Genomic DNA, 47,053 nt, shown 5'->3' with positions numbered 1-47,053 from the left:
AGTACAGGGCTGTATCGATTTTCCTAAAAGGGCTCGATATACTCAAACGCAGGGCGCTGAACTTGGCACAGTTTAAACGATATTTAAGCAAAATCACCAAGGGGCAATATCAATTGATTTTTCAAAATGTCTAGTGGTGTGTGTTAATAGCTTGTAAGTTAAGCGTTTCGTTCCTGTGCGCCCGATTTTTGTTAAAGATTTGCAATTGCTCATAAAACACTGTATCTTAAAATTGTCAACGCGTTAACATCTCAATAGCGCTCTTACTTACTACTTACAACGCTGTATTATGACGTTTTTACGCACAGCCACCGAGGCAGATTGCCCTCCTTTACAACTTGGCCATACCCGTTCGAGTTATGTGGGGGAAAACGATGGCAAGGAATCGCTGCTAAGTGTCACTATGGCTACCCGCCGGGCGTGGGCCCTACAGTGGCAGGAAGCGTCTGTGTTGAATGCGATTGACCTCGCTGCCTACGGGCAAGGCGCTTCAGATACACTCCTTGCTGCTGATTTGGAACTACAGGTCTATCAATTACTGCTCTCTAATATTGCCCAAGGAGATTGGGTATTGGATAGCTTACAGTTGGATACGCTGAAGGGCATCGCCAACCAATGCCCTGATATTGGTGGCCCCGGAGTGCTACACGCCCGTGCGGTGCTGTCTGCCTACCAATCTACAAGCTACAATGACAGCCTGCTTTGCAGTGTAAAACAGCTGATCGCTCAGCCGGGCAATACTGCGCCCCGCTCTGAGCAGGTTGCTGATTTAAAGGTATTCCCTAATCCGGCACAAGCGCAAGTGACATTGCGGTGGGCAACCGACGCGAGTCAACTCCACGTCTATAGCGCGACAGGAAAGTTGATAGTGCAGCATCCCCTAGAGATGGCAGCGCGTAACTTTGAGCTGAGTTTAGAAGGTTATACCAAGGGGCTATACTTTCTAACTTTACGGTTGCAGGATGGACGCTACTCTACTATCAAATTGATCAAGCAGTAACAATTAATTTTTTTGATAAAGTCAAGGCATCGCATAAATGCAGTGTCTTGACTTTTTAGAATAGTATACAACGTACCTAATTACAAAGCAATTTGATTGTACCATGAGAACAAGTAAAGTTTGCTTTTTGATACTAGCCTGTAATCTTCTCTTAAATCTACCTGTACTTTCTCAAATGCACGATTACACTTGGGTTTTAGGCTACGCTGGTGGAGATCTGTCCCCGGACGAAGACACTTTTGGGCTTTCTATTTTGCACTTTGCGGAGGAAAGTCTGCAAATTAGTGACAATCAGGAAGGAGAAGCCCTCTTTAGGGGGACGAATGTGAGTTTTAGCAATAGTGATGCTAGTTTTTTTTGCTCGTTCGACGGAACAGATTTATACAACGCTGATCATGAGGTTATGGAAGGGGGAGGAGATTGGTTTGATGGTGACTTTGAAGCTGGCTGGTTTTATCCTCAATCTGGCTTGATGCTGCCATTTCCAGAAGATCCCTCGCGAGCAGCATTAATCAACACACAAACCAATAGATATGAGATTGGCGGGCAAATGATTGGGGTAGGTGAGAATATATACTTTTCTGAAATTGATCAGTCAGCGGCCGGAGGCCTAGGGGCTGTAGTGGTACGCAAAGAACTGCTTTTGAGCGATACCCTAGACATTGGTAAGCTTAGTGCCTGCCGCCACGCCAATGGAAGAGATTGGTGGATAATTATGCCGGAATTTGATAGCAACCGTTTTTACCGTTATTTGCTTACGCCTTCTGGCATTAGACTGGAAGGCATACAAAAAATTGGGGATGTGGTACCATCTGGAGTTGGGCAAGCTTTTTTTTCTCCGGATGGAACTAAACACATTCGGTTCAACGGTATTAGTCTGGAAGATGGGGAATATACTACAATATATGATTTTAACCGCTGTACTGGCTTGCTCAGTGATTTCCGGCAATTTAATTATCCTGCATACGGGGTAGGGCCGGGTGCTGTTATTTCTAAAAATTCCCGTTTCCTATATACAACATCTTCTATTAACCTCTATCAATACGACCTTTGGGCGGAAGACATCGAAGCCACCCGCACCTTGGTAGCGGTGTACGATGGCCACTTGGATTTCCTACCGACAACCTTTTACCTGGGCCAGCTAGCCCCCGACGGCAAAATCTATATTTGCTCTACCAACGGCGTCACCAGCCTGCACGTCATCCACAACCCGGACGCCGAATGCCCCGACTGCCGCATCGAGCAGCACGGCATCGAGCTGCCTACCTTCAATTCCTTCTCCATCCCCAACCAGCCCAATTACCGCCTCGGCCCCATAGACGGCAGCCCCTGCGATACGCTCGGCATCGACAATATCCCGCTGGCCCGCTGGCGCTACGAGCAGGATACGCTGGAGCCCTTTCAGGTGCAGTTCTACGACCTGAGCGACTACGAGCCCACTGAGTGGCTATGGGACTTCGGCGACGGCAGCACGAGCACCGATACGCTGCCGCAGCATACCTTCCCCGGCTACGGCACCTATGAGGTCTGCCTCACGGTGAGCAATGCCAACGGCAGCGGCACGCAGTGCAAGGAGCTGGAATTCACCATGCCTAACAGCACTGCGGAGGAGGAGCAGGAAGCAGTCGCCGCCACCGCTTTCCCCAACCCTTTCCGGGAGCGCTTCAGCCTCTCCCTGCGCCCCGGCTGGCTGCCGGTGGATGCCTGGGTGGAGGTGTACGATGCGGTGGGGCGGCAGGTGCGCCGTCAGCCGCTGCGGGCGGGGGTGAATGGCGTGGAGCTGGCCAGGCAGGCGAGTGGGGTGTATGTTTGGCGGGTGGTGCAGAGGGGGCAGGTGCTGGAAGTTGGGAAAATTGTTAAATTGTGATGTGCTATATTAGGATTACAGGTGGTTCGTTTTCAGTATTCCAGGACATAGTACACAGCAATCAATGCTTTGGATGAGGAGGTATGCGCTTGACAAAGTGGTTTGCGACATCGGAGCAGGGCACTTTCCAGCGTTTATGCCGACATCAAGTCGGTTTGCTGTGGCAAACCACTTTATCGTCGGTATAATCCAACCTTTTTTAGTGCATGTCAACCAGGTAGTATGGCAAAGCTGCTCAACCAATTTCCCAGCCTCGGGGTTATTATCCTACAAAAATCTTACTACAGTGCCATCCACACCCACCTTTCAGCGGCTGCTAAGCCTGATCGACCCGCCGGCGGAGCACCGCTTCCTCACAGCCAACGGTATCCGCACCTCCTACCTGAAAGCCGGAGAGGGGCCGGTGCTTGTCTTGCTACACGGAGCCGGGGGCGGCGCTACAAGCTGGTACAAAGTCATTGGCCCGCTGTCCCGACATTTCCGGGTCATCGCTTTTGACAAGCCGGGCTACGGAGAGTCGGACAAGCCCTGGGCGGACTACAGCAAGGCGTTTTATACCGATTGGCTGAAAGCGGCTTTGGATATACTGAGTGTCAGCCGTTGCTACCTGGCAGGCAGCTCACAGGGCGGCTCGGTGAGCATCGCCTTTGCCCTGCGCTTTCCCGATTACATCAGAAAAATGATCCTCGTGGATACAGCAGGGATGAGCGATGAGTGGGACCGCCGCATTATTCCCCGTATGATCCTGTACCGGCTGTTCCCAACCCCGTTTTGGGGGCGTATGCTGGGTAGTAATGTGATGAAAGACCCACTCGTCGCTGATCCGGCCTGGCACCAATATTCTATGGAGGTTATCCGGAAACCTGGTGGGCGCTATCCCTTTTTCCTGGGCCGGGGCAAAGCTGTGCAAACGTATTCAGATGAGGAGCTGAACGCCGTACCAGTCCCCACCTTGATTATCTGGGGCGAGGACGAAGCGTTCTTTCCCGTTGCGCACGGCGAGCGGGCTGCAGCGTTGATTCCTGATAGTCAGTTGGTGGTCTTGCCGGGGGCGGGGCATTTGCCCTGGATGGAAAAGCCATCGGAGTTTGTTGAGGCGGTAAAGTTGTTTATAGTTTGATTAGGTTGAGTATTAGGCGGGTGTTTATTTCATCAGTCGCTCCGCTCGTGTACCACAACCGCCTAATTCAAATGTAGTAAGTCTTTTATGGTTTGATTAGGTTGAGTATTAGACGGGTGTTTTCCACAACCGCCTAATTAAAAGTGAAATTTACTTCCGAAACCGAATCTCCACCCGCCGGTTCCGCGCCCGGCCCTCAGCCGAGGCATTGTCCTGAAGAGGCTGCTCCAGGCCGTAGCCGGTAGCTTCCACCTGAGCAGGGGTACAGCCTTGTTGTAACAGGTAAGCTCTAGCAGCATCAGCCCGCCGTTGCGAAAGGGCCTTATTGTATTCCGCTCCGCCCTGATTATCGGTATGGCCGGCAATTTCTACCTTAAGATCGTAATCCTGTACGAGTTTGGCAAGCCGGTTGAGCTCGGGGTGAGAAGCGGGGTCAATCGTGTGGCTGTCGGTCTCAAAAAAGAGGTTCCTGAGCGGTAGGGAAAGTCCGCCATCCCGGGCTTCGGGAATGCTGGGCACGGTGATGTTCTCTTTTCTTTCCAGCGTGCCTGTCGACTCCCGCAGATCAAGGTGGTTGCTGATAGGGTAGAGCCCTTCGCCGGTAACGGTGTAGCTGTAGCGCTGCCCCACCGGTAGGGTGATGAAGTACTGCCCGGTCTGTGGGTCAGGGTGTACTCTGGCGACTTCCTCTCCGGTTTCGAGGTCATTGACGATGAGCAGGGCATCAGCCGGTGTGCCGGACTGCCGCGTGAGGGTGCCAGTAACGGTGGCGACTGGTATGGGGCGGTGGGCTTCCGGTACACCAATTTCATACAGCTCTTCTTTCCAGCCAGTCTCAAAGCCAGAGAAGTAGGCGGTGCGCCCATCGGTACTGATGCGGTAGCCCCAGTCATAGCCGGGCCCGTTGATGTCTTTGCCCAGGTTGACCGGGGGGCTCCAATCTGTCCAGCCATCGCTAATCCGGCGGGTGACGAAAACATCGAGTTCCCCAAAACCACCATGCCCGTCGGAGCTAAAGTACAGGGTGCGCTGATCGGGATGGAGGAAAGGGCTGCGGTCTTCAAAGGGGGTATTGAGGGTGGTACCCAGATTAATGGGCGGCCCCCACTGCCCGTCGGTCTGCCGGTACGCGACAAATAAATCGATGTTGTCCTCATTGCGCGCTCCGATGCAATCGATGGAGCGGGCGGCGAAGATCACCGCTTCCTCGTTGGCAGTGATCGCCGACATGCCCTGCCAGTCGGGGCGGCGGTCTTCCGGGAAGAAGGGGACAGAGGGCGACCATCCGTCCACGGTGCGTTCAGTATATTCCACCACGCCACCATCGTACATCAGGAGGGTGCTGCCATCGGGGGAGATGTTGAGAGGCGCTTCGTGGCTGCTTTTGGTATTGAGGGCGGTGATGGGCTCCGGGTAATTCCAACCCATCGGATTGCGGTCGGCAAAGTAGATGTCTTCGTCTCCATCGCGGTTGCGGCAGAAGTACATGCGCTGTCCGTCTGCACTCAGCACTGGTGCATACTCTCCGTCAATGGAGTTGAGGGTGTCGCCCAGGCTTTGTGGGGTTATACCTTCGGAAGGCGCGCTAAGGAGCTGCTGCAGTTGTTGAATGCGCTCATCGCTTTTACCAAAATAACCTGCAAACTGATTCACTTTGGCCAGTGCCTGCTTCCAGTTTTTGGCTTCTACCTCCCGGGCAATATAGTGCTGCAGTGCAAAGTAGGCTTTTTGGGTGGGGGCACCGAGCTCTATATACCGCTCAAAGGCGGCTTTGCGGTCATCGGTAAAGCCCAGGTCGAGGTCGGGCGCAAGTTGAGCTACGGTAACGGCCCGTTGCAGATTGAAGCTATCGGTATAGAAGGGGTAACGGTTCTGAAAGCCAATCAAGTCGCCCCAGTCGCCGGTATAGTAGTGGTAGAGGTAAATAATGCGGACGGTCTTGGGCAGGTCTCTGTGCCGGGCCCCGCGCAGGATGTTCTCCGCTTTGGTGATCAGCGGTAATGCTGATAAGGCCCGGCTAATAGGCAGGTCGAGGAGGGGCGCGGCATCCGGGAAATCCCGGAGGAGCAAAAACAGGTCATTGAGGTTGGTGCTGTCGCGCTGGTCAAAAAAGGACTCAAATACAGCCCGTTCCAACCGGGGTTGCATTTCCGGCAGGTACTCTTTAAGCTGAGCGTCGAAGGTTTCCGCAAAAACCTTCAGGCTGTCGTACTGCCGGGCGGCTTGCAGTTCTGCAAAGCGGAGTTCCAGAAAGGTTTTGGTGGCGGCTGTGCGCAAACGGTGCGACAGCCGGCCGTAGTTTTCCAAATAGTAAGCCATATCGGCGCTACTGCCCTGTTCCTGATGGTACTTCAGGCCCGCTGTACGGATATCCTGTTTGAGTTGGTTGACCCGCTGCTCATCGTAGCCCAGGCGTTCGGCTTTGCGCAATTCCCGGCTGCTGAGCTGACGGTACTGCCGCTGCCCCTCGCGCAATAACTGATAGGCTGAATCGGGCTGAAAGCAGTTGCATTCCGGGCTGAGGTATTGCTCGGCGAGTTGGATGTAAGCCCAGGCCTGCTCTTCCGGGGCAGCATCCGTAGCCGCCAATTGCTGGCGGAGCGCAAGGGCTTCAGGAGTGGTCTGTGCGAAAGTCAGAATCGGCAGAAAAAAAAAGATCAGGGCGGTTAGTCGCATGCAGGCTAAATCTTGCTGATTGAAAAGGGTACCACTTTATAACGCTTTTTGGAGGAATATACTTTCCCCATGGCCTAAATATTACACCTGACGAGTGATTTTCGGGGAGTGGTAGAGATTTCTTACCTTGGCAAAGATGAGCAGACAAAAGAAATTCGGGGCATTTGATGGCGTTTTTACACCTTCCATTCTGACCATTCTGGGAGTGATCATGTACATGCGGATGGGTTGGGTGGTTGGTAATGCCGGGCTTTGGGGCTCCCTTATCGTTGTAGGTATTGCCCACGTGATCTCTTTCAGTACCGGGTTAAGTATTTCCTCTATTTCCACAGACAAGAAAGTGGGTGCAGGCGGCGTCTACTACGTGCTGTCGCGCAGCCTGGGACTGCCCATTGGCGGAGCGATCGGCCTAACGTTATTTGTGGGTACGGCTTTAAGTATCGCGCTCTATTTAGTGGGTTTTGCGGAGAGTTTCAACGCATTCCTGGGGCTAAGTATGGACATCAATGGGATGCGGAGCACGGGTAGTCTTTTTCTGTTTTTACTTTTGGTGCTGGCCTTCATCAGTACTTCGGTGGCCATCAAAACCCAATTTTTTATACTGGCGGCTATTGTGGCCTCTTTGGTGGCTATTTTTATGGGGGGGAGCCCTCCTGAGGCTGTGATTCCGGAAAGACTGGTCAGTGAACCGGTGCCTATGGAAACGGTCTTCGCGATTTTTTTCCCTGCGGTGACCGGCTTTACAGCGGGAATTGCAATGTCGGGTGATCTGGCAGACCCCAAGCGGGACATACCCGTAGGTACTATTGCGGCTATCGTTGTGGGCTTTGTTGTTTATATGGCCCTGGCGGTATTCTTATACAATAACGTAGAACTGGAAGTCCTGCGCTCTGATTACAGTATTCTCCAGAAAATTTCAGTTTGGGGCCCGGCGGTGATCGCTGGCATCTGGGGCGCTACACTTTCCTCGGCTATCGGCGGCATACTGGGCGCACCACGTATTCTGCAGGCGATGTCTTTAGACCGGATTACCCCCCGTGTGTTTGCCAAAGGCGTCGGGGCAGCAAATGAGCCCCGCAATGGGCTGATCCTGACGGTCATCATTGCCGAAGGAGGGATTCTGATCGGCGAGCTGGACCTCATTGCCCGGGTGGTTTCCATGTTTTACCTGGCGGCTTACGGCTTTATCAATATTGCTTTTTTTCTGGAAAGCTGGGCCAGTTCGGACTTCAAGCCTTCCTTCCGGGTCAGCAAGTGGATTGGGATGGTGGGCTTCATGGCGACCTTTGCCGTCATGTTCAAGCTGGATATGCTGGCGATGGTGGCAGCCCTCGTGCTGATTGGCGGGGTATTCCTATGGCTGCAGCGCAAACAAGTCAGTCTGGGCACCGGAGATGTCTGGCAGAGCGTCTGGTCCACCGTTGTCAAGTCCGGGCTTAAACGGATGGAGGTCAAGGAGGACCACAAGCGGAACTGGAAGCCCAACATCATGCTTTTTAGCGGGGACTCAGAGCAGCGGCCTCATTTGATTGAATTTGGGAAAACCCTGGCCGGGCAGGTTGGGATGGTTACCAATTTTGACCTAGTGGAAAACCGGCAGTCAAAGGTGCTTTTCCCCCGGCACAAGCAAAAAGTCAATGACGAACTACTGAAAAAGTATGGTGTCTTTGGCCGCCGTATTGAGGTTAGCAATGTCTATAAAGGTATAGAAACCATTGCGACGACCTTCGGCTTTTCCGGCCTTGAGCCGAATACGGTACTGATGGGCTGGGCCAAGAATACACAAGACCCTATTTGGTTTGCCCAAATGACTGAACGCCTGATTGACCTGGACTACAACGTGCTCTACCTTGATTATGACAAGCGCTGGGGGTTCCGGAAGCGGGAGCAAATCGACATGTGGTGGAGGGGGATCAGCAATAATGCCGAGCTGATGCTCCACCTGGCGCGCTTCATCAGTGCTTCCAACGAATGGCGCAACGCCCGCATCCGGGTACTCCTCGTCAACGACCTTAATGTTGACCGCCGGATGATTGAAAAGCGGATTCAGGTTTTGCTGGATGAATTCCGGGTGGAAGCAGAGATCAAGGTGATGAATAATGCCCTGGACCGTACGCCCTTTTACGACCTGATGAAGACCATTTCTGCGGAAGCGGACCTTATTTTTATTGGCATACCAAAAATAGACCCTGGTACGGAGGCTTCTTTCGTCAGGCAGACCAACGAGCTGGTTGGGCTCATTGGCACAACGCTGTTGGTCAAAGCATCGTCTACATTCGAAACCACACAACTGGGGCTCAAAGAACTGGAGCAAAAGCAAATCTTTGAGCCCGGCAAGAGCCAGGCTCTGGCAAGTCTTAAACTGCCTTCAGAAGATGAACTGTCGGCGGCTGTTCAAGCGCTGGATACTGGTTTGGAAACCGCTGCAGACGAACTTGCAGCGCAGGCTCTGTTGGTCATTCAGCAGTATTTTCAGCATTGGATAGCGGATCAGAAAGCCGAATTTGTAAAACTGCTGGATCAGGCAGCGGGTGCAGAGGTGCTTTCCACACAGACGCTGGTCGCGCATCTGGACGAGCTCAGAGCACGTTCCGGAGTGTTCCGGCAGCAGGAGCTGGAGGGCTTGTCCCAACTTTTGTCGGAAGCACTTTCCCATTATCTGGCAGCAGTTGAGCAAGTGTTAGATCAAATGCCCCCGCAAATCAGCCTGAAAACAGAGCAGGGGCAGAGCCGGCGCGTTCGGTTAAGGCGGCCGTTGTTGAAATGGGCCAAGTGGCGCAACAAAATAGTCCTGCAGGAAACCCTGCTGGATTTTGGGCAACTCGGCGCCCGGTTTATGTTAGCGAACCGGCAACTGGTCCGCAAAATTCATCAGCAACTGAAATCGGGAGAAAACCAGCCTTTAGCAGAGATAAGCACATTGGTCGCCGGGCAGGTGGAAGAAGGCTTTGAACAACTCCGGCAGCAGTTAGAGAATATGGTGGGCAGGCCCCTGACCAAGCTCCGCAATGAAGACCGGGCACTTTGCAACACCCTGGCCGATCAAACAAAGCCTGCGCAGCTGGGCAAATGGCTCAGGCAGGAAAAGCAAAAGTGGGGCAAGAAAGCCGCCAAATCCGCTGCGCAGGATATTGAGGCTTTCAGCCGGTCCTGGTATACCAATCAGCAACTCTTCCACCGCAACTATGAGGTCAATCAGCAATTGGCCTACGCTGCCCTGCTGCTGCATGAGCTAAAATCTGAGGTGAGCAGCCAACTGGAACAAGTTTATGCAGGCGGGCTAATGGTGCAAATCGAGAGCCTCAAGGAAGCTTGCCGTACCCTCAATACCCAACTGGAGCACGGGGCTACCGAAGCCTTGACGATGGCGCCCTTTCAGCGGGATGAAGAAGACCTGGATAACACAGAACTGGTGCTCTGGCAGTTCGTTGAGCAATCCGGGCGCATCACAGCACCGCTGCCAGTAGAGGTCGAATTGATGGATCAGGCTACGCGCCGCGAATTCCGGGATTTACAAACCAAAGGTCAGCCTCCCCTGAAGCTTTCTTTGCTTGAAATTGCTGACTATCTGGTCGACACCCGGTTTTCTAATGCTCTGCAGGAAGCGCTGATCCGGCTGCGGCAGCAACTTAACCCCCTTAGCGGGCAAATTTTCAATATTGGCAGTTTACTGCACTATGGTGTAGACGCTGCGGAGGATGCAAAAGGCTTGGAAGCCTTATCTGATATACTCGACAAGTCCGCTTTGCAGTTGCAAGCACTCGAAGAACAGGTAAAGGATGTTTTCAATGCATTTCAGGCGGAGATTGATGAACAATACGAAGGGACCGAATCAGCACTGACAGTAGACCACATCATCGCGCAGGCCGAGGTGCTGTCGCAATATGTCCGAAAGGAGAGCCGGAGACGGGGTATAGTAGCGTGGCGCCGGAGGTTAGAAGAGACCTTAACGGCTCAGTGGGATAACATGCGTGCGTACGCTGCTCAAAAACAAGAAGACGTTGCGCAGGCAGCCGTAGAGCGCCGGGAGCAGGCCCTCCGTAGCGACCGCGACCGGCTGCGGGTATTCGCCAAAGCTGTAGGGCCTGAACCGGCGGTCAGCGCACAGTATCCTTATTATTACCGCCAGCTTTTTTCCGGCAAGCACCTCAATTTGAGGACCCGCTCTGATAGCCGCGATGTTGAATTGGCGAAAGTACAGGAAGCACTTGGCGATCTGCAGCTGGGGCCGGGCGGCGGCATCCTTATCACTGGAGAGGCCCTGAGCGGGAAGAGTTATTTTCTGGAATACGCCACCCGGCAGATTTTTGGAGGCAGCTACCTGAAGGTCATCCCACCCCTGGGCGGTGCCACTTCGCCACGGGCCCTGCAGAAGGCCTTTGAGCAGGCCACGGGCAAACGGGGCACACTCCGCACCTTGCTGGAAGAAAGCTCAGCGGGCACGGTATTCCTGCTTGAAGATATTGAGTTGTGGTGGCAACGGGGCGCAGAAACCGGGCAGGCATTCGGGCAACTGCTGGAAGCCGTGCAACAGTTTGGGCAAAGGCATGTGTTTTTGCTGAGTTGCAACCTGAATACTCTTCGGGTGCTAAGAACGCAAAGCCCTATCGACGAAGCGATGATTACTACTGTGGTGCTTCGCCCACTTTCCCTTACCCATCTGCGGGCAGCCGTTTGGTCCCGCCATAAAACCGGTGGTGTACCTTTAGTGGCAGAAGGGCAGGCGGAGGATACGGTCCGGCAAAAAACCTGGGACCAGCTGTTCCGGCGTTTGTACCGGCAAAGTGAGGGGAATATTGGTATGGCGTTGCGGCTTTGGCTGGCACATCTTCGTGTCGGAGAAGGCGCAACGCATTGGCTGGAAACGTCAGTTCACCGCCATGACTTTCCGGTTTTGGAAGATGCAGAATGGTATTTTGTATTACTGCAGCTGTACCTGCACCGGTCTTTGACCCACCGCCGTTTTATCCGGTTGTTCCCTGCCGAAGGAGCAGACTGGGCGCAAGTGCGTATAGCCGAGCTGAAGCGGAGTCAGTTGCTTGTCCCCCATGACCGGGAAGTACTGGAGTTAAAGCCAGAGGTACGTTTTTACCTGGGGCAATTGTTCACCGAAAAAGGCATGCTGTAATGGAACTATCGTCGCTACCTTTGGGATTGGTCCTGATGCTCGGTTTGTTGGGCGTGGTGATTTATGCGCTTACGGCTTCCTTAAAATACTACGGGCTGCCACTGGTCAAGAGCCGCCGCCGCCGGCGGCAGCTGGAAGAACTATTGTTAAGGGTAAGCCTGGTGCTCTGGCTGGTGTGGGCGGTTTTTGCCTTCTACCGGTTACTACTCGCCTCACCGGTTTTCGCACTTGCACTGACTACTCTGCTCGCAGTGCTGAGCTGGTCCTGGTGGGCGGATTTCTACCCGGGCCTCCTCTTTAAGCTGGAAGGCGATATTTGCCCGGGCGATCACCTCAATTATGAGGGTAAAACCTACCAGATTCAAGCCATGCGCGCCCGAAGCCTCAAGTTGATTGGCGAAGACGGAGGCGTGTTGGTTTTGCCTTACCGGTTGCTGCGAGCTCCTGCTATTTACCAATCTGTCGAAAAGACTGCCCTCGCGCCATTTACCTTTGAGGTCGAATGCGAAGGCCCGAATGCGCTACAGCGCCTGGAGCAGCTGCTGGCTGCTTCGCCCTGGACTGCTCCGGCTTACCCGGCCAAAGTCGTACAAGTAGCTGCCCATACCTACCGGATCACCGCTTACGCTCCGGACGAACAGATACAGCAGCGTCAGGAGCAGTATATCCGGCAACAAATGGCGTAGTCAACTATTTTTTCGTTGATCAACGAAAAAATAGTTGATTGAATGAAAAATTCGTTGTATACTTGTGGTATGAGACGGTTAAACGAAAAAGAAGAAGCGATAATGCAAGCCCTTTGGCGGCTGGAGCGGGCGTTTGTTAAGGAAATTATAGCAGAGCTTGAGCCCCCGCCACCACCCGTTACAACGGTCAGTTCCGTTGTCCGCAAACTGGAAGGCGAAGGATTTATTGGGCATGAGTCTTTTGGTAAAACCTACCGTTACTTTCCGGCAGTAAGTAAAGAAGAATACCGGAGCCGGGCTTTTCAGCACCTGATGCAGTCCTATTTTGAAAGCTCAGCGGAGGCGCTGCTCTCCCATTTTGTAAGAGAAGAAGAAGTTTCCTACGGTGAGCTGGAAGCCTTGCTGGACAAGATCAAAAAACAGGAGGATCATGATACCCAGTAGTGTCACGCAGTACTTACTTGAATCAAGTGTTTGTTTGGCGCTGTTTTACGCGCTCTACCATTTATGGCTCCGCCGGGAGACTTTTTTTCAATTCAACCGTGCTTACCTGCTGTTGATACCGGTGGTGTCGCTTGCTATCCCCATTTTTCGCATTGAGCACGCTGCCGCTCCGTCTACCGGTGTTGGCGGGGTGCTCTTGCCGGTGGTTCGGGAGGCACAGTTAACAAAAATGCAGATTTACGGTCAGCTGGCTACACCCACGCCAGCTTTTTCTTTAAGCCTGGCGGACATTCTGCTCGGGCTTTACGTGGCAGGGGCGTTATTCATGCTGTTCCGGCTCAGCCTGCGCTTGTTTGCGCTGTGGAGGCTGATCCGGCGAAGCCAGCGGGAACGGAAAGGGCGCTACACCTTGCTTACGCCCGACTACGATATCCCGGCGAGCAGTTTTTTTAGCTATGTGTTTTGGAAGGGCGATGACCTGCCTGAAGCCAAGCGTATTGTATTGGAGCACGAGCTGGTACACGTCCGGCAGCGGCACAGCTTTGATGTGTTGTTGATGGAGTGTTACCTGATATTGAAGTGGTTCAACCCGCTGGTCTACGCTTACCGTACGGCCCTGCAGCAGGTGCATGAATACATTGCAGATGCGTATGTATCCCGGGAAATCGGTAGCCGGCATACCTACGCGCAGTTTCTGGCCCTACAGCGCGTGGGGCAGAGCTGTCATCCCCTGTCCAATACCTTTGCGGCTCATTTGAGAAGCCGCCTGCAAATGCTTGCGCAGCGGTCTTCGGCTCCCTGGCGGGCAGCCAAGTACCTGACGGTGCTGCCGTTGACGGGCTTATTGGTCGTGCTGTTTTCCTTCAATTTGGCGGAACAATTGCCGGGAGGCGGTTTTGAGCGGGCTGGTCAGGCTGTGGACGCTTTCGCCAGGCAGGATGTTTTTACCACCTGGGGCGGTCAACCCGATAAAATGGCAGACGGGCTGGCCTGGGGGCCTTACCGGTTACCGGTATTCAGCCCGGCGCAGTTTAGTGGTACGGACAATGCTCTTTCGGCTACCTTCCTGACTCCCGCTGCCCTGCGTGCCCTGAGCGCTGAGCGCTTCGAGTTGGTGCTGGGTGAGCAGGTGTTGTGGCGCAATAAGACGCAGGCCTTGCTTTACAGGGGCAGTCAGTTGATTCATTCCTTTTCGGTAAAGGGCAGGCTAAAAGACTGCTGGCCAGCCGGGGTTGGTATGGAGGAGGATTTAGTGCTCATTTTGGCGGTGGAAGATGCCTGGGGGCGCCTGAGTTGTGGTATTATTGGTTTGGGTAAGGTGTATTCTGATGATCTCCGGGTGGCTATGATGGAGGCAGGAGTGTACGCTATGATGAAGGTTGCTGGCCCAAGGGCGAAAGACGGGAAGACCGAACTTTGTGTGGCTTTAGCTGATGAGAATATTCAGAAAATCAATACCCACCATCCCTGGGAAAGCAGCCCCTACCGGTTGCAGCTGGGGCAAGAGTTGCTGGGTGTGCAATGGTACAATCATCCGTTCGCCAGTACTGTCGGAACGATCATTCAGGAGGTTGAGCCAGGTCGATTGGCGAGGATAAAAAACACATCTTTTCAAATCACCAAAGGAGGGCAGTGCCTGGAGGTTGAACAGTTGTGTGTAAACCTCATCAAAAAAAGCGGGCCTGACCAGATTTTGGAAGCGGCTTCGCCCGGTGAAGTTCAGGAAATCTGGAGGCAGGCAACGGCAGCCTTAAGCGAAGGAGATCAGTTGCACCTTCTTGCCCGTACCACAGATGAAAAAGCGTTCTACACTAGCCTGGGTGTTGGCATTTCACCGGAGCCCGGGCGGGTCTTTCAGGACGGGCTTTTCAGTGAACGCTATGGGGAGTTCTCCCGCCGTAAAGTCGATCAGCTGCCCCGGCCAAAAGCATGGCTGCGTCGTTCCGGCACTGAAATCCAATGGGGGGATTACAATTGGGTCCTCCGGCAGCGGGACGGGCGGGCGAGTGAAGCGGTTCGTTACCTCCCGGCAGAGGCATTGACAGCCCTGATAACAGCAGAGTGGTCGGCTACTTTTAATGGGGAACCGGTGGGTACCGATAGTCTGATGTTGTGGAGTTATGACCGGTCAGATGAAGGTATGAAGTTTACGCCTTTGTTCTCTGAAGCCGGGCAGCGCTGGCTAAGGGTAGCTGCTCAGCGCACAGATGCCTTCGAGCTACAGGTGGTCTTTGGTTTAGACAACGGCGCCGACCGTGGGCGGCTTATTTTAAAAATCAACCAGGAACGACCCATTGCGGCCGAAGCTGATACGCTCCGGCTGAAGCCATCCCTGGACCCTTTCCAGTTTGTCTACCGGTCGGGAGCGCCTACCCTCATCCGCATGGACACTAGTGTGGCCCAACATCGTTGGATGTACGAACAGTACGCCAATGATCCAAATGTCAATGTGTTGCCTATAACTGGTTTCCGTACCGTAGAGCGCTTGCGCCGGGAAGAGGAGGCTATAGTCCCGGAGCCGGAAATTAACAGAGTGGAACTGTTGCATGCCACATATATCGATACGGATACTATACCGGAGTATTATGAGTTGTACGATAAGGCAATGACTTTTCATTGGCGTGGCCTGAGCGGCACCCGGGGTACTGGTGTGCAGTCTCTGCATGCCTTTCAGCATACCACTGAGGACGGGATGCTTTTGGAAATTGGAGGTTTGGAGTATCCGGTGCTGCAATTCGAGTTGGTGATCATACCGGAAGACGGGAAGGGGGTAACGCTGAAATCTAAATCTGCTGAGGATACCACGGTGCAACAACACCTTGCTGACCTTGAGCCAAACAGCAGTTTGTTCCTGACAGATATGGTCATAAAGGATACCGATGGGCAGCAAAAACGCCTGCCCGTCACATTTAGTTTTAACTTAAAGTAATGAAAATGAAAAGAGGCTTAGCAGCTTTGGCCTTCATCCTATTGATGATGGCCTGTCAAACTGCACCTGAAACCGAAGCACCTGCGCTGAGCAAAACGGAACAGTGGCAACTGGGCTGGCGTATGATCGTCAGTACTTTTGAGGAAGACTTTAGTAAAGCTGCTCAACAGTTTGATTCGCTTCAGGCCTATTCGGACACCGTGGAGTTACGGTTTTTAATCGCCGGATTGGAGGTACTGGAGAATCTTGGACAAGTGGAAAAACGGGATTCTATTCTGGCGTTACAGTCAGAACATACCTGGGAAGCGTTTTGCCAAAAGGGGTTATACCTGGAACAAAAGCCTAACCCTATTCCATGTACGAGAGACGATCAGCAACCTCAGGATACCGTGCTTCAGCGGCAACTGATCGCGATGGAAGTGCGGGACCAATTGGCGCGCGGCAATGTGCAGGACTATTTGATAGAAGCGTTTAGTATTGATACTTCCGGCATGAGCTATGTGGATGGGGTAGAGGTGGATGCAGAAAACCGGGCAAAGCTAAAAGCGATCATAGAAACGCATGGCTTTCCCACAGCCGGGCTGGTAGGAGAGGAAGGCATGCACGCTGTTTTTATCCTCATTCAGCATGCGGACCGGGACCCGGACTGGCAAAAGGCCCAACTGCCTTACATTGAAGCAGCGGTGAAAAATGGCGGACTGGATGGTCAGGATTATGCTTACCTGTACGACCGGATTCAGGTCAATGCCGGAAAACCGCAGCGCTACGGAACGCAGTTTTCCAAAGTTGATCCGGCCACCAAAACCATCGAACTGGCAGAAGTGGAAGACCCGGACAACCTCAACCAACGCCGGATGGAAGTAGGTATGATGCCGATCGAGTCCTATCGTGCGCTGGTACTAAGCCGGTTTCAATAATTTATTATCGATAAAAACCATTTACCATGAGAAATCACCTGACTTTATTATTCCTTTTCCTTTTTACGCTTTGCACTCAGGCTCAGGAAAACCCGATGCCGGTTACCTTAAAAGCAGACTCCCTCCGGGAAGCCGGAGATTTAGCGGAAGCTATCGCCTTATACCGGCAGGGCTATGAGCAGGATGCGGACGATTTCACGAATACGTACAACATGGCTTGTGCATACGCCCTGCTGAATGATCGGGATTCGGCATTCTGGTTTTTGGAGCAAGCGCTGCCCTCCGATTCCACCGTGCTCATGATGCGCGACCCCGACCTTGTTTTTCTGTACAAAGATGACCGCTATCAGGCGCTGGCGGAAAAGCAGATGGAGAAAGTGGAAGCCGTGCACGGAAAGTACCAAAAACCTGAGCTGGGCCGTACGCTTTGGCGCATGATGCAAACCGATCAGGCCTTTTATGGGCATACCCGGGTAGCAGAAGGGAAGCTGGGGCGCCGCAATATAATGACACCGGCGATCTGGGAACTCAAACACCGCATCAACGAAGAGAATCAGGAAGCCCTGGTTGAAATCATTGAAGCAAACGGTTGGCCCCTGCGCTCACAGGTGGGCGGTACTGCTGCTTCTGCTGCTTTCCTGGTCATTCAGCACGCCGACTATGAATTGCAAAAACGCTACCTGCCCATGATCGAATCGGCCTGCAAAGATGAGGAGGCCAGCTGGTCGAGCTACGCGCTGATGTACGACCGCATACAAACCCGGGAGGATAAGCCTCAGAAGTATGGCTCTCAGGTACGTTTCAACCCTGAAACAGAAACCTACGAGCCCTTTCCCATCCTGGAGCCAGAATATGTAAATCAGCGGCGTGCTGAAGTCGGACTCGGCCCGATTGAGGGTTACCTCAGCCGCTGGGATATCGACTGGGAGGTGGAGCAAAAGACGAAGTAGTCCTTTTAGGATTGGCGGAAAGCTTCAAAAGCCTCCATAAACCGGATGAGCTCCGGCAGAGAAAAGCGGAGTTTGTTGCTGTCCCAGTCCGCAAAGGTCGCATTCAGGTCCTTGTCCCATCGGACCTTATCATGGCTGATGGCGTTGCGCAGGAATTCCAGTACGAAGCTCAGGGTCATCGGTTTCCTGGAAAGGGTAGGGTGGAGGTTGAGGATTTCAAAGTCTGCCCAGTCAGTTGCCATTATTTTTTTGAGGACGGATTTTTTGGTCTTGTTGCGCTTGAGGCGTTCCCAGGGGCGGGCGATTTGCCCGTAGAGCTGCTGTTGGAGGAAGGCGGGGGTGAGGAGTTGTGCCTGTTGGGGAGGCACATTAGAGTGTTTGCCCCAGAATTCCTCCAGCGTTTGACCGGGCTGCTCATGAAGGGCTTTTTGGAAAAAGCTTAGCAATGTAAAAATAGAAGGAGTAGCGTTTTTTTCTGCCATGCTGTGAAGATAATTAATTCACGCTCTTACAGCTGCATAACAAGAATTGACCACGCATCTTCAAACGGGAGAATTTCCACCTCGTGGTTGTAAACAGCCTGTTCTGTACTATGGTTATTGAGCTTTTTGAGGTGCACGCTGGCTTTTCTGATAGATGCAGCTTTATGGAAGCCCGCTTTGGGTAGTTCCAGCACTGCTTTTATAAAGCAGTTGGCTCGGTACAGGTCATTTTCCTTGTGGAGGTGACGGTAACAATACATAGAGATCGCTTCAATCCGGTCTATGGCTTTTAGGTGTTTGTTATCGGCTATAAAGATTAGGATTTGAACAATCAAAATAGCGATGTTGTACCCTTTTTTATCTTGTTGAAGGGTGGTCGTGCTATTCAGGAATTTATGAAAGCGGAACCGATTGACCGCCTGCAGGTCTTCGATGCTTTTGTCTTCGATTTGCCCGATTGAAATCAGGAAATAGAGATAGGCTTCATAAATATTCCAAACCTGTTGATCCCGTTCGGGAAGGGTACGGAACTTCCGGTGTTTACGAGCGGAGGCAAACAGATCAAATGCTTTTGAGTATTCTTTGCAATGGAGCGCCAGATGAAGCTGGATGCGAATAGTATTAAACCAGTTTCTGGTCCCTGTCTCATGCAGCTGAAGGCTCTCCCTGCTCACCTGCCAGCCTGTATCGTACTGTTTAAGCTGTATGCATCCAATAAGGATAAAAGACCTGAGTGTCGTAAGCCCTCGGTGATACTCAAAAGGCTTAGATTTGAAAAACTCGATACCGCATTGGCAAACCTTTATGACCGATGCATAGTCACGTTGCAGCAGATGGGCAGAAGCCTGTACCAGGCGGGTGTAAAAATGGAAAAAGCAGGATTCATAATTGGAGAGCATTGGTGCGAGTTGCTTTCCGTAGGTAAGGGCTTGCTTACCCAGGTCCCGACGGCTTACAGAGGTGTTTATAAATTTCAATCGAATATCTTCATAGTACCCCAGCGCTACGTTTTCTGCCTGCTCTAAAGCATAAAACTCCTGGAATTCCTGCTGCAGCTCTGCGTACTTTTTCTCATCTCCATCCACATTGGCACATTCGTGCTTAATAATTTTCAACAAAGATCTGCAGATCGCAGTAGCTTCATATTTCCTGGCCCTGATTAGTAGCTTCTCCGCCATTCCGGAAGCAATTCTTAGTAAGCCAAAGTGCTGTAAAAGCTGAATGGCACAATGCTCTCTTTCCAACTGAATAGTGGCACGGGTATGGGGTGGGAACCGGGGATGCGCTTCATTGACAAAAAGAAGGGTATTGAGCAGCTTTTTTTTGAAAAGGCTCTTGAACTTTCTGAATCTGGGGGCAGAGGGCGTGCTATTGAATAAGTAGGCGGCGGCTTCTGTATCTGTCCTTAATTCCCGCTGGCTTACTTTTTCAAAAAAGGCAGCGTAGCGGCTCTCATTGTCTTCATTGGTTAGTACATCGACCTGCTGCATGCGGTGTTCCTGAAGAAAGTCTACAACGGGTTTTATATCTTTCATAGGTAATATCAGGTTGTACGCTATTTGTATTCTTCTGTATGCAGGTGAGTTATTTACAATAATATTTGGCTTTAGTTCAAAAATACTTGAGATAGAAAACGAGGTTAGTGGCCTGTGACTGGATTAATTTTTCAAAAGTTAGAAAGAGCAGTATAAAAAAACTTGTAAACGGATGGTTTTTATAAATACCTGATTGTTAAATGCTTATAAGAATATTGCCTACAGAATAGCTTGTTTTTTTCTTTCACAGAGGCGGTTTCGTTGTTAGTGCGAATCGTAGGCAGGCCTCATACCTTTGTAATGTACTTAGAGAGAAAAGAAAGCAAATATGCACTACAGAAAATCTTTGCCGGCAACATCCGGTTCGCTACCGGTTCCTTGAAATCAATTTCAGAATCAGATTGAAGCAGACCACTCTGGTGTGCTAATCGTCGCAAAGCAACCTGTTATGCCTGTTATTACACTCGTGATTGCCCTGATCATGGGCTTCACACCAATTGACAACTACAATGCAGAGGATGGAACTACCGAAAATGAGCAAACGCACATCATCGATGAGGACATTCTCGGACTATAAGAATTTTTATTAACCATTTCTCATCATTTTCTAAATCCATTTATCATGAAAATCCAGAACCTCACGAGCAACGCAAAGCGCAACAACCGCATCGTAGCCGCTGGCTGCAACTGTAACTGCTGCTGCTGTATCCAAATCGGTGGCAAGCGCAAGGTTGATAACGGAGAGTAATCTTCGGTATGCAGCGATGCTAAAGGAGCAGGGCAGTTGCCTAAACTGGCAATTGCTCACTCCTTCCCTCTGGATTTATGACAAAAACTGACTGATTATGGAAAAGTTCCACGTTATTCCCGGGCCTGATGAACAGTATCAGGTCCGTACCCGAAACGAGCTATACACGGTTACCTTTGATGAGCCGGAAAAGCGCGCCATATTCGAAGCCATAAAGGAACGGTACGAAAAGCCCAGACAGGGGTTCTCACTCTTTCCCAATCGCTGGCTGAGCAAACTGGAAAAAGAGTATGGAAAAGAACGGGTGATCACTGTGCTGGAAGAGCTGCGGGATTTCAATTTGCTGCCTGCCGCACTGTACAAGTACCTGGAGCCCGGCGCGCAGGGAGTGTCTGAGGAGCAGGAAGCTCCATACGTCTTGTCTCAGGTGAGGCTGGGACTTATCGGTGCAGGCGCTGTACTTGAGCTTTTTGAACAGCAAGCCAAGCCTATTGAATTCAAGTCGGTGGCAAAGCTGTCTACTGAAAAGCCTTTCAGCAAGCAACAGTTGGAGGACTTTTTGAGTGAAGTGGACTTCTTTATCGCAGAAGCTTCAGCCTGGAACCCCACTCAGTTCAAGGTCATCAACAAAGTAGCCATCGCACAGAACAAGCCCTGGTTGTACATTGAAGGGCTCAACCTGGATCAGATCAAAATTGGGCCTATTTTTTACGGAAAAGAAACGGGCTGCTACAACTGTCTGATTAAGCGGATCAAAAGCAATAAAGAAGAAGCAGTGCTGGCCTGCGATAGCCTCTATGAGGATCACCTGGAAAAGACAGGTGAAGCGGCAAAACCAGACTACGCTCTTTATCCCCAGTCCCTTATTCACAGCACAACCGGCTCACTCGCGCTAATGGAAGTTATCAAGTTTTTCAAATACTGGTCAGTACCTGCCCTGTGGCGAAATTATATTGTACTAGACGTTAATAGTCTTCAGGTTACTTCGCACCGGCTTCTGAAGGTGCCGACCTGCGAGGTTTGCAAGCCGAAACTGGAATACAATTCTTCACCTTGGTTAGAATCCATAAGCTTACGCCATGAATAGTACGATCACAACTTTGAACCGCGGGTATCAGATGATTTCCGGAGAGTTAGGTTTGCTTTCCCACATCACCAAATTGCCCACCATGAATGCCGACCCCAACCTCGTCGCGTTTGGTATCTGGCCATGTGATACGAGTGTTTTCAGCCAGGAAAAGTTTGGAGGGCGTAGCAGCGGCTGTGGCGCCACCTGGGAGCATGCCGTACTCACTACAATTGGAGAAACAATAGAGCGGTATTGCCCATCCATCTACAATCTTGAGGAAGCAACCTACGCTTCTTACCGCGAGTTAGGCAAACCAGCAGTACACCCCAGTGAATACGCATTGTTTCACGAAGAGCAATATAAGTATTACGAGGAAGAAGGCTATCAAATGTACCGGTTTACAGAAGACCGGAAGCTTCATTGGTTTCCCTGTAAAGACCTAACGACAGGCAGGGAGTCTCACGTGCCGGGAGCATTCATCTACCTGCCCTGGACGGGCGAAGATGAGTGGATCAATATCAATACCTCTACAGGGCTTGCTGCCCACTCTGACTTTTACCGTGCCATCCTGCTGGGGTTGTACGAATGCATTGAGCGGGATAGCTTCACGATGACCTGGGCACACAATATGTTCAGGGAGAAAATCAGGATCACGGGAGAAATTCAGGACTACCTGGATAACCTGTTCCCGACCTCTTACGAATGGCACTTTTTTGACATCAACTACGACCTGGGAGTGCCTGCCGTGTTTGGGATTTGTTTCGGACAAGCCGATTTTGGTCCCTTTGTAGCAGTTGGTACCTCGGCAAGGGGCACCTACGGCGAGGCTTTCAAGAAGGTAACTCAGGAGATCGGGCAAGCTGTATCTTACTTCCGCTACCTCCTGGCCGAAAAGAAGGACTGGCACCCAACGGATGACTTCAACGAGATACAAAACTTTGAGGACCACTCTATTTTCTACCTCAAGCGCCCCGAATTGCAGCACGCCTTCGACCCCTGGCGGAATGCAAAGCCGACAAAGAAGATCAACCTGCATGAATCCGCGCCCGAAGGCGGAACCAAAGTTGAGCTGCAGAGGCTTTTGAAGATATTTCGGCGGAAAGGGTACAACGTATTGGTCCGTGACCTTACCCTGCCAGATGTACGGGATTGCGGGTACTATGCTACAAGCACTTTCGTCCCTCAGCTCTTGCAAATGAACGGCGCCTACCCGTTCTACTTCCTGGGTGGGAAACGGCTCTATGAAGTACCGAAGGCACTCGGGTTGTCCAACCGGGACTACCACAGCCTGAATAAGTTTCCTCATCCCTTTCCGTAAACCTGAAAACCTGAATCAACCATGCTTACATTAGAAGCTATAAAAGCAAAGTACAGGAAACGCGATGCATCACTGTATGCGAGCGAAGAGTACCTTAACTCCCTGGCGCTGCTTTATCACGATAATTCCAAGTTCGCTTCCTGGGACCTGATGCGGCAGGGGCAACTGGCAGAACAGATGAACAACCCTTATATTAATGAGCGGGCAAGCAAGCCTTACAAGGTACATCCGGGAACTCAGTTTTTCAGTTTCGAGCCCTACGCGGCAGTAGAGGCAAACCTCTATCCGGATGCCCATCTGTTCGAATTGCAGCGCAATCGCCGCAGTGTACGGAAGTTTCAACCCTACAGCATCTCCATGAATGAGCTTTACCACCTGCTGCACCATGCCTACGGTATTACTGCCCGTCAGGCCGGAGAAGGAGAAGCTGCTGGAAATACAGAATGGAGCTGGCGCACTGTTCCATCAGCCGGGGGGCTATACCCGCTCGAGCTCTATGTGGTGGTGCTTGATGGGCAAATACCCAAGGGCTTGTACCACTATTGCCCGGAGCGTAATGGGTTGGAGCTGCTCAGCCAAAAGGTTGACGCAGCAGCGGTAGAGCAAGCCACATCCGCAAGCAGTTTTGTAGATGCCTTTAAGGCTAGTGCAGTGGTTTTGACAACGGCTGTATTTGAACGCACCTTTATCAAGTACCGGGAGCGTGCCTACCGTTTCATCCTCCAGGAATGTGGCAGCGTAAGCCAGAACCTGAGCCTCAATGCGGAAGCGCTGGGGCTCGGTAGCTGCCTGCTGGGCGGGTTTATGGACGAGCCTGTTAATGACCTGCTTGGCGTTGATGGTGTTTTTGAATCCATTTTAAGTGTACAATACATCGGAAAAAATGAAAACGACAACAATACTTAATTGTGAGCGCCTTTCCTATCAGGTCCGCGGCAAAACGCTACTCAGTGATGTTGGGTTCGCCATCGAGCCCGGACAGCGAGTGGCTATCCTGGGGCACAATGGTGCGGGCAAGTCTACTTTAATAGACCTCCTTACCCATGCCCTTGAACCGGATAGAGGTTCCGTATCGATATTCGGGCAGCCCTTCCAAAAAATCGACCGGCAGCGGATCGGCGTAGTCTTTGACCGGCTGCAAGCGTTCGTTTTGCTGAAGGTCAAAGAAGTCATCCGGTATTTCAGAACGATTTACGGACTGCCGGGCGCGCTACCGGAACCAGAGCTTTTGGAAGCGGTTCAGTTGCAGGATCACCTGGATAAGCAAATACGCTACCTGTCAAAGGGCGAACGCAAAAAGGTCTGGGTACTACTCGCCTTAATGCATAACCCTGAATTCCTCATACTGGACGAAGCGACCAGCGAGCTGGATCCGTTCAGCCGCAGGAGAGTCTGGGAGAAAGGCATTCTGTCCAATCCCGACCGGACCGTGCTTTTTACCACCCATTCCTGGGAAGAAGCGCAGGAGCATGCAGACAGCATCATCTTTCTCAGTAAGGGCGTCATGCCTATGCCTATGATTTCGACCAACCGGTTGCTTTCTGAGGAATATCTGCCCTTTGACCGAAAGGTAGTCGTTCGCCATGAGCCTGCACTGACTGCATTCCTTGAGGAACAGCAAGCAGCGTTCTATGAAGAGGATGAGCAGCTGCATATCCTGCCTTCCAACCTCGATGAACTGCTCGGGCGGATAGCCAGGCTGACCTCCAGCTACTCCATCATGAATACCAGTCTAATGGACGTCTATGCTTTATCTACTAAAAAACTTACGGTATGAAAACCTTTACTGCAACCATATACTACCGGTTAGTCACAGATTTCCGGGTGTCTCAGGCCGTCTTTTTCACCCTTGTTTTTCCAGTGTTCCTTTTCCTGATTTTTTCTATGATTTGGGGGGGAGCAGAAGACCCTGCCTACATATCTTTCCTGATTACGGGCATTCTGGGGGCTACGTTGGCCAGCGAGGGCATGTTTGCTATCGGAGAGGTGGTCAAGGAGTATTATGAATACAATATGATTCGGTACTTTAGGGTATTACCGGCCAGTACAGTCAGCCACTTTGCAAGCCTCGCGGTGAGCCGGTCCTTATTTATCGTCATTATGGCGTTGCTCATGTTTACTTTGGCTTTTATCTTGTACGGCTACACGTTTACGCTGTCAGAATTAGCATACATCAGTCTTGGGAGCGTAGTGGGTATGCTTTGTTTTGCTGCCCTGGGCTTAGTGCTCAGCTTTTCAAATATCCGGGTCCGGGTTTCAAACGGGCTGCTGAATTTTATCTTCTTTCTACTGATTTTTCTAAGCAACGCCTATTATCCGCTCAGAGAGGTAAACCCTGCTCTGAACCGGATAGCCGATCTACTGCCACTCAACCATGTGTTGAATGTCATTCGGGGCGAGTTCCTCACGGTGAGCCTGATTTACTGTAGTGTAAGCATTGTAGTGTATTTTGCTTTATTCCGTTACCTTTTTTATCACTATCAGCTAAAACGATAATCTATGTTGACCTGGATACTTACGTTTGCGGCGATCCCCGTGCTCATGCTCCTCCACGAAGGAGGGCACGCGCTAAGTGCGACGCTGCTGGGCTACCGGGTAGAGGGTTTGGGGATTGCCCCACGGACTTACATGCCTTATATTAGTGTGCATATTCAGCGGAAAGCGTACTGGCGAAAGATCATTTTTATGGTCAGTGGCTGTGCGGTAACCCTGGTGCTGTTTGCCTGGGCTTACAACAACACATTTTGGGGGCTGGAGTGGTTATTCTATGCACTGTGGCTTCAGATTGCTATTGAAACCAATCCCTTCTTCTCTGACTTTTCTATGCTGCTCTTCGAGCGGGACATCAAAGAAAACGCCAAGGAAGACATCACCAATATGCAGGAAGCAGTGAAAGCTTGCTGGTTCACCAACCGATGGTACGCCCACGTTATGGCATGGACGCTGCTGATCTCCCTGTTAATGAGCTTGAAACCAGAATTTTAACTTTAAAAATCGATTCATCATGAAACCTGTTTATTTCATTTTCCTATTTCTGCTAAGCATGCAGGTCAGCGCCTGCAACCAAGGTAACTCCCAAACGGTAGAGTTGGATTATAACCTGATCGCCTCAGATTCCCTCTTCAAAGGCATACAGGATAAGATTTTCAATGCCTTCGTCTCTGCAATGCTTCAGGAGGATGTCCAGCCCGTTTTGGATCAGGAGAAAAAACTAACAGAGGCACTGCCGCAATCACCGCAAATAGGACCCTACTGGCTGGCTTATAACTACTTTTATAAAGCCATATTCTTTGGTGAGGTCGAAGACTATGACAACAGCGAAGCCGCCGTCCTGAAAGGAATTGAAATCCTGGAAGCCAAAGAACGCAAGAATGCCGAAGACCTGGCATTGCTGGCTTACATGCAGAGCTTCTCTATCCAGTTTGTATCGGGTATGAAAGCTGGGATCATATCCAACCGGTGCAAGAAAAATGGGCTTGCAGCCATTGACCTGGACCCGGAGAATTTAAGAGCGCACTACGTTTTGGGCAGTATCGACTACTATACGCCTGCTCAGTACGGTGGTGGAAAGAAAGCGGAATCCTACTTCAAAAAGGCTATTGAACTGCCAGACCAACGTATCGCCAATCCCTATCTGCCGAGCTGGGGAAAGGAAGATGCTTATGTACTACTGATTGAACTGTTACTGGAACAGGATCGAAAGGAAGAGGCCGTTACGCTGTACAAAGAGGGCGTCGCGGAATTCCCGGATAGCTACCGCCTGGGTGAGGTGGCTAAATTATTGATTTAGCCGCAATTCCGGCCCTGTTTCCATAAAGGTTGAAGATATCTAAAATGTAATAACAGGTATTGTGCCCCGGCCAAGTCCCATAAGATTATGGCGGCCGGGGTTTTTTAAAACCGCTGAGCCATGAAAGTGAATATCCAATCCTTAGGTCTTTTGTGGGTTGTGCTTATCCCTGCTGTGCTGTTTGGTCAGGATGAGGTCTCCGGCCAAATTATCGACAAAAGCGGAGCGCCCGTTTTTGCTGCAAATGTATACCTTAAGCAGCATCCTGCCACTGGCGTACTGTCGGATATGGACGGGAGATTCTCTTTGCCGTTTAGCAGCCCTGAGGACACATTGGTCGTTTCCTTTCTTGGCTATGAAACGCAGGAGGTGCCGCTGTCCCGCGTCGGGCAGGCTTTACAGATCACCCTCGAAGAGAACACCAATATCCTGACAACAGTACAGGTCGCAGCTAAACGGCCGGTTGCTCAGGATTTTGCTCTTATGGAGCTCAATAAATTCGACATCTACACCATTCCCTTTTCTTTTGCTGACCCACTCAAGGCATTAACGGTTTTGCCGAGCTCTACCAATACAGAGGAGTCCGCAGCAGTCAACCTGAGGGGTTCTTCCAGTGGGCGGAGTATTGTGGTACTGGACGGCGTGCCTTTAGCCAACCCGGTCCGGTCTACCAGTCTGGGCGGGAACGGCTTCTTCAGTATTTTTAATACCGAAATGGTAGAGCGGGTTACCGTATTCGCCAGTAATCCCTCCCTGGCGTATGGAAATGCCACCGCAGGCATGGTAGAGGTAGAGACTGTAGAACAGGTGGACGATCCATTTTGGCAGGCTTCCGCAGGCTTAGGCAATGCGGGGCTGTTTCACGGGCGCCCTCTCGGGAAGCGGAGCAGCCTGCATGTGTACGGCAATCATCAGTTCTCCGGTGCCTTCCTGGAAGTAAATGGCAGCAATATCCCTGACCTCCGGGGATTCAGCGTGGCAGACGGTGGGTTTAAACTGCACAGTCAGCTCCGTACCAACCTTTTGCTCGATTGGTATGGTTATGGTTTGTCTGAGCGCAGCGCCCTCGACCTGAACTTATTCGCCCATCGGGGGCCGGCTGAAGCGCAAACCAACCGCCATTTTCAGGTGGCGAGATTGCGTTTGCTGGGGGATATTTGGTCGCTTTCGGCAAATGTCAGCGGAGATTTCACCGCTTCAGTGTTTGACTTTGGTAACCTCAGAGATGATAATCAATCTCAGCGGTATTATGCCTCACTCAATGGTCAGCTCAACTTGTTTGAGACCTGGACCCTGTCTGCAGGGATCACCACAGAAGAGGTGCGGTACCACTTCCGGGGATCAGAGCCTGATTACTACTTTGCGGTAAGGCCAACGGACCCTGCCCGCCCAATATCAGGCACGGCCCGAAATAATAACACGGAGCTTTATCTGTTGAGCCGAAGCCGGTTCTTCAGTGAACGGTTGTCTGTGATTTCCGGGTTTAGAAAGAACATCCCGGTGCTTACCGGTCAGCCGGGTTATTTTTCCAGGCAGCTGATCACCAAGTTTCATTTCACGGACGAACATACGTTGTCTGGCACCATTGGACAGTACAACGGGTACCTCAACCCCAATTTTTTCAACCGGGCATTTAACTATGTTTACAGTGATCAGGGAGCCTTGGAGTATGCCTATGATACGGAAAAAATCGGCCTGAATGCGGCAATTTTTCATAAAAGTGAAGGTGGAGATATCCGGTTTGCACAAGATGGGACCGCTACCGACCGCCGCCTTATAAATGGCATTGAAGCACAGGTGCGTTACCGCTTTCATGAGCACCTGGAGTTGCAGGCTTCCTATGCCTACCTGGATGTAGAAAATACAAGCCCTGAAGGCATGGTGTTTAATGGTCAGAATGATCTGGATTACTTTGTCAGGGTATTCCTCACTTATGACAACCCATCCCTGTTCAACCTTTCCGCTGCCTGGGTACACCGGCAAGGCCTGTGGTACACACCGGTCATTGGGAGCCAATGGCAGCAGCAGGCCAACGCCTATGAGCCTATCTTTGCGGCATTGCCGAATCAGGCTCGAATGGATAACTACCACAGCCTGAGCTTAAACTGGTCGAAAACGATACCGCTGCAACGGTCGTTCCTGGTCGCTTTCATTACCCTGAATAATGCACTAAATATTGAGAATCAGCAGGAGCAGATTTTTACGGCACCGGACTATTCTGCGTTCGCCTGGCAATACTTGCAACAAAGGTCCTTTTATTTTGGAGCCGTGCTGAATTGGTGAAACCGTCGTACCTTTGCGGTCAACTAATACTGATTTTATGTCTTTGCTCAACGACTGGAAATTCGTCCTCCTGCTCTGCCTTACCCTCGGTCTGGCGCCTTTCTATCCTGAGCCCCACATCTGGGGAAAAATCAAGTGGATAAGTGGCGGTGCTGTGGGCATGAAGGCACTCGACTGGTTTGATGTTCTCCTTCACGGCTTCCCATGGGTGTTGCTGGTTCGATTACTGCTTCGCCGCTTACCATAGATTCCCGAAATTTTGGTTAGCTTTATACGTCTGAATCACTAAAACCTAAAGATTTGAAACGTATACTGCTACTCCTGACTTTCGCAATAGCAATGGGCCCGCTCACGGCACAGCAAGACTTCAAAGTCATCGGCTATTTGCCCTATTACCGCTTTTCCTACAACAGCCAGATCGAGTACGAACGATTGACCCACCTCAACTTGTCTTTTGCCAATCCGGATATGGAGGGCAACCTCGATATCGGTGGGCAGGATATCACCCCAATTGTCAGTGCGGCAAAAGCCGCAGGCGTGGACGTTTATATTTCCCTTGCCGGTGGTGCCCTGACCGACGAATGGGAGCAAGCCTGGGAACACCTGATGCTGCCCCAAAACCGCTCGGCTTTCATTCATAAAATCATGCAATACGTAGAGGTCCACGAACTCGATGGTATTGATTTTGATCTCGAGTGGAGCCACGTCAATGAAAAATACAGCCCCTTCGTACTGGAACTACGCGATTCAGTTACTGCGCATGGGCTGACGCTTACCGCAGCACTGCCCGGCACCCATCGCTACCCGGATATTACCGATGAAGCTTTGGCGGCCTATGACTGGATCAATATGATGGCCTATGACCTGACTGGTTCCTGGGCACCGAATAACCCTGGTCCGCACTCGCCCTATTCCTTCGCGCTCAATGCCATGTTCTACTGGCAGGGGCAGGGCGTACCCAAGTCCAAACTTACTCTCGGGGTCCCATTTTATGGTTACGACTTCGGGGGGACGCCGGTGGTTTCCCGACGCTATGGCACTATCGTGGACTGGGACCCAGAAAATGCCTGGGTCGATCAGGTCGATCAGGTGTACTACAACGGTATACCCACTATTGTACAAAAAACGCAATTGGCACATGCACAGCTTGCGGGTATTATGATCTGGGAGCTGGGGCAAGACCACTTTTCAGACCTCTCCCTCCTGCGGGCCATTGACGAAACCCTGAATATAACGAGTGTGGACGGGCCCGAGACCACCGTCAGGCTCTTGGATTTCTTTCCCAATCCCTTTCGGGAGACCCTCACCGTAGCCAATACTTCTGTCAAAGCCGTCGATTACAGGATCAGCGATGTACATGGCAGGATACTGCGGCAGGCCCGGCTGGAAGGCAGCGCTAATACTCAGCTTGACGTATGGGATTTGCCAAAAGGCTTTTACCTCCTGACGGCTCAAAATGATGATGGCCAGCATACGTATAAACTCATTAAGCCTTAGCGCCTATTTGGAGCTCGTTGCTATTGCAAATCAACGTTTTATGAACCCCGCAGAAATGCGGGGCAAGCTCTGACTTCCTCACTAAATGTTCATTTAGCCCGCTAAACTCAAATTTAGTGACTTTGCCAGAACCATAAATCCTTCCCGCAAACTGCGGGACAGGCTATTTAACTCAGGCTAAACTCCGGTTTTCGTGCCTCGTCTAACCAAAAAGTGGTTAGTTTCGACTAGAAGATAAAAGTCCCAATACGGTATAAAAAAGCCCTGAGACGGCATTGCCTCAGGGCTGTGCTGGAAATTACTCCTTACATTTTAGCTTCGTTTCGGTCAAGCTTTTACCGCTACTACCGCACCACCTTCAGTACCTCCCGGTAACCGTCTTCGGTTACCGCTTCGAGGAAGTACAAGCCGGCGGGAAGGTCTCCGGCATCCCAGTACAGTTCCGTCTCACCGCTGCGCAGGGGCTGTTGGGCTATACGCTGCCCGAACTCATTGAGCAGGGTAGCAGTGCCTTCCGCAGTCAGGGGCAGGTTGAAGCGCAGGGTGAACGCGCCCCGTACCGGATTCGGCAGTACGCTGGCTTTGGGCACTTCGGGAGTTGCTGTTGCCCAGGTCAGGTCGTTAGGCGTGGACAAATTGGCGCCCCCGTTGCTTTGGTACATGACCTTTCCAAAAACCGCGCTGGCATCGCCGCTGGGGTCGGTGGTAAATACCGCCAGGCCCATTTCCACGCAGTTGCCCATCGGCAGGTAAGCCTGATGGAACAGCTGCCAGTCGCCATTATCGGTATTGCGATAGAAGGCGCGGATGTAGTCTCCCTGGCGTCTCAGTCTCAGCCAGTATGGGAAGGAAGCATATAGGTTGCTACTGCTCCGTTGCCCATTTTCCATCGTCCGGATTTCGCGCCGCAGCAGATTGGTCAGGTTAGAATAGACCGCAATCATTTTCGCGCCCGGTGCGCTGCTCTCCCGGATCATGAGCCCGGCGTAGCCGCCCTGAACGCTCTCGATGCGGGCCTGAATACCGCCGTTGCCGCACAGGGGTACGCTGGCAAAAGCCAGGTTGTCACTGTCCTGTGGAATAAGATTGTACCCTCCGGTGCTGATGCTGAAGTCGCCAAGGTCCGGGTTGTCGCCGGCGCAGGGGTCGTAGGTGTAGCTGCTGCCATCGCCCTGATCGCCGATATCATTGGCGGTCCACGGAAGGGGCAGGGCAGTACCGATTTCCACGGTTACTGTTGCCATGCACAAAGCGGAGTTACCATTTACATCGGTAGCCGTCAGGGTCACCATGTTTTGGCCCAGATCCTCACAGTTGAAATGCATAGGGCTAAGCGTCAGGCTGGCGATACCGCAAGCGTCTGTAGAGTTGTTGTTCACCTCATCGGGAGCAATACTCGCACTTCCTCCCGCATCCAACTGAATGGTCCGGTTCTGGCATTGAGCCTCAGGGGCAATATTGTCGATGACCGTGATGCTGAATTCGCAGGTTGCTGAGCCGCAATCGTTCGTACCTGTAATAACAACCTCTGTTGTGCCTACTTCAAAAGCGCTGCTACTTCCCGTTCCGTCACCATTCGCAATAGTAGCACCTGAGAACACATAATTGTAGCTTGGTTCTGGTATGCCATTTGCTATTGCATCGTAGCTCACCAAGGCTGAACAGGCATCCGGATCTACATTTACAGAAAGCTCGCCAGGGCATGCTGTAAAGTCAGATGTTGGTTCGCAGGAGCAGGGCTCAGGCGCGGTCATGAGCGTAGCACTGGTGAAACTACAGTCTGATGAAAACGCGGCTGTCAGGATAAGATCGTTGCCATCTGAAGGCAGTTGCACTCCTGTAAAAGTATAAGTAGTTGTACAGGTCAGATCGGCCTCCGTAGTCGCCAGAGTCGTATTCCCCAGCTTCAAGGTCAGGGTACCATCAGTTGGCGCATAAGCAAAGGTCACCGTTACGTCTGTGGTGAAGTAGTCATCGGTGTCATCGATGGTGCCGTTGTCGTCGCAGCCGCTGGTGTTGTCGAGGCTGATGTCGGTGATGTCGCAAGCTGAGCCACTGCCGCCGCTGAGGTTGCCACAGCCGCCGCTCAGGGCAATAGATCCCGAGGATAATGCACAACCTTGCGGGTCAGTCCAGCCACCGGTACAGGGCAGGTTGGTAGCGGAGCCAGTTGAGTTGGCAGACCATGCCGTAGTATTGCCCATAAAATCAAGTTCTGCGATGAGCCATTCGCCATCCCAGAAGATGAAAAAATCGTTCATGGACTGCCAGATGGGGGCGCCATTTACCATGCCGACAGGAAAGTAAGTACCGTTAGGTCCAAAACAGCCAAAGCCCGACACTGTGATTTCGGCAGGGGTGAATGAGCCGCCACACTCAGGCGCCGTGCCTACTGCATTATCAGTATAACTGCACCCAGCCGAGGCCGAAAAGACGCTGGTCAATTCAATATCGCCGCCATCGGCGAGCATCTCCACGCCCGTGAAGGTGTGCGACGTAGCGCCAATGCCAGATACATCCACCGCCGGTACCGAAACGGCAATGTTCGGGCCAGTAAGCGAGAGGGTGCCGCTGGCAGGTTTTTCACTGTAGGTCACCGTCACATCGGCGGTGTAGGTATCGTCGGTGGTGCAGGTGGTGTTGTTGCATTCGGCCTCACTGATGTTGTCGATGGTGATGCCTGTCACGGTAGGTAATATCACCACCGTCGCAGTAACAGGAATAGACACCACAGGCTCGCCTACCACGATGGGCACATAGCTATCCTCGTCCGTGCCGTCACCCAGCATTCCATCTGAATTGTAACCCCAGGCGACCAGGTTGCCGTCCGGTTTAATGCTCAAGGCATAATAGTACCCGCTTTCTAACTGTACCCAGTCGGTAGCGGTGCCGGACTGAACAGGGACATTGCTATCAGTAGTAGTTCCATTACCGTACTGCCCTTCTTCATTATAGCCCCAGGCCCACAGGGTACCATCGGTTTTGATGGCATAAGATGTTGCCGTAGAAGCCATAATAGTTGACCAATCGGTAGCAGTACCTATTTGTACAGGTACCATTCTATCATCAAATGTTCCGTCGCCCAGTTGTCCATTTCCATTATAGCCCCATGCCCAAAGGGTACCATCGGTTTTGAGGGCAAGGGAGTGTTCTTCGCCTGCACTCACCATCGCCCAGTTGGTTTCCATACCAATTCTCGTGGGGGTATATTGCTCATCATCCGTACCATCGCCCAGTTGTCCATATCCATTATCGCCCCATGCCCACAGGGAGCCATCGGTTTTGGTGGCAAGCACATGGTAAGCATATTCATTGGTTGCAAAACTGGCCCAATCGGTAGCAGTTCCAATCTTGGTAGGCTCATCATTATCATCATCCGTACCATCGCCCAGTTGTCCATATCCATTATAGCCCCAGGCCCATAAACTTCCGTCCGCCTTCTGGGCTACACTAAAATAATAACCTGCCTGTACCTTTACCCAATCGGTAGCCGTTCCTATCTGTAATGGGTTTTCGTTATAATCGTCTGCATTGGGGCCCAGTTCTCCGTAACCACCATATCCCCATCCCCAGAGTGTTCCATCCGTTTTGACGGCCAAGGTATGGTAATAGCCCAAGCTGATGTCGGCCCAGTCGGTAGCCGCACCTACCTGTTCAGGGAGGTAATTATCATCATAGGTACCATTGCCCAATTGGCCATCTGAGTTGTCGCCCCAGCCCCAGAGGGAGCCATCTGCTTTGATACCCATGGTATTTTCACCACCTCCTGAAACAACGGCCCAAGGAGTGCCTACTTCGTAGGTATAGGTCACAGTTCCTCCAGTGCCTGCCCCGGCGGGGTCAAAAGTAGCTGTGCCATCGCCGTTGTCGGTGATGCCCGGGCCAGTGAAGGTGCCGTCGGGCACCCGGTTACCGGTAAGCGTAACCGGGCTGTCATTTGCACAGTAGGTTGGGTCAAGTCCGGCAAAATCCACGCAAACTTCGACGGTCACATCAGCCGTGAAAACAGCAGATATTACTTTCGTGAAAGTATTTCTATTCATATCGGTACCATCGCCGAGCTGGAAATAGTTATTGCTCCCAGCGGCATAAAGGCTGCCATTGCTTCTGATGGCGAAGGCATTTTCATTCCCCCTCGAGACAAGGGCCCAATCATTGATGGTGCCGATTTGTTTAGGGGCATTGATAGGGGCGCCAGATGAACCATCACCAAGCTGCCCATCCCAGTTCTGACCCCATCCCCAGAGTGTGCCGTCTGATTTAATGGCATGGCAAGAATAATCAGCGTCCATGGTGACCCAATCCGTATCGGTACCTACCTGTACCGGGGCGTTTTGGTTGGTGTTGTTCCCAATTCCCAGTTGTCCACTCGTGTTCAGTCCCCATGCCCATAGCGAGCCATTTGTTTTAAAGGCAAATGCCTCGAAATCGCCGGGCACCACCTTGGCCCAGTCCGTCGCTGAACCGACTTGTCCTGGCATATTGGTGTCGGTATTGTTGCCATTTCCTAATTGACCTTGCTCATTACGCCCCCATGACCAAAGGGTGCCATCCGTTTTTGTAGCGAGGGTATAAAGTCCTCCTGCACCAGCGCTGGCCCAGTCATTGTCACTCCCAATTTGCACCGGCGCATCACGGTTGGTATTGGTGCCATCGCCCAATTGTCCAAAAACATTATATCCCCAAGCCCATAGTGTGCCGTCCGTTTTTAAGGCAACGGCATGAAACCTCCTTGCGCTGATACTGGCCCAGTCGGTGTCGCTCCCAATTTGCACGGGGATGTTGCTATCCATGAAAGAGCCTATTCCCAATTGGCCACGATTATTTCGTCCCCATGCCCACAGGGTGCCGTCTGTTTTAAGGGCTATGGTGAAATTATCACCAGTGGTTACTTTGGCCCAATCCGTATCCGTACCTATCTGAACAGGGATTTCACTACTCACAAAGCTGCCAATTCCGTATTGGCCATAGTCTTCATTATCACCCCAGGCCCAGAGCGTGCCGTCGGTTCTTAAGCCGATAGTATGGAACGAACCGGCGGAAACGCTTGCCCAGCCTCCAGTACCGGTGGTAGTGGTCGCGTAACTGATGGTCCCCGTGCCAATGGCATTGCCGGGCGTGAAAGTAGCCGTGCCATTCCCATTATCGGTGATACCGGGACCGGAAAAACTGCCCAAAGCAGCGGGCAGGTTACCGGTTAGGGTGACCGGAGCATCCAGGTCGCAATAGGCTTCGTCCAGCCCGGTAAAAGAAGGAGCAGGGAAGGCCCCGACCTCCATCGTTATTGCATTACTTTCTGGAAATGCTGGCGAGGCGCAAGGGTTGTTGTTGGTCATTACACAGGTGACCACATCGCCATTTTCCAAAGCATCGGTGGTATAGGTGGTGCTGTTCGAGCCTACATCAGTACCACTTACCTTCCATTGGTAGGAAGGGGCAGTGCCGCCGTTCGTCGGGGTGGCGGTGAAGGTGACGGAGGTGCCGGGGGTGATGCTGCCGCTTGGGCTGGCGGCGATGGATACAGCCGGGATGAGCGTTCCGGACAAACTGCCACAGCCGCCGCTCAGGTCAGGAGAAGCCGAACCTTCGGATAACCAACCTGTGCAGGGCAAATTATCAACAGCGCCACCAAAATTTATTGCGATTGGTTCAGTAACTGTTTCGATATTCCAAAAGGTTCCATCAAATATAATGGAGGCATTACCAAAACTCCACACGGGCGCTCCATTCATAGAACCGTTGGGCGTATAAGTACCATTATAGATTTCATAACCATTGTCCAGGCCTGAAACCACGATATCAGTTGGGGTGAAAGTGCAGGATACAGGAGCACTGCAAGTACTGGTCATTACCCGGTTGCCGGTACCAGAACTTGCTACGGCGGCAAACATGCCATTGCCGTAGGTCACGGACCGCCAAGCGTTGTCCGCTGCAGAGGTTTGGATAGTCCAGGTGATACCATCGGGGCTGGTCATCACCCGGTTGCCGGTACCTGTACTTGTAACGGCAACAAATAGTCCATCGCCGTAGGTCACGGACCGCCAATTATTATCTGCTGGATTAGACTGGGGAGTCCAGGTAATCCCATCGGGGCTGGTCATCACCCGGTTGCCGGTGCCTGAAGTTGCTACAGCGACAAACAAGCCATTGCCATAGGTCACAGAAAGCCATTCGTTGTTCGCTGCAGCGGTTTGGCTGGTCCAATTGATGCCATCGGGACTGGTCATTACCCGGTCGGCAAGGCCCGCATATGCCACAGCGACAAACAGGCCATTGCCGTAGGTCACAGATGTCCATACATTACTCGCTGCAGCGGTTCGGCTGGTCCAGGTGATGCCATCGGGGCTGGTCATCACCCGGTTGCCGCTGCCGGTCTGCGCCACAGCGACAAACAGGTCATTACCGTACGTCACGGAAAGCCATTCGTTGTCCGCCGCAGCGGTTCGGCTGGTCCAGTTGATGCCATCGGAGCTGGTCATCACCCGGTTGCCCGTGCCTGAATCTGCTACGGCGACAAACAAGCCATTGCCGTAGGTCACGGAACGCCAATCATTGTCCGCCGCAGCGGTTTGGCTGGTCCAATTGATGCCATCGGGGCTGGTCATCACCCGGTTGCCAGTGCCAGAACTTGCTACAGCGACAAATAAGCCATTGCCGTAGGTCACGGAAAACCAGTCGTTGTCTGCTGCGGAGGTTTGGGAAGTCCAAGCGCAAGCGGGTGCGGCCACCTCCATCGTTATTTCATTGCTCGTCGCCATCGTTGGGTCGGCGCAAGGGTCATTGCTCGTCATTTCACAAGTGACCACATCGCCATCGGCCAAAGTCGTGCTGGTGCAGGTGGCCACATGGTCGTCCACGCCATCGAAATGGAGGGCGCCTCCCGAAACGCCTGTTGTGGATTCGTTATTCAAATACAGATTGTCGGTGGCTGTAGAAAAATCAGGGATAGAGGACTTCGCATACACCGATAAGGTCAGAAAGAGACTAAAAAGTAGGAGTAATTGCGGGAGCCCTCCCCGACTACGGGTAGAAGGAGCGTTTGTTGGGTTACTTTCTTTTCGGAAAGAAGACCATGGTCTAGCGGTTTTAAGTAGAAGTGTTGTTTTCATGTACAGATAAGGATTTGTAATTAGCATTCAGTGTTTTACAGGCTGTCAGCTCTTTTTTGGGCTGCAATAGGTGAGGGGTGGTACTACTCTTGCTCCAAGAGTAGTACCATCATCCATTAATAGCGATAAAGGGAAAATGAAGTCCCTTAGGATTAAAAAGCGGACAGGGGTCATGTTTCTTAGGTCGTGTGTGAATATTTCGGCTCAAAGATGCCTCATACTCCAGGCTTTTTATGCAAAACCCAACCGGACAAAAGCCGGACAAATAGGGTTCTGCCCCCATTTTACCAGGATTCTGGTAATGGAAAACCGTTTTGGGATTACCGGTTTGTCAAAAAAAAGAACGCCAAGGCAATGTAACAGCCCCTTAATTGCTCAGACTAGATTACAGATCAAAAACTGTAATTTTGATCATGGCAAAACGCAGAGTGAAAGCAAAAGACAATTTTTCTGCTATGCAAAATTACTTCGAATAAAGTCTACTAAAAGCAAACACATGCAACAGATCTCTTTTTGGCAAATATGGGTAGTGGCAGGCTTACTGATGGCGATGCCCGCAGCAGGCACAGCACAGGAAGGTGAGCTCACACTTGATGACCTGTTCGCAACGCCAAAACTGACGGGTACAACCCCGTCCCGGCCTGCGTGGGCACCGAACAGCGAGCACTTCGCCTTTTCCTGGAGTGAACCAGGAAATCCCGGGCGTGGCCTCTGGGTATCCACAAGCGATGGGAAGGAAGTGCGCCTCCGTTCCGATACGGCCTCCGCGTCCGTGCGCGATATGGTCTGGGCCGACGCGAATACCATCGTTAGCCTGCGAGGTGGCCACCTATGGCTGACATCGCTGAGCCAGGGTGAGGACCTCCAATTGATGCCCGTCGAGGAAGGTGCACATAACCTGTCGATATCGCCAAACGGCAACCAAGCTGCGTATATAAGCAACGGTGACCTGTGGCTTGCGGACTTCACTTCCAAACAGAATCGACCGCTCACTGAGATCGGCATTGCCAGTCTTTCGGACTTACCGAAAGGGCGTTACAGCCGACCGGAACGTGAAATCGGCCCGGGCATCTGGAGTGGGCCAACCTACAAGTGGTCCCCGGATGGCAAGACCATCGCGATTCATGTCGTTGACCGGCGCGAGATGCGAAAGGTGCCCTTCCCGGATTACCTCGCTGATGAAACCAATCCCAACGAGGTCCGCCGGGGTTACCCGGGCGATCCAAACGAGATTCGCAGAGTTGGGCTGCTCGATGTGGAAAGCGGTAGCATTACGTACCTCAATTTGCCAGACCCGCAGGCCAATCAGGTCATTGACTTCAACTGGTCACCGGGCGGTACGCTGCTGGTTGATACCGCATCCGACACGGCGGTTGAACGTAAGTTATTTGTCGTTGCACCCGGAGAAAGCCAGGTGCGCGAGATTTGGCGGGGCGTTCGGGAGAGCCGCATGTACACCTCGTTTGGGTCTACCTGGCATCCGGATGGAAAGCAGGTCGTTTTCTTAAGTGATAGGGGTGATCGCTACGGCCTTTATACCATCGATGCCTCACCGTCTGGAGATCGTCCGCAGCTCCTGACAGATCCGTCCTACGATGTGCTGTCCGCCCCAAGTGTTGCTGGTGATGCCCTGTTTTATGCAGGCAACGGCGTTAATCCGTACGAACAGCACGTGTACCGCCTGAATCTGTCCGGTGGCGATCCCAAGCAGGTGACACGTCTTCCGGGCCGCAACGATGGCTACCCCTCACCGGATGGGCGGCACCTGGTGTTCATGCACAGCAACGACACCTCACCGCCCGAGCTTTACGTGGTAAGCAGCGAGAGTGGTGACGCTACGCGAATAACCTACTCGCCCTTGCCCGCCTTCACGGAGCGGACCTGGGCGGCGGCGGAATACGTTAGTTTCCCCAGTCTTGTGGATGACTATACGCTGCACGCCCGGATTCTGAAACCTGCCAATATGCAGCCCGGTAAGCAATATCCGGTGTTGTTTGGGCCCGTGTATTCGAATACAGCGAGGAACCGCTGGGCCGGCAACTACAGCCTCGTACAGCAGCTGTTGGTCAGGAAGGGATATGTTATCGTGCAGGTGGATTCACGCGGCAGCAACGGTTATGGCCGGGCATTCCGTGAAGAATTCCTGTTGGGCTTTGCCGGCCAGGACATTGAGGATTACGCGAGTGCCGTAGCCTACATGGAGTCCCTGGATTATGTCGACCCCAACCGCATCGGCATCTGGGGCAGCAGTTACGGTGGCACCCTCTCCGTTTATTCGCTATTGATGAAGCCGGGCTTGTTTCAGGTGGGGGTTGCGGCAGCGGCGGCGGTTGACCCGGCGTTCTTTGGCACGGACGACGTCGCGATTGTTCGTACCCCACAGACCCACCCGGAGATCTTCGAAAGGAAAGCCCTCAACTATGCGGCGAATCTGGAGGATAAACTCCTGTTCATCCACGGCATGCAGGACCATGTGGTACCCTTCAAGACGACAGCCGCGTTAGCGGAAGAACTGATTAAACAGGGCAAGGACTTCGACTTTGCGTTTGCACCGGGTGCAACGCATGGATGGAGCCGTGAGCGGAACTACGATCGCTACCTGTTTGGCAAGATCATCGAATACTTTGACCGGCACCTGGCTGTGCCGTCTGAGTAGATGTTGGGGTAGCATTCCCAGGAATCGGGCAACTTAAAAGGTGAAAAGCCAATAATTTTAAGTTGCTGGGAAAACAATAAAAATGAAGATAGAGCTGAATGATTTAGACCCAATTGAGCGGTTTAGTTTTAAAGTTGTTGCACAAGGAGGTAGAGATGCAAGTGGGAATCGTGTGATAAAAGACGAAGATTTGCCGATTTACCTGGGGTCAGTTAGACATTCAACGATTGAAGGCATTGAATATTTAATAATAGCATCTGACTTACAAGGGAATGTTTTTGAGGGAAACAAGCCAAGATTATTAGGGGAAGTTTTACCGGATTTCTTACAACTGTTATTTGAGATTGAGTTTGAAGGCGTAGACAGAGAACGAGTTGGCGTTTTATTATGTGGAGATTTGTATGCAAGGCTTGATAAAAGAGGGGGGCTTGGAGATGTGAAAAATGTATGGAGAGCGTTTAACGATAAATTTGGATTTGTTGCCGGAGTCGCTGGGAATCATGATGATTTTGGAGAACCCGAAGCGTTTAAGTCTTTTGTACAGGAAGAAGGGATTTACTATTTGCATAACCGGGTTAGAAAAGTAAAAACGCTAAAAATTGGGGGCCTAAGTGGAATCATAGGACGCCCTGATAAGCCTTTTAGAAATGACGAAAGTGAGCATTTAAAGGAATTGAAAAAGCTGCTTTTAGCACAACCTGACTTCATATTACTCCATGAAGGGCCAAATAACGTTAATCCGGAATTACCTGGAAACCATAAAATCAGAGCGGTGCTGGAGCGTTCAAAAAGGAATGTTGTTTGTTGTGGCCATAACTATTGGGATAGCCCCTTAATTGAAATGGAAAATGGCACACAAATATTAAATGTGGACTCCAGGTGTATTATCCTGAAAATCGAAAAATGAATACAGCAGGAAAAGGCATATTGGGTGCTGTACTTAGTCTGGGTTTTGGTAACTTGGTCAGTGGTGCAGCGGGGCGATTAAAAACCGTAATTTAGAGCCTGCCTCCTCACCTAGCCGGTCCATTTATCCGGTAACTAAAATCAAAAAAATCGACATGAATATAAATCCGGTCAAGTTAATCCTGATGATTTTTGTTTCCAGCAGCTTGATTTCTTGCAATGGGCAAGTGAAACCTGAGCCTGAAAATGCTGAAATCATACCTTTTGAAATCGGCAAAAAGGTCACGGAGCTTGATAACCAAATTTGGAAAGTTTATCAGGACACAAAAGGGGACTTTTGGTTCGGCAGCAACGGAAAAGGTATTTATCACTATGATGGGAAAAAGCTAAAGCAATTTACGACGAGCGATGGATTGGTTCATAATCAGGTTCAGGGAATTCAGGAAGATACAAAGGGCAATATTTATATAGAAACGCCTATCGGTGTGAGCAAGTTTGACGGAACAAAATTGACGACCCTAAAGGTTATAAAATCACCAGACAGCAAATGGAAAAATGAACCAACTGATTTGTGGTTCAATGGGATTGGTGATTATTTATATCGTTTTGACGGAGAGTGGCTTCATGATTTATCGCTTCCCCGGCAAGATTCTTTACTCTATAGCATGGATCCTAATATGCCTCTTGAAGAAATGCAGTACAACCCTTATACTGTTTATGGCATTGACAAGGATAGAGATGGAAATGTCTGGTTCGGCACAATCAATGCAGGGGCGTTTCGCTTTGATGGAAAATCATTTTTGTGGATTGGCGAAAAGGAACTCTCAACGCTTCCGGATGGAAGGGTACCCGGTGTGCGCTCAATGATTCAAGATAAAGACGGATATTTCTGGCTAAGCAATTTTCATAGTAAATACAAAATCAACCCTGACCTAAGCAAAGGATATGAAAAGGTGAAGGCTGTAGCTTTGCCCAAAGAAATAGTGAAAGATAAAATACTGTATTTCAACTGTGGAATTACAGATAAAGAAGGGAATTTATGGATGACAACTTATGGCGGTGGAGTTTGGAAATATGATGGAGAATCGCTTTCCAACCAGGAAATACACAACGGAATTGAAACTATCCTTCTTGTTTCCATTTACCAAGACAGCAACGGGACGCTTTGGCTAGGAACGAATAATGACGGGGTATATAAGCAAAATGGAGAAGCTTTCGAAAAGTTTGTACCGAAGGTACAAAAGCAGCCAACAGCCAGGTAGATGGCCCGACAGTCGCCAGATTAGCGGGGAGCGCCTTTCATACCAACTCACGGCTTGCTGATGCTTCATGAGCCAGAGTCCAGCGCCTCACGGAGCTCCCCCATTGCCGGAATTTAAAAAAAGTACATTCAACCTAAAAGGGAATGAACCATTGCACGATAATTATTTTGAATCCCCTCGGTTACTTTTACCTTGTCTTGATTGAAACCTGCTTCTGAAATGGAGTACATAGCTGCATTGTGCTTCCTTAAATTCTTATCACTCCATAAAATGATCTCTGTAATCACAGGAGCTAACTCTATTCCTTTCTCGGTTAATAAATAAATGTTTTCCTTTTTGTTGTCGGGTAGCTTTTGTTTCGATATCAGCTCGTTCCCCTCTAACCACTTTAATCTTGAAGACAAAATGCCCGGTGCAATTCCTTCTGGAGAACTGGAGAATTCTTTGAACGTTTTCTTCCCCTGAACTAACATATCCCGAACGATCAAAAGCGACCACTTGTCACCTAGAATATCTAAAGTGCAGGCAATTGGACAACCGGAGCGGAAAGTATTTTTCATTTTTTTACTACTGTTTTGATAGTAATGAAAACTTTTGATTACTTTTGCTACTGAATTAATAGCAAAATTAACAAAAGGAATGGAAAAAGGGTCATTTTTAGCCATTAAGAGCCAGCCAAAACATATACGCATTGGCATCTGGGCAAGTATCGTATCAGCTGTCATGCTGATTGGAATTGGTGTTTTTTGGATAGCGCACCCTGCTGCTGCCGAAGGTTCATTTTCCATAGTTCCAGATTCAGATGCTGCCATACGATTTGCAAAAATTCTCGCCATTTTCAAAGCCGTTGGAGATGTTCTTCCACCTATTTTCGTTTTGCTGGCTATCTATTTTCAACAATTTAGATTGGCAGGTTACTTCCATTTAATCACGTTTTTCTTAGTGATTGTTGTGGATATGTTGGTGTGGGGCAGTTTCGTTCCTAACGTTGGCGCAACAGATATAATACAACATATCCCCTTTGCTATTCCAATAATTATTGCTGCTTATTGCTTTCTCAAACCAACCTCTAAAACACCCTGATAATGCTACTATTCATTCGTGTTTTCCTGGTGCTGTATGGACTTATTGCTGCCGCCACAGGATTTATGGGCGCCACTGCAAAATACAATTCTGCCGTAACGGACCCAATGACAGATAATAACCATCGCTATGTGGCTGCTATTTGGATGGCTACCTCTTTGGCGTTTTTCTATGTGGCTTGGAATCCGTCAGAAACGGCCTTATTCCGCTTCTTAATGGTGGCTGTTTTCATTGGTGGTCTTGTCAGAGCTGCGGCATTGGTCAACTACCCTGCTACCCCCTTTTTCATTTTTCTTATTCTAATTGAATTAATTCCAACTACCCTGATGCTTTGGTTTCAGGCCAAACTACTCAATTCAGGTTCACTTTAAACTAAAATTTTGAATGAAACAATCGAATCAAAAAGTTCTGATCACAGGTGGAGGATCAGGCATTGGGCTTGCCTTAGCCAGGAAGTTCCTGGAGAATGACCATACCGTCATCATAACGGGCCGAAATCTCGATAAACTTAAAAAAGTAAAACAGGAAAATCCTGAAATCCATATCTACCAAAGTGATGTAACAGATGAGGCAGCAGTGAGAACGCTGGCAGGTGATGTTCAACAAAAGTTTGGCGGCATTGATATCCTTGTCAATAATGCCGGCATCATGAACTTAGTCGATGCCGGAAACGAAAGCAATGACCTGCAAAAACAGATGCAGGAAATTGAAATCAACTACAATTCGCCCATTAGAATGTTGCATTATTTCCTTCCGCTGCTCAAATAAAGTAAGAACGCAGTGTTGGTCAATGTCTCTTCAGGATTGGCCTATGTGCCATTTGCCCAAGCACCGGTTTATTCAGGCACAAAATCGGCTTTGCATTTTTGGACATTAGGTATTCGCCCACAACTGAAACCTCACGGTATTAAAGTTATTGAACTTTTACCACCAGTCGTAGACACTCCCTTAGCACACGGAGCAGACATTGCCGAAGACGATAATTTGAAACCAATGCCACCCGAAAAATTAGCAACGATTTTTTGGAAGGATTTCATTAGCGGTAAAGAGGAAATCACGCCAGGAATTTCTAAACAACTGAAATTCATGAGCCGACTTGCTCCAAAATTCATATTCAAACAACTCAATAAACAAGCTGTACCAAACACAATTTAAAATGATGGACAATTTTACGATTATCAACTTGCAAGCCACAACAGGCACAATTGCAATAATTCTGGCTTTCCAGTGGTGGATAAAACCACGCCTTGCCAACCTATCCATTCAGGATGCACTTTTACCCTTCGTTTTCCTTAATACGTTTCGGTATTTAGGCTTGTCCTTTATGGTAAAAGAGCAGTTTTATGACGGCTTTCCTGCCGAATTTCTAAACACAGTCGGCATATTAGACTTCACCACGGCTGTTTTAGCAATCATAACCGCTATTGGCCTAAAAAATAAGTGGCGTTTTGCCATTCCGCTGGTTTGGATATTCAACATCGTAGGATTTGGAGATTTAATTACCGCTTTTCCGCAATTCTTTGGCCTGGAACTTTACAATCAAAACCTTGGCTTCATTTGGCTGATGTTTGTGACCTATGGTTTAGCGACATTCCTAAGCCACATCTACATCTTCATCAGGCTTTTCAAAAACTTACGAAAGAAGTAACTAGGGCATCCTCAAAAAGTCAGCGCCGCAGGCGCTAGCCGATGAAGTATTATTAAGTTTTGGGTTCTGGAAAGCACCTGGTTGCAGCCCTGTGTAAAATTTAATATTAATTGTCGGCCAAGGTTGCTTGTCAAGGCTGCGGCACGCCCATAAAAAGGGCATAAAAAAGCCCTTCCGAGCTTGATGGCATTAAGCGCCATAAGGATCAGGGCTATACAGGCCATGGAGGTGTCTTGCCTCTTTGTTTTAATATCATCGAGCCCATATTTTGATTTTGCTTGCCCAAACTTGCCTTTCTGATCTTTTGTTTTGTTCTTTTTTGCGTTTTTGCTTCTCATTGCGGGTCATGGCCGGCCGACGGCCCAGCGGCAGGCCGCTATTGCGTATACCCTTGTCTTTTAGCGCCTTGCGGTTTTTTCTGGTCAGGTATATCCGGTCTGCAAGTACCAGCTCGGGATAATAGCCAAACAAGGCTTTGTAAACCTCTACCTGGCTCATAAGGAAGCCACCCTCGTTGAAGTTGTCAAAACTGATTTGGTCGGCCCTGACGAAGCCTTCCGTCTCTGACATATTGAGTTTTGCGCCAAACTCGGTCTTCTTGCCCGCCTTGCCCCGCTGGATGGGGCGCACGTAGGGCTGGGCGATATTCACGATACGGTTGTCTATGCGCCGCCGCCCGTCGCGGTGCATGATATCCTGCTGCCGGTACAGTTCTTGTATGACCCACAGCCGCTGCCAGTCCCGGTGCTGCCAGCTGGGTGCCATGCCTCTTGCTTCCAGGATGTCCAGCATCTTGTGTATAGTCTTCAGGTTGCGCCGCAGGTAGCGCAGCTGCTTGCCGCGGGCCTGCCTGACCGTCTGCTTTTTCGGTGCGCGCTTTTTAGAAAAAGCCAAATACTCCTTGCGGGCTTGGCGGCGGTAAGTCCGCGGCTTCTTTTGCCACAGCCCGCCTTTGTAGAGCTTGTCAATGAGCTCTTCGCTATACTGCCGCGCTTCGGCCAAAAGCCGGGTGTCGGTCGGATAGCCCACATGCTGCGGGGCCACCGTGGCATCTACTTTCAGGGTCCCCTTGTTCGGCACCTTGGCTTTTGCCCCTGTCCCGCTAACCTCTTCCTCGGCGCTTGTGCCGGCAGGGGGCACAGGGCCTTGGCCGCCGCCCTTTGACGGCTTCTTTCGGTGCTTGATTGCCTTGGCACGCTTAGCTTGGCGCAGCACTATATCGTTCAACTGCTTGGCACCTTCCTTCCCGAGCCGCTTGCGCACCTCCACGAAAAGGCTCGGCACGAACACCGGGCCCGTCTGGAAACTGGGCAGGCCCACAAAGTACTGGGCATAAATGTTCTCTTGGATATACTGTATCGTGTCTTCGTCGGAGATGCCTTCTATATGCTTGACCAGCAGTGCCCGAGGATGATGCGCAGGTCTATGCTCGCACGGCCGTGCCCTTCGCTCATGTGCTTGAAAAACACCTGGGCCATCTCGTCCCATGGCATTACCCCTGCCATCCTTACCCATCGGTTGGAAGGGTCGAGCTTCTGCTCGAAAGGGGTCTTAAACAGTGACAATGTACGCTCGCTGGCCGGTGTATAGGTGATCATCGAAGTGCAAGGATTTTTGCCAAAATAGGGCTTTTTCCTTGCACTTTTGGCCTTTACTTAGCAATTTGTGATACTTGCAACGCTTTGCTAGCAAAGGGATACAGGGGCTGTCAGACTTTTTGAGGATGCCCTAATTAGCTATGAGCTATATACGTTGTTGTGCAACGTTGTGTGTCCTGAATGTTTCTTTCACCCATAAATATAGTGCCTGTGAAGAAACAATGCTAATTACAAGATGATGGAATTTTAAGGTGGCTTCGATTTAAGCCATGTCAAAATGCCCCATCGGTAGGGGTTGAATCAAGCAAACCTATCAAACCCTCATGGAGGTGCTTACTTTTCAAGAGTTGGT

At 50.9% G+C, this 47,053-nt stretch carries 34 protein-coding genes and 2 pseudogenes; 28 read left to right on the top strand and 8 right to left on the bottom strand.

What is annotated here, in order from left to right:
* The first annotated feature begins 289 nt into the window (after nt 1–289).
* From RIC19_RS05225 to RIC19_RS05215, 3 genes are all read left to right on the top strand, one after another.
* A complete protein-coding gene (locus tag RIC19_RS05225) occupies nt 290–1,000 on the top strand; it encodes a T9SS type A sorting domain-containing protein (RefSeq protein ID WP_350177236.1) in 711 nt (236 codons plus the stop codon).
* 175 nt (nt 1,001–1,175) lie between these two features.
* Nucleotides 1,176–2,867, top strand: coding sequence for a PKD domain-containing protein (locus tag RIC19_RS05220; RefSeq protein ID WP_350177235.1), 1,692 nt, complete (start codon nt 1,176–1,178; stop codon nt 2,865–2,867).
* A 286-nt stretch (nt 2,868–3,153) separates the two neighbouring features.
* On the top strand, nt 3,154–3,987 hold the full coding sequence (locus RIC19_RS05215; protein ID WP_350177234.1) for an alpha/beta fold hydrolase: 834 nt from the start codon (nt 3,154–3,156) through the stop codon (nt 3,985–3,987).
* Nucleotides 3,988–4,137: 150 nt separating this feature from the next.
* Here RIC19_RS05215 and RIC19_RS05210 read toward each other — a convergent pair whose 3' ends face one another.
* Nucleotides 4,138–6,663: an OmpA family protein gene (locus tag RIC19_RS05210; RefSeq protein ID WP_350177233.1), complete on the bottom strand. Its 2,526-nt coding sequence runs from the start codon at nt 6,661–6,663 to the stop codon at nt 4,138–4,140.
* Between the two features lie 136 nt (nt 6,664–6,799).
* Between RIC19_RS05210 and RIC19_RS05205 the strand changes: the two genes are divergently transcribed.
* The 6 genes from RIC19_RS05205 (at nt 6,800) to RIC19_RS05180 (ending at nt 17,717) form a co-directional block, all read left to right on the top strand.
* Nucleotides 6,800–11,791: an APC family permease gene (locus RIC19_RS05205; RefSeq protein WP_350177232.1), complete on the top strand. Its 4,992-nt coding sequence runs from the start codon at nt 6,800–6,802 to the stop codon at nt 11,789–11,791.
* Nucleotides 11,791–12,477 carry a hypothetical protein gene (locus RIC19_RS05200; protein ID WP_350177231.1) on the top strand — a complete coding sequence of 229 codons (687 nt, stop codon included), beginning with the start codon at nt 11,791–11,793 and terminating at the stop codon, nt 12,475–12,477. Before RIC19_RS05205 ends, RIC19_RS05200 begins: the two co-directional genes overlap by 1 nt.
* A gap of 69 nt (nt 12,478–12,546) precedes the next feature.
* Complete coding sequence (locus RIC19_RS05195) at nt 12,547–12,921, top strand: BlaI/MecI/CopY family transcriptional regulator (protein WP_350177230.1); 375 nt, start codon at nt 12,547–12,549, stop codon at nt 12,919–12,921.
* Nucleotides 12,908–15,850, top strand: coding sequence for a M56 family metallopeptidase (locus tag RIC19_RS05190; protein WP_350177229.1), 2,943 nt, complete (start codon nt 12,908–12,910; stop codon nt 15,848–15,850). The genes RIC19_RS05195 and RIC19_RS05190 overlap by 14 nt, the downstream gene beginning before the upstream one ends.
* A 5-nt stretch (nt 15,851–15,855) precedes the next feature.
* On the top strand, nt 15,856–16,767 hold the full coding sequence (locus tag RIC19_RS05185) for a DUF6624 domain-containing protein (RefSeq protein ID WP_350177228.1): 912 nt from the start codon (nt 15,856–15,858) through the stop codon (nt 16,765–16,767).
* 26 nt (nt 16,768–16,793) lie between these two features.
* The gene (locus RIC19_RS05180) at nt 16,794–17,717 is read left to right on the top strand and encodes a DUF6624 domain-containing protein (RefSeq protein ID WP_350177227.1); all 924 of its coding nucleotides are present in this window, start codon (nt 16,794–16,796) and stop codon (nt 17,715–17,717) included.
* A 5-nt stretch (nt 17,718–17,722) separates the two neighbouring features.
* On the opposite strand, the gene RIC19_RS05175 is transcribed toward RIC19_RS05180, so the two are convergent.
* Nucleotides 17,723–18,199, bottom strand: a complete 477-nt coding sequence (locus tag RIC19_RS05175) for a HEPN family nuclease (protein WP_350177226.1) — start codon at nt 18,197–18,199, stop codon at nt 17,723–17,725.
* A gap of 26 nt (nt 18,200–18,225) precedes the next feature.
* Complete coding sequence (locus RIC19_RS05170; RefSeq protein WP_350177225.1) at nt 18,226–19,734, bottom strand: hypothetical protein; 1,509 nt, start codon at nt 19,732–19,734, stop codon at nt 18,226–18,228.
* A gap of 448 nt (nt 19,735–20,182) precedes the next feature.
* Here RIC19_RS05170 and RIC19_RS05165 point away from each other — a divergent pair, with 448 nt between their 5' ends.
* The 12 genes from RIC19_RS05165 to RIC19_RS05110 all read left to right on the top strand — a co-directional run bounded on the left by RIC19_RS05165 (nt 20,183) and on the right by RIC19_RS05110 (nt 30,439).
* Entirely contained in the window at nt 20,183–20,311 is a 129-nt protein-coding gene (locus RIC19_RS05165; protein ID WP_282783865.1) for a hypothetical protein, read from the top strand.
* A gap of 45 nt (nt 20,312–20,356) precedes the next feature.
* Entirely contained in the window at nt 20,357–20,482 is a 126-nt protein-coding gene (locus RIC19_RS05160; protein ID WP_350177224.1) for a hypothetical protein, read from the top strand.
* A gap of 97 nt (nt 20,483–20,579) precedes the next feature.
* The gene (locus tag RIC19_RS05155; RefSeq protein ID WP_350177223.1) at nt 20,580–21,569 is read left to right on the top strand and encodes a TOMM precursor leader peptide-binding protein; all 990 of its coding nucleotides are present in this window, start codon (nt 20,580–20,582) and stop codon (nt 21,567–21,569) included.
* A complete protein-coding gene (locus tag RIC19_RS05150) occupies nt 21,562–22,869 on the top strand; it encodes a YcaO-like family protein (RefSeq protein WP_350177222.1) in 1,308 nt (435 codons plus the stop codon). Before RIC19_RS05155 ends, RIC19_RS05150 begins: the two co-directional genes overlap by 8 nt.
* Before the next feature lie 21 nt (nt 22,870–22,890).
* Entirely contained in the window at nt 22,891–23,775 is an 885-nt protein-coding gene (locus RIC19_RS05145; protein WP_350177221.1) for a SagB/ThcOx family dehydrogenase, read from the top strand.
* Nucleotides 23,753–24,646 (top strand): ABC transporter ATP-binding protein, encoded by an 894-nt coding sequence (locus RIC19_RS05140; RefSeq protein ID WP_350177220.1) that lies wholly within the window; start codon nt 23,753–23,755, stop codon nt 24,644–24,646. Before RIC19_RS05145 ends, RIC19_RS05140 begins: the two co-directional genes overlap by 23 nt.
* Nucleotides 24,643–25,365: an ABC transporter permease gene (locus RIC19_RS05135; protein WP_350177219.1), complete on the top strand. Its 723-nt coding sequence runs from the start codon at nt 24,643–24,645 to the stop codon at nt 25,363–25,365. Before RIC19_RS05140 ends, RIC19_RS05135 begins: the two co-directional genes overlap by 4 nt.
* Nucleotides 25,366–25,368: 3 nt before the next feature.
* Complete coding sequence (locus tag RIC19_RS05130; RefSeq protein ID WP_350177218.1) at nt 25,369–25,854, top strand: hypothetical protein; 486 nt, start codon at nt 25,369–25,371, stop codon at nt 25,852–25,854.
* Between the two features lie 19 nt (nt 25,855–25,873).
* Complete coding sequence (locus RIC19_RS05125; protein ID WP_350177217.1) at nt 25,874–26,659, top strand: hypothetical protein; 786 nt, start codon at nt 25,874–25,876, stop codon at nt 26,657–26,659.
* A gap of 120 nt (nt 26,660–26,779) precedes the next feature.
* On the top strand, nt 26,780–28,942 hold the full coding sequence (locus RIC19_RS05120; protein WP_350177216.1) for a TonB-dependent receptor plug domain-containing protein: 2,163 nt from the start codon (nt 26,780–26,782) through the stop codon (nt 28,940–28,942).
* A gap of 37 nt (nt 28,943–28,979) precedes the next feature.
* A complete protein-coding gene (locus RIC19_RS05115; RefSeq protein ID WP_350177215.1) occupies nt 28,980–29,189 on the top strand; it encodes a hypothetical protein in 210 nt (69 codons plus the stop codon).
* A gap of 53 nt (nt 29,190–29,242) precedes the next feature.
* Complete coding sequence (locus tag RIC19_RS05110) at nt 29,243–30,439, top strand: glycosyl hydrolase family 18 protein (protein WP_350177214.1); 1,197 nt, start codon at nt 29,243–29,245, stop codon at nt 30,437–30,439.
* Nucleotides 30,440–30,783: 344 nt separating this feature from the next.
* On the opposite strand, the gene RIC19_RS05105 is transcribed toward RIC19_RS05110, so the two are convergent.
* Nucleotides 30,784–37,548: an RCC1 domain-containing protein gene (locus RIC19_RS05105; RefSeq protein ID WP_350177213.1), complete on the bottom strand. Its 6,765-nt coding sequence runs from the start codon at nt 37,546–37,548 to the stop codon at nt 30,784–30,786.
* Nucleotides 37,549–38,044: 496 nt separating this feature from the next.
* On the opposite strand from RIC19_RS05105, the gene RIC19_RS05100 reads away from it, so the two are divergent.
* The 3 genes from RIC19_RS05100 to RIC19_RS05090 all read left to right on the top strand — a co-directional run bounded on the left by RIC19_RS05100 (nt 38,045) and on the right by RIC19_RS05090 (nt 42,372).
* Nucleotides 38,045–40,204, top strand: coding sequence for a S9 family peptidase (locus RIC19_RS05100; RefSeq protein ID WP_350177212.1), 2,160 nt, complete (start codon nt 38,045–38,047; stop codon nt 40,202–40,204).
* Nucleotides 40,205–40,286: 82 nt separating this feature from the next.
* Nucleotides 40,287–41,111, top strand: coding sequence for a metallophosphoesterase family protein (locus tag RIC19_RS05095; protein ID WP_350177211.1), 825 nt, complete (start codon nt 40,287–40,289; stop codon nt 41,109–41,111).
* 154 nt (nt 41,112–41,265) lie between these two features.
* The gene (locus RIC19_RS05090; RefSeq protein ID WP_350177210.1) at nt 41,266–42,372 is read left to right on the top strand and encodes a ligand-binding sensor domain-containing protein; all 1,107 of its coding nucleotides are present in this window, start codon (nt 41,266–41,268) and stop codon (nt 42,370–42,372) included.
* Between the two features lie 128 nt (nt 42,373–42,500).
* On the opposite strand, the gene RIC19_RS05085 is transcribed toward RIC19_RS05090, so the two are convergent.
* Nucleotides 42,501–42,932 carry a winged helix-turn-helix transcriptional regulator gene (locus tag RIC19_RS05085; protein ID WP_044228031.1) on the bottom strand — a complete coding sequence of 144 codons (432 nt, stop codon included), beginning with the start codon at nt 42,930–42,932 and terminating at the stop codon, nt 42,501–42,503.
* 34 nt (nt 42,933–42,966) lie between these two features.
* On the opposite strand from RIC19_RS05085, the gene RIC19_RS05080 reads away from it, so the two are divergent.
* The 4 genes and pseudogenes from RIC19_RS05080 to RIC19_RS05065 all read left to right on the top strand — a co-directional run bounded on the left by RIC19_RS05080 (nt 42,967) and on the right by RIC19_RS05065 (nt 45,103).
* Nucleotides 42,967–43,455, top strand: coding sequence for a DUF4267 domain-containing protein (locus RIC19_RS05080; protein ID WP_350177209.1), 489 nt, complete (start codon nt 42,967–42,969; stop codon nt 43,453–43,455).
* 2 nt (nt 43,456–43,457) lie between these two features.
* Nucleotides 43,458–43,826 carry a DUF4345 family protein gene (locus RIC19_RS05075; protein ID WP_350177208.1) on the top strand — a complete coding sequence of 123 codons (369 nt, stop codon included), beginning with the start codon at nt 43,458–43,460 and terminating at the stop codon, nt 43,824–43,826.
* 13 nt (nt 43,827–43,839) lie between these two features.
* Nucleotides 43,840–44,610 (top strand): annotated as a pseudogene (locus RIC19_RS05070) (SDR family oxidoreductase).
* 1 nt (nt 44,611) lies between these two features.
* The gene (locus tag RIC19_RS05065) at nt 44,612–45,103 is read left to right on the top strand and encodes a DUF8737 domain-containing protein (protein WP_350177207.1); all 492 of its coding nucleotides are present in this window, start codon (nt 44,612–44,614) and stop codon (nt 45,101–45,103) included.
* A gap of 252 nt (nt 45,104–45,355) precedes the next feature.
* Here RIC19_RS05065 and RIC19_RS05060 read toward each other — a convergent pair whose 3' ends face one another.
* The 3 genes and pseudogenes from RIC19_RS05060 to RIC19_RS05050 all read right to left on the bottom strand — a co-directional run bounded on the left by RIC19_RS05060 (nt 45,356) and on the right by RIC19_RS05050 (nt 46,701).
* Nucleotides 45,356–46,387, bottom strand: coding sequence for a transposase (locus RIC19_RS05060; RefSeq protein WP_350177237.1), 1,032 nt, complete (start codon nt 46,385–46,387; stop codon nt 45,356–45,358).
* Nucleotides 46,388–46,414: 27 nt separating this feature from the next.
* A pseudogene (locus RIC19_RS25745) lies at nt 46,415–46,489 on the bottom strand (hypothetical protein); the annotation flags it as partial.
* The gene (locus RIC19_RS05050; protein WP_350177238.1) at nt 46,486–46,701 is read right to left on the bottom strand and encodes a hypothetical protein; all 216 of its coding nucleotides are present in this window, start codon (nt 46,699–46,701) and stop codon (nt 46,486–46,488) included. The gene RIC19_RS05050 and the pseudogene RIC19_RS25745, both read right to left, overlap by 4 nt.
* Nucleotides 46,702–47,053: the final 352 nt, after the last annotated feature.

The organism is Phaeodactylibacter sp. (genome assembly GCF_040219495.1).
Taxonomy (GTDB): domain Bacteria; phylum Bacteroidota; class Bacteroidia; order Chitinophagales; family Saprospiraceae; genus Phaeodactylibacter.
Note: the sequence above shows the minus strand (reverse complement) of the source record. Positions and strands in the feature narration are given on the sequence as shown.

What these genes read in the sequence shown, in the direction of transcription:
- RIC19_RS05225 (WP_350177236.1), top strand. Translation starts at nt 290, where the DNA reads ATGACGTTTTTACGCACAGCCACCGAGGCAGATTGCCCTCCTTTACAA.
- RIC19_RS05220 (WP_350177235.1), top strand. Translation starts at nt 1,176, where the DNA reads ATGCACGATTACACTTGGGTTTTAGGCTACGCTGGTGGAGATCTGTCC.
- RIC19_RS05210 (WP_350177233.1), bottom strand. Translation starts at nt 6,663, where the DNA reads ATGCGACTAACCGCCCTGATCTTTTTTTTTCTGCCGATTCTGACTTTC.
- RIC19_RS05205 (WP_350177232.1), top strand. Translation starts at nt 6,800, where the DNA reads ATGAGCAGACAAAAGAAATTCGGGGCATTTGATGGCGTTTTTACACCT.
- RIC19_RS05200 (WP_350177231.1), top strand. Translation starts at nt 11,791, where the DNA reads ATGGAACTATCGTCGCTACCTTTGGGATTGGTCCTGATGCTCGGTTTG.
- RIC19_RS05195 (WP_350177230.1), top strand. Translation starts at nt 12,547, where the DNA reads ATGAGACGGTTAAACGAAAAAGAAGAAGCGATAATGCAAGCCCTTTGG.
- RIC19_RS05190 (WP_350177229.1), top strand. Translation starts at nt 12,908, where the DNA reads ATGATACCCAGTAGTGTCACGCAGTACTTACTTGAATCAAGTGTTTGT.
- RIC19_RS05185 (WP_350177228.1), top strand. Translation starts at nt 15,856, where the DNA reads ATGAAAAGAGGCTTAGCAGCTTTGGCCTTCATCCTATTGATGATGGCC.
- RIC19_RS05180 (WP_350177227.1), top strand. Translation starts at nt 16,794, where the DNA reads ATGAGAAATCACCTGACTTTATTATTCCTTTTCCTTTTTACGCTTTGC.
- RIC19_RS05175 (WP_350177226.1), bottom strand. Translation starts at nt 18,199, where the DNA reads ATGGCAGAAAAAAACGCTACTCCTTCTATTTTTACATTGCTAAGCTTT.
- RIC19_RS05170 (WP_350177225.1), bottom strand. Translation starts at nt 19,734, where the DNA reads ATGAAAGATATAAAACCCGTTGTAGACTTTCTTCAGGAACACCGCATG.
- RIC19_RS05165 (WP_282783865.1), top strand. Translation starts at nt 20,183, where the DNA reads ATGCCTGTTATTACACTCGTGATTGCCCTGATCATGGGCTTCACACCA.
- RIC19_RS05160 (WP_350177224.1), top strand. Translation starts at nt 20,357, where the DNA reads ATGAAAATCCAGAACCTCACGAGCAACGCAAAGCGCAACAACCGCATC.
- RIC19_RS05155 (WP_350177223.1), top strand. Translation starts at nt 20,580, where the DNA reads ATGGAAAAGTTCCACGTTATTCCCGGGCCTGATGAACAGTATCAGGTC.
- RIC19_RS05150 (WP_350177222.1), top strand. Translation starts at nt 21,562, where the DNA reads ATGAATAGTACGATCACAACTTTGAACCGCGGGTATCAGATGATTTCC.
- RIC19_RS05145 (WP_350177221.1), top strand. Translation starts at nt 22,891, where the DNA reads ATGCTTACATTAGAAGCTATAAAAGCAAAGTACAGGAAACGCGATGCA.
- RIC19_RS05140 (WP_350177220.1), top strand. Translation starts at nt 23,753, where the DNA reads ATGAAAACGACAACAATACTTAATTGTGAGCGCCTTTCCTATCAGGTC.
- RIC19_RS05135 (WP_350177219.1), top strand. Translation starts at nt 24,643, where the DNA reads ATGAAAACCTTTACTGCAACCATATACTACCGGTTAGTCACAGATTTC.
- RIC19_RS05130 (WP_350177218.1), top strand. Translation starts at nt 25,369, where the DNA reads ATGTTGACCTGGATACTTACGTTTGCGGCGATCCCCGTGCTCATGCTC.
- RIC19_RS05125 (WP_350177217.1), top strand. Translation starts at nt 25,874, where the DNA reads ATGAAACCTGTTTATTTCATTTTCCTATTTCTGCTAAGCATGCAGGTC.
- RIC19_RS05120 (WP_350177216.1), top strand. Translation starts at nt 26,780, where the DNA reads ATGAAAGTGAATATCCAATCCTTAGGTCTTTTGTGGGTTGTGCTTATC.
- RIC19_RS05115 (WP_350177215.1), top strand. Translation starts at nt 28,980, where the DNA reads ATGTCTTTGCTCAACGACTGGAAATTCGTCCTCCTGCTCTGCCTTACC.
- RIC19_RS05105 (WP_350177213.1), bottom strand. Translation starts at nt 37,548, where the DNA reads ATGAAAACAACACTTCTACTTAAAACCGCTAGACCATGGTCTTCTTTC.
- RIC19_RS05100 (WP_350177212.1), top strand. Translation starts at nt 38,045, where the DNA reads ATGCAACAGATCTCTTTTTGGCAAATATGGGTAGTGGCAGGCTTACTG.
- RIC19_RS05095 (WP_350177211.1), top strand. Translation starts at nt 40,287, where the DNA reads ATGAAGATAGAGCTGAATGATTTAGACCCAATTGAGCGGTTTAGTTTT.
- RIC19_RS05090 (WP_350177210.1), top strand. Translation starts at nt 41,266, where the DNA reads ATGAATATAAATCCGGTCAAGTTAATCCTGATGATTTTTGTTTCCAGC.
- RIC19_RS05085 (WP_044228031.1), bottom strand. Translation starts at nt 42,932, where the DNA reads ATGAAAAATACTTTCCGCTCCGGTTGTCCAATTGCCTGCACTTTAGAT.
- RIC19_RS05075 (WP_350177208.1), top strand. Translation starts at nt 43,458, where the DNA reads ATGCTACTATTCATTCGTGTTTTCCTGGTGCTGTATGGACTTATTGCT.
- RIC19_RS05065 (WP_350177207.1), top strand. Translation starts at nt 44,612, where the DNA reads ATGATGGACAATTTTACGATTATCAACTTGCAAGCCACAACAGGCACA.
- RIC19_RS05050 (WP_350177238.1), bottom strand. Translation starts at nt 46,701, where the DNA reads ATGATCACCTATACACCGGCCAGCGAGCGTACATTGTCACTGTTTAAG.